The organism is Vibrio sp. SSH13-20 (genome assembly GCF_040104475.1).
GTDB classification, from domain to species: domain Bacteria; phylum Pseudomonadota; class Gammaproteobacteria; order Enterobacterales; family Vibrionaceae; genus Vibrio; species Vibrio harveyi.
In genome coordinates this window covers 285,689-343,359 of record NZ_JBECOU010000005.1, presented here as the reverse complement: position 1 = coordinate 343,359, position 57,671 = coordinate 285,689, and the positions used below count along the sequence as shown (strand labels likewise).

Here is a 57,671-nt window from a genome sequence, read left to right as displayed (position 1 = left end):
TTTCGATCAAAGTGTCACATTAGAAGACGATCTGATCCGTCGTGACCTCACTATCAATGCGATGGCAATGGATAATGACGGCAAGTTGTACGACCCCCATGGTGGCCAGCAAGACCTGCAAGCTAAAGTGCTGCGCCATGTTTCGAATGCCTTTATCGAAGATCCACTGCGTGTTTTGCGTGTCGCACGCTTTGCTGCAAAGTTAGCCCACTTAGGCTTTAGTGTCGCAGAAGAAACCATGCTGCTGATGCGCAATATGGCAGAATCAGGAGAACTGAGTACGCTGACACCAGAACGCGTTTGGCAAGAATGGCACAAATCATTGTCCACTGCTCGACCTGACGTATTCTTATCAGTGCTTAGAGATTGCGGTGCATTAGCGGTTGTCTTGCCTGAAATTGATGCATTGTTTGGGGTCCCTCAACCAGAGAAGTGGCACCCGGAGATTGATACTGGTATCCACACCTTAATGGTGGCTGAGCAAGCAGCAAAACTCAGTGATTCACTGCCAGTTCGATTTGCTGCACAAGTGCATGATTTAGGTAAAGGCATAACGCCTGAAAAGGAATGGCCGAGCCATAAGATGCATTGCCATACCGGTTTGAAGCTAATCAAAAAGCTGTGCGATCGTGTACGTGTACCTAATGAGTTCCGCGACTTAGCATTAATGGTGTGCGAGCAGCACTCCAATATTCATCGAGCGGCTGAGCTTAAACCTCAAACCGTCATCAAAATTCTCAATAAGTTTGATGTTTGGCGTAAATCCGAACGCTTGCAAGATATCTTAATTTGCTGCCAAGCCGATCACGCAGGTCGTAAAGGATTAGAACTGCAACCCTACCCGCAAGCAGAATTGTTTATGCAAGCCTACAAAGCGGCGGCATCAGTCGATGTGCAAGCCATTATTAAAGACGGTTTTCAAGGACCTGCTATTCGTGATGAACAAGAGAAGCGCCGTGTAGAAGCGGTTAGAATTGCATTAGGCAAATAAGCTCGGCAAAGCAGGTAGACAGACAAAAACGCCCGCAATTAAAAAGCGGGCGTTTTTATTTCAGTTTTAGCTGCTCAACTTAAGCCGTTAGCAAGAAGGCGAATAAACCGAAACCTAGAATCAGACGGTAAATCACAAATGGCGTCATACCCATACGTGAAATCATCTTCAAGAAGAAGTGGATACAAATGTACGCACTGATAAAGGAAGTCACAATACCGGTTAGCAGGAAGCCAACGTGGACAGGCTCGCCACTTGTTACCAGTTTCAAGCCTAGGTAACCACCAGCCAAGGTGATGATTGGAATCGACATCAGAAACGAGAAACGCGCCGCAGCTTCACGAGTAAAGCCAAGGTACAAAGCCGCAGTAATCGTGGCACCAGAACGAGAAGTGCCAGGGATCATAGCAAGCGCCTGAGCGATACCAATAAATAGCGCTTTCTTCCAACCCGTTTGGTATTCATCGGCAACCAGTTTTGCATTCTTGTCTACCCACCAAAGTAGCAGACCAAAAATGATGGTCGTCGTTGCAATTACATAGGCACTGCGCAAATAGATCTCAATGATATCTTTCATCAACAAACCAAATACACATGCAGGAATCGTAGCCAGCACGATCATCCATGCTAATTTGGCTTCTTTACTGCGATCACCCTTAAAGATAGAAGCAAATAGCGCTTGGAATAGCGTGATGACTTCTTGTCGGAAGTAAATCACAACGGCCATTAACGTACCAACGTGAACAGCAACATCAAATGCCAGACCTTGGTCTTCCCAACCAAGAATGGCAGAAGGCAGGATCAAATGGGCAGAGCTGGAAATTGGCAAAAACTCTGTCAGACCCTGAATCAGAGCCAAAATAAAGGCTTCAAAGTAACTCATGTAAACAACTCAAAATTAAAGTGAAAAAGAAACTGGTTTGAGTGAATCGACTGGCTGCATCGCCTGCCAAATATCTGCGATTGTTCTTCCATCGCCGGGGATCACCAATTGAGGTTCGAGATCATACAGGGGCTTTGTTACAAAAGGATATTTGTAGATATCACTGCGAGGTAGCTCAGGTTTTTGTGGCGAAATGCATTCACCGAACAAGACTATATCGAGATCTAAGGTTCGATCCTGATACTTTTGCGCGTTTTCTTCGCGCCCCCACTGAAATTCAATCTCGCGTAAGTGGTGACTCAACTCTTCGAGTGATAGCTTCGTGGAGAAACTAATCACGAAGTTGTAGAAGTTTTGACTACTAAAGCCGATTGGCTCGCATTCATATATCGGAGAAACACACAGATCGCAGCCTAGCTTTTGCAACTCTTGATAAGCTACTCGCGCGTGCTGCTCTCTTTCTATATTGGTGCCTACTCCGATATACGTTTTGATCATGCCTGACCTCGCTCAATCACAACGCCAACTGCGCGTGCTTGAGGCACCGCACCAGGCTTCGCCAAACGAATTTTCACCCAAGGTACAGAGAAACGTTGCATGATAAGTTCTGCAACTTCTTCTGCGACACGCTCAACCAACAAGAAACGACCATTTTCGATGTGATTCAACACCGCTTCACTCACTTGTGAGTAATCCAACGCATCTTGAACATCATCACTCTTACCCGCAGGTTTGTTGTCGTGTGCCATTTCGATATCCAGAACCAGCTTTTGCTTGATTTTCTGTTCCCAATCGTAAACGCCGATGGTGGTGATTACTTCTAACTGTTCAATAAAAACTTTATCCAGAGCCATCTTATGTCCTTCTTTTACAGAGGTCGGATACCCGATTTGGGCAAATTGATCGTACTATTCTATACCCAAGCAACCTACTATGACCTTTCACTCTGTAAATTGGCTGAAAAAGTCGCTTGGGTATAAACTGCGAAGACTCTTTATATACAAGAAATCCCATAATGCAAGCTCTATCGCAGAGAGTATTTTTGCTCAAAGCCGAATCGCGGTATGATAGCAATTACTCAGGAACTGAGCATTAAATTCCAATCCATCAAGGACTTCTATGGACGCACTGGCACTAATAATGACAATGGCAGCCTATTTGCTGGGTTCTATCTCCAGCGCGGTGCTAATTTGTCGTTTATTAAGACTGCCGGATCCGCGTAAAGTGGGCTCTAACAATCCTGGAGCCACCAATGTCCTGCGTATCGGAGGCAAAGGTGCAGCGGCGGCAGTGTTGCTGTTCGACATGCTCAAAGGAACAATTCCGGTTTGGAGCGGCTACTTTCTTGGTATCGACCCAATCATCCTTGGCGTTATTGCCATTGCAGCGTGCCTTGGTCACATGTACCCAATATTTTTCCACTTTAAGGGGGGGAAAGGTGTCGCAACAGCACTTGGTGCAATAGCCCCTATTGGATTGGATCTGACTGGGCTGGTCATGCTGACTTGGTTATCGGTCGCTTTGTTGTTTCGCTACTCTTCTCTAGCTGCGCTTGTTACGGTACTCGTTACGCCCTTCTATGCTTGGATGTTCAAACCGCAGTACACCTTACCTGTCGCGATGCTTTGTTGTTTGATCGTGTTTAAACATCATCAAAATATTCGCCGCTTATTGTCAGGGGAAGAACCCAAGATTGGTGAAAAGAAACTGGTAGAAAAAAACTCGGCGTAATGCCGAGTTTTTTGTTTATTCAATCGTTACTTGAAAAAATTACGACGCATGCACTTTATTCAAGAAATCCAACAACATCTGGTTGACGATTTCTGGCTGTTCCAATGAGCTGATATGACCCGCTTCAGGGATCTCAACCAACTCACTGCCAGTGATGCAATCGTTCATTAAGTAAGATTCAAATACTGGACGAGGCTTATCCTCGCGACCAACCGCAATCAAGGTTGGCAATGCAAACATCTCTGCATCTTCGATAACGTCACGACGCCCAAACACCATACGTCCAATACGAGCTACTTCGACCGCGCGCTCACCTTGCAATGCTTCAAGACTTTGCTTGAATGATGCCACAAGTTCAGGATTGGCTTGCTCTGCGTTGTTGGCAAAGAACAGCGGTGTGACAGCCTCAACGATCGGTGCTGGTACGGCTTGAACTTGGCTTATCGCATCCAACATCGCAAAGTATTTCTTATGTGTAACTTCAGGTTCCAAACCGATGAATGTATCCATAAGAACCAGAGATTTAACACGTTGAGGAGCTTGTGACGTCAGCTCTGCTCCCCACATCCCACCAACCGATAAACCAACAATAGAGAATTGTTCGATCTCCAAATGATCCATGAGTGCCAGCATATGTTGAGCGTAATCTACTAAAGATCGTGTCGAAGCAGGCGCGGCGTTCGACTCACCATGCGCCCATAGATCAGGCACGATACAACGATATGATTGGCTCAACACTTCAATCTGTGGAGCCCACATTTGGTTATCCCACAAGTAGCTGTGACCAAACAGCAATACAGGACCTTCGCCCTTATCTAGGTAAGCAAGCTGCTGACCTTCAATTTCAAACTTATTCATTGTTATATCCATTTATTATTCTTCGGCACAATCCTATCACTGAAACGAAACAAAACTGCTCGCATCAGTTAGGCTCTTACAATCAATTACACAAGGTCTTTCAATTAGCTAGCTAAAAATAAAGGCCTCTGATGAGCAGAGACCTTTATCGTGTTGAATATATTTCAAACCTTCAGTAGAAGTTTGATTACGCGATTGGCGTAAGCTGGTCGATAGGCCAACGCGGACGCGCTTCTACCGACATATCTGCCACTTCACCGTTTTTCAGGCGTTGCATACCTGCGTATGCGATCATCGCGCCATTGTCCGTACAGAACTCAGTGCGTGGGTAGTAAACTTCACCACCAACTTTCTTCGCCAGTTTTTCAAGTTCAGCACGCAGACGACGGTTAGCACTTACACCACCAGCAATAACAATGCGCTTCATACCCGTTTGCTCAAGTGCGCGCTTACATTTAATTGCCAGCGTAGCACATACCGCTTCTTCGAATGCGTAAGCGATATCAGCGCGAGTTTGTTCATCATCACCGTTTGCAGCAATCGTGTTTGCCGTGAAAGTTTTTAGACCTGAGAAACTCATGTCCAAACCTGGCACATTCGTCATTGGACGTGGGAATTTAAAGCGACCCGGAGTACCTTTTTCAGCCAACTTAGATAACAGTGGACCACCAGGGTAATCCAAGCCCATTAGCTTCGCAGTCTTATCGAATGCTTCACCCGCCGCATCATCAATAGATTCGCCTAGGATTTTGTACTCGCCGATGCCTTTAACTTCAACCATCATTGAGTGACCACCCGATACCAATACCGCCACAAATGGGAACGGTGGTGGGTTATCTTCTAGCATAGGCGCCAGTAGGTGACCTTCCATATGGTGAACAGGCACCGCAGGCACACCCCAAGCATAAGCAATACTGCGACCGATAGTGGCTCCGACAAGCAATGCACCTACCAAACCCGGACCTGCCGTGTATGCAACACCGTCGATGTCTTTGGAAGTCAGATTCGCTTCTTTCAGAGCCTCTTTAATAAGAGGAATGGTTTTCTTAACATGGTCACGTGAAGCCAACTCAGGCACCACGCCGCCGTAATCTGCGTGAAGTTTTACTTGGCTGTAAAGCTTGTGTGATAAAAGACCTTTCTCATCGTCATAAATCGCGATGCCAGTCTCGTCACAAGAGGTTTCAATACCAATAATGCGCATGGTTTTCTCAGTGTGCTTTCTATATAGAGGAAATTTGGGCGTCATATTACCCTGCCTTGGTGCTTCAAACAAATTTTGTACAGACAATAGGCGATAAAACGCTTTACAAAGCTGTGTTGATCGGATTAAAATTCCGCACCATTTTTGATCAAGCTGGTAACTGACCAAACAATTGTGATTTGGTTCATTAAATTCCAGCGTTAACGAATAACCCCTGAGGTGAAAGGCATATGCCAGTAGTTAAAGTACGTGAAAACGAACCGTTCGACGTTGCTCTACGTCGTTTCAAGCGCTCTTGCGAAAAAGCAGGTATCCTTTCTGAAGTGCGTCGTCGTGAGCACTACGAAAAACCAACTACAGTTCGCAAACGCGCTAAAGCAGCAGCTCAAAAGCGTCACGCTAAGAAGCTAGCTCGCGAAAACGCTCGTCGCGTTCGCCTGTACTAATAACTGAGCTCCGGAAAGGAATTTAGTTATGGCTCTGATTGATAAACTCAAAGAAGAGCAAAAATTAGCGATGAAAGCCAAGGACAAATTGCGCCTTGGTACTATTCGTTTAGCTCTATCTGCAATTAAGCAACGTGAAGTTGACGAACAGATTACTCTGGGCGACGACGACATTCTTGCTGTGTTGATCAAGATGGTTAAACAACGTCGCGACTCTGTAACGCAATTTGAAGCAGCAGGTCGTCAAGATCTTGCTAATGCGGAACAAGCTGAAATTACCGTTCTTGAGGACTTTATGCCTCAACCACTGACAGACGAAGAAGTTGCAGCTCTTATTGAGAGCGCAGTTGCTGAATCTGGCGCAGCTGGCATGCAAGACATGGGCAAAGTAATGGGCGTTCTGAAACCGCAAATTCAAGGGCGTGCAGATATGGGTAAAGTAAGCGGTTTAGTTCGCGCTAAATTGGCTTAATACCCCACCCAATTGCAGCAAGCCGTGCTATCCTTTGGAACGCACGGCTTGTTTGTATCTGGCAGAATGGAATAACAAAAAGCCGCACACATGCTTTTCTCTGTAACCCATTCACACCAATCATGGTTTTCTTTTTTTGTTAGGTTTTATGGCTGGACACATCCCTCGCAGTTTTATTGATGACCTCCTAGCTCGACTCGATATTGTCGATATCATCGACGCGCGCGTGAAACTTAAGAAAAAAGGCAAAAACTACGGCGCTTGCTGCCCTTTCCATAACGAAAAGACACCGTCATTCAGCGTTAGCCAAGAAAAGCAGTTTTATCACTGTTTTGGTTGTGGCGTGCATGGCAATGCCATCGACTTCATTATGGAGTTCGAACGCCTAGACTTTGTCGAAGCCATTGAAGAACTGGCATCTTATCTTGGATTAGATGTACCACGCGAACAACGCAGTGGTGGTGGCGGTCAATTTAACTCAGGACCACAAGCCAGCAGCAGCGAAAAACGTAGTCTCTACGATATCATGGGCAGCATTGCTCAGTTCTATCGTAACCAACTCAAGCAGCCAACAAGTAAAGTGGCGATTGAGTACCTAAAAGACCGCGGTTTGTCGGGTGAAATCGTACAGAAGTTTGGCATCGGCTATGTGGCGGATGAATGGGACTTAGTCCGTAAAAACTTTGGTCAGAACAAAGACAATCAAGACATGCTTGTGACTGGCGGCATGTTAATCGAGAACGACAAAGGTAACCGCTATGACCGCTTCCGTGGTCGTATCATGTTCCCCATTCGTGATCGCCGTGGTCGAGTGATTGGATTTGGCGGTCGCGTACTTGGCGACGGCACACCAAAATATCTGAACTCACCAGAAACGCCTATCTTCCATAAAGGTAAAGAGCTTTATGGTCTTTACGAAGTGCTACAAGCATATCGTGAACCACCACGAATTTTGGTGGTTGAAGGTTATATGGATGTTGTCGCGTTGGCGCAATATGGCGTAGATTACTCCGTCGCCTCTTTGGGCACGTCAACCACTGGCGACCATATTCAAATGCTGTTTAGGCAAACGAATACCGTCGTATGTTGTTACGATGGTGACCGAGCAGGTAAAGAAGCCGCATGGCGCGCGCTAGAAAATGCACTTCAGTACCTTAAAACGGGTAATACATTGAAGTTCCTGTTCTTACCTGACGGTGAAGACCCTGACAGCTACGTTCGAAAATATGGCAAGCAAGCCTTCGAACAGCAAATAGAACAAGCCACACCGCTTTCGAGCTATCTCTTTGATAACCTGATTGAATTACACCAAATCAACTTGGGTAATAATGAAGGTAAATCAGCACTACGAGCCTATGCGAGTGCATTGATTGACAAGATTCCTGATCCCTATTTTCAGGAGTTACTCGAAAAGCTGCTTGATGAACGCACGGGTTTTGATAACCGCTTACGTCAACCACGTAAAAAGACGGGTGAAAGTCGACCTCAGCCGCACAAAGAGATCAAACGAACTCCGATGCGCGAGGTAATCGCTCTACTTATTCAGAATCCGAGCTATGCTCAAATGGTACCAGATCTTTCCTCAGTGAGAGATTTATCCATACCAGGCCTAAGTTTATTTGTTGATGTACTTGATAAATGTCAGGCGCATCCCCATATCAACACTGGCCAATTATTAGAGCATTGGCGAAACAGCCAAAATGAGACCCTTCTGTCTCGTCTCGCGAGCTGGGATATTCCCCTCGATGAAGACAACCAAGAAGAAATATTTTTAGACTCACTGGATAAAATTATTGCCCAGTGCGTAGAAAAACAAATTGAAAACCTGCAGGCCAAAGCAAGAAGTGTCGGTTTATCAGCCGAAGAGAAAAGGGAGCTGCTAGCTTTGATGCTAGATTTAAAAGCGTAACCCTGTTTAATTAGTCAGCAACAATTTAATTTGTTATAGTAAGTGGTTTGCATTTCGCATACTGATTCCTTCACCAGATTACGAAGTTGGATACCGTCTATGGATCAAAATCCGCAGTCACAGCTAAAGTTACTTGTTATTAAAGGCAAGGAACAAGGCTATCTGACCTACGCCGAAGTAAATGACCACCTACCTGCTGAAATCGTAGATTCAGAACAGGTAGAAGACATCATTCAGATGATCAACGACATGGGTATCAAGGTAGTAGAAACTGCTCCTGATGCTGATGATCTTGCACTGAACGATGACACAAACATCACCGATGAAGATGCAGCTGAAGCTGCAGCAGCAGCACTTTCTAGCGTAGAAAGTGAAATTGGTCGTACAACAGACCCAGTGCGCATGTACATGCGTGAAATGGGTACTGTAGAGCTGCTGACTCGCGAAGGCGAAATCGACATCGCAAAACGTATTGAAGAAGGTATTAACCAAGTTCAATCGTCTGTTGCTGAATACCCTGGCACTATCCCATACATTCTTGAGCAGTTTGACAAAGTTCAAGCAGAAGAACTTCGTCTAACTGACCTAATCTCTGGATTTGTTGACCCTGATGCAGACGACACAGCTGCACCAACAGCGACGCACATCGGTTCTGAACTAACTGAATCTCAGCTAGAAGAAGAAGACGAAGAAGACGTTGATGAAGACGAAGAAAGTGATGACGATTCAGATGACTCTGAAGAAGATGTAGGTATCGACCCAGAGCTTGCGCTTGAGAAATTCAACCAGCTACGCAGCACATACCAAAACCTTCAGCTTGCAATCAACGAGCACGGTTACGAAAGCCCGAAAGCTACAGTAGCTAACGAGTTGATGCTAGACGTATTCAAAGAATTCCGTCTAACACCAAAACAGTTCGACCACTTAGTGAATGAACTGCGCACAGCAATGGATCGCGTTCGTACTCAAGAACGTCTGATCATGAAGTCTGCAGTTGAATACGGCAAAATGCCGAAGAAGTCGTTCATCGCGCTGTTCACAGGTAACGAATCAAGCGAAGCATGGTTAGATGAAATCCTATCATCTGACAAGCCATACGCTGAGAAGATCAAACGTAACGAAGAAGAAATCCGTCGTTCAATCGCTAAACTAAAAATGATTGAAGAAGAGACTTCTCTGAACGTTCAAAACATTAAAGACATCAGCCGTCGTATGTCTATCGGTGAAGCGAAAGCTCGCCGTGCGAAGAAAGAGATGGTTGAGGCGAACTTACGTCTAGTAATTTCTATCGCTAAAAAGTACACCAACCGTGGTCTACAGTTCTTGGACCTAATCCAAGAAGGTAACATCGGTCTGATGAAAGCGGTAGATAAGTTCGAATACCGTCGTGGTTACAAGTTCTCGACTTACGCAACGTGGTGGATCCGTCAGGCAATCACTCGTTCAATCGCGGACCAAGCACGTACGATTCGTATTCCGGTACACATGATCGAAACGATCAACAAACTAAACCGTATCTCTCGTCAAATGCTACAAGAGATGGGTCGTGAGCCGTTACCGGAAGAACTGGCAGAACGTATGCAAATGCCAGAAGACAAGATTCGTAAAGTACTGAAGATCGCTAAAGAGCCAATCTCTATGGAGACACCAATCGGTGACGACGAAGATTCGCATCTAGGTGATTTCATCGAAGATACTACGCTAGAGCTACCACTAGATTCTGCTACGGCAACGAGCCTGAAAATGGCAACGAAAGACGTACTTGCAGGTCTAACACCACGTGAAGCAAAAGTACTTCGTATGCGCTTTGGTATCGACATGAACACTGACCATACTCTAGAAGAAGTAGGTAAACAGTTCGACGTTACTCGTGAACGTATCCGTCAGATCGAAGCGAAAGCACTACGTAAACTACGTCACCCAAGCCGCTCAGAAACACTGCGCAGCTTCCTAGACGAGTAATCGAAGCGATTAAAATCAAAAAAGGTGACCAATGGGTCGCCTTTTTTATTATCTGTGAAGCTAAGTGAATAAAAACTAAGCGCAATTGCCCCACCTAGTGGCTAGACACCTCGCAACGCTTCCCCTATAATCGTTGACCTATTAAGGCCCCTTAGCTCAGTGGTTAGAGCAGTCGACTCATAATCGATTGGTCCCCAGTTCAAGTCTGGGAGGGGCCACCATACTCAGAAGGCTCGTGGAGAAATCTACGGGCCTTTGTTGTATCTGGAAGATAGAGATTCCATCCAATATCCTCATCGCAAGCCAAGCACTTACGTTTAGGTTTATTTCCAGCTAAGGGCGCTCTAACTCAAGCTTGCTGACCTGATACTCTTCTGTTGCTGAAACTAAGCCGGGACGGTTAATCACTTTCCATAAGAAATAAGGCGGGATCAGGAATGCGATAAAGTAGAACGATTCATGGAAAAAAATATGGGCAATATTCTCTTGATGTTCGCACAGCGCTACAAGAGCACAGAAGTCCAGTAAGATACTCAATACTCCGAATACCACAGAGACAACAATGGTTAAGCCTAACAACTCTCTGAGGTAATGTTTAAAGGCCATTCTAGTAATTCCTTCTAGCTAATAAGTGCGGTCAAAATTACGCCTCTAACTCCTTCTGTGAATTGACTTTTATCAACTTCATTGCCAAACAAATAAGAACTTAGTTTTATAAAAGATCACTTGCATAAACGAGAAAACCTACAGCACTTATAATGCAATCGATTGAACATAAAAAAGCCAGTCAAATGACTGGCTTGTGAGATTAGGTTGAAACTTGAGATAATCTTACTTAGTCCGATAGGTAATACTGAACAGTTGAAACAACGCGTACCTTCTTGATGTAAGGCGTATTGCTATCTCGGTCATAAATTGAGAACTGACCTTGTGTCGCTCGCTTAATTTTACCGAGTGAGCTCTGTGAGTCTTTAGCAAATTTTTCTGCTACTTCTCGTGCATTCTTCGTCGCTTCCTCAATCATATCGGGCTTAATCTCGTTAAGCTTAGTAAAGCTATACTCCACACGATTCGAATAAGGATCTTGGTTTAATAAAACGCCCTGTTTGCCTAGTTCGCCAATTTCATTGATTGCCGCTCTCACCAAATCAATGTTCTGGCTGTAAACCGTCACAGTTCGGTTTGCGAGGTAGCGATATTCGATATCTTGCTCACTACCATATTGCTGAGCTTTACGGTCAATGACAGCTGGTGATGACAGAGAGAAGTTTGATTCATTCAGTCCTTTTGCCACAAGAAAATCGATGACCAGCTTAGTCTGCTGATCAATGTCATCAAACATTGCGGTCATATCATTACTCGCCACAGTAAATTGAATAGGCCAAATTACTGTATCCGCTGGGTACTCTCGCTCAGACAAGCCTTTCACCGTAACCACACGTTCATACGCTTTGTATTTCACCGCTGTCTGCTGGATAAAGAAACCCAACACTCCCAAACCAATAATTAGACACAGCCCTAACCATATTGACGCTTTGTTGGAAACGTTCTCCATTCATCCTCCTGATTTCGTTAAACCAATCAATTTGTTATGCAGATAAGATAGCCTACGAATGGCAACAAAATAGCGACCAAAAGCTAAATTTCTGTCATATCACTCGAAATGATGAAGACAATAACATAAAATCGAACAGTGTTTTATTATTGAGTTTATCATCATGTTGAAAACAAAGTTAATGCTTATTATTAGTGGTGTCTTCATCTCAACTTCTTGTTTTAGTGCCAACAATATGACCTCTGAAGACCCAACGATTGATAAGCAAATCACCGAAGAAAATACGCATGAAGAGCGAACATTGGATTGCGAAGAAGAGCCTTGTGGAACCAAGGGGTTTGATGGTCGTCTACTATTGGAAAATGAACCAACCAAACAGGTATTAAGCTCTATAGAGTCAATCAGTAAAACGCTTAACGCCATGAGCGTCCTGATGTTTGCCGGTGATAAATCATAAACAAACTCTCCTCATAAATCTGGGTGAATAGCCTTTGTTCAATAAAGCTTCACGGCTTTGTCATCAAAGGCTCATGCTTTTGCCTCTGAACTGTCATCTGTAATTTCTACCATCCAATCAGCAACTTGTACGCTGAGGTAAATATGGATAGTTCGACCCCCTTTCGTCTCCCTCGTAAAACGCCATTTGGCATTGGTGAAAATGTTACTGAATGGGCAACGGGTTTAAACCAACTTGATAAGTTCTACGCCCAACGACCTATCAATGCCGACACCAAAACCTTTCTCCGCTTTACCCTGGATATCTTGGGCATCAATTATCGTATCACTCATGGTTCACTCGACTCTGTTCCTAAACAAGGTGCAACCGTCATAGTGGCGAACCACCCTCTAGGGTGTGTGGAAGGCGTGATCTTGGCGGAGCTGCTGTTGATGGTCAGGGGTGATATTCAAATTTTAGCCAATCAATACCTTAAGACCGTTCCTGAGCTGGATCAGCTCTTCATTGGCGTCGATGTATTTGAAGGCAAAGACGCTGTCAAATCCAACATGAAAGCGCTTAGAGCAGCCAACAAGCATCTGGCTAATGGTGGCTTATTACTCGTCTTTCCTGCCGGTGAAGTATCGCAATTAGTCGATGCGAAACCACAACGTATAGAAGACAAAGAGTGGAGCCGCAGTGTCAGTAGCCTTATCCGCAAAAACAAAGCGACCACGGTACCAGTCTTTATCAGTGGTCAAAATTCCAAACGCTTTTACATGGCGGGGAAAATCCACCCACTTTTGCGCACCCTAATGCTTGGTCGAGAGCTATTGAACAAACACGCACAAACCATCAAGCTTTCGTTTGGGCAAGCCATAAAATTTAAAGAGCTCAACACACTTAACGATGATCAGGTCGTTAACTATTTGCGCCTCAATACTTATTTACTTAATCGTGACACCCAACCAATCAAGCCCTCGTCCTCTTCGGAAATGCTCTCTCCAATTGCGGCAGGGTTACCCATAGGCGAATTGCTTGAAGAACTGAACAACCTACCAGAAGAAGCAAAGCTACTCGAAAGTGGAGAGTTCGATGTCTATTGTGCTGAGGCGAAGAGCATTCCTTCTCTACTGCATGAAATTGGTCGTCTACGTGAATCCAATTTTCGTCAAGTTGGTGAAGGCACTGGATTAGCGATAGATATTGATCACTTCGATCATGACTATCTGCACCTATTTGTGTGGGACAGAGAAAACCAATGCTTGGTCGGCGCTTATCGCTTAGGTTTGGTTGATCAACTGATTGAGAAGCGTGGTGTAGAAGGTCTGTATTCACGTACGCTGTTTAACTATGACCAATGCTTTTTAGATCAGATGGGAAAATCGATCGAGATGGGGCGTTCGGTGATCGCTCAGCAATATCAAAAGAGCATGAGTGCATTATTGCTACTGTGGAAAGGCATTGCGACCTTCGTACATCAAAACCCAGATTACACACACCTATTTGGTCCAGTCAGTATCAGCAATAACTACAGCGACACAGCACGCCAGTTGTTGGCTCAATCAATGACACTGCACCACTATGACAAAGACTGTGCGGAATACGTCACGCCATCTAACCCTCTGCCAGAGAACCATCGTGGTTGGAATACCAGCATGCTTACGGCATTAGGCGATTTACAACTGCTGTCTCGAGTGATTGCCAGAATTGACGAAGGGAAAGGCGTGCCAGTGTTGCTACGTCAGTATTTAAGTCTCAACGGCAAGCTGGTTTGCTTCAATGTAGATCCAGCATTCAACAACGCTTTGGATGGATTGATCATGGTTGACTTGCGTAATGTCCAAGAAAAAACATTAGCACGGTACATGGGGGGCGAGCAGGCTCACCGTTACTTAGGTCAACACCGCTGAGTATTGAAATATCAATGAAAAGTGCGTTGTCATGGATAGAATGAAGCCCTAGAGCAATGCACTTCTAATCTTTCTATCACTAATGACATATCACTGCGTGAAGTGGCTCGAAAAGACATTCATCAACGCAATTTATCAAAACCTTAGCGATGACATTGGTCACGCTAATTACGTCAAAAACTTTCACAAATTACCAAACCAGATATAGATCACACTTACAAGACCAAGCAATACAACACAAAGTGTGACATTGATCGCTTGCGGTATTTAATTCGGATTTCAAAAGAAATCAAAAGTGATCTAAATCACAAAGTATTTTGGATTTTAATTTGTCAGAAGATCGAATTGATCACTAGTATTTTTATTGACAGATTTAAAAGTGGCTTTTTGTTATTTATTTACAGGTCAATAAGTCGATCCAAGTCACTTAAAAACCGTTTCTCAGCCTAGGAAATGCGGGCGTAGATCACGAAAAACCCGTTGTCAGTTCCAATTGGAAAATGTGTGGTAAATTGATTGGGTACTAAGCAATCAAACAAGCGGTTTTGGCGAACCGTTTACTACAACAATATTCATCAGAACATCGAACGGGGAATTGTTATGATATCACCAGATGCCAAGATCAAGATACAAAATTTTGGTCGTTTTCTGTCAAACATGGTAATGCCAAACATCGGCGCGTTTATCGCGTGGGGCTTTATCACTGCTCTATTCATCCCAACTGGATGGCTACCTAACGAAACGTTAGCCTCTATGGTTGGTCCTATGATTACCTACTTGCTACCACTGCTTATCGGTTATACCGGTGGTAAATTAGTCGGTGGCGATCGCGGTGCGGTAGTCGGCGCAATCACAACAATGGGTGTGATTGTCGGTACAGACATCCCAATGTTTATGGGTGCAATGATGGTCGGTCCGATGGGTGGCTGGGCGATCAAAAAATTCGATAACTACATCGACGGTAAAGTAAAAAGTGGCTTTGAGATGTTGGTTAACAACTTCTCAGCAGGCATCATCGGCATGCTATGTGCGATTCTTGCTTTTATCTTTATCGGTCCATTCGTAAAAATTCTATCTGGTGGCTTAGCAGCTGGCGTTAACTTCCTAGTATCTGCTCACCTGTTACCACTGACTTCAATCTTCGTTGAACCTGCGAAGATCCTGTTCCTAAACAACGCGATCAACCACGGTATCTTCTCTCCACTAGGTATCCAACAAGCGTCTGAGACAGGTCAATCTATCTTCTTCCTAATCGAAGCGAACCCAGGTCCTGGTCTAGGTATCTTGCTGGCTTACATGGTGTTTGGTAAAGGAACGGCTCGTCAAACTGCCGGTGGTGCATCAATCATCCACTTCTTCGGCGGTATCCACGAAATTTACTTCCCATACATTTTAATGAACCCTCGCCTAATCCTAGCAGCTATTGCAGGTGGTATGACTGGCGTATTCGTTCTAACAATGTTTAACGCAGGTATCGTTTCTCCAGCATCACCAGGTTCAATCTTCGCTATCTTGTTGATGACTCAGAAAGGTTCAATCGTAGGTGTACTCGCATCTATCGCAGCAGCAACAGGTGTGTCATTCGCAGTAGCGGCACTACTAATGAAGACGCAAACATCAACAGAAGAAGACGGTGATGAAGCTGCACTAGAGAAAGCAACATCACAAATGAAAGACATGAAATCTGCATCTAAAAACGATGCGGTGGTAAACAGCCAAAGCAAAGGTGACGTAGACCTAGCGACAGTACAAAGCATCATTGTCGCTTGCGATGCGGGCATGGGTTCAAGCGCAATGGGTGCAAGCATGCTGCGCAAAAAGGTTCAAGACGCCGGTCTGAACATCCATGTAACCAACCTTGCTATTAACAGCTTACCAGAGAGTGCAGATATCGTGATTACTCATAAAGACTTAACGGATCGTGCACGTAAGCATGCTCCGAACGCACACCACATTTCATTGACGAACTTCCTAGACAGCGAAATGTACAACCAGCTAGTCACCAAACTACTAGCAGCACAAAACCAATCCGCAGCCAATGACGACCAAATGGTAAAAGTGTCGGTAATGGCGGCGAACGACGACAGCTTTGAGCCACAGCAACCATCTGTATTCCAAATTCAACGTGAGAACATTCACCTAGGTTTGAAAGCAGCCAACAAAGAAGAAGCCATTCGCTTTGCAGGCAACAAATTGGTTGAACTTGGCTACGCAGAACCAGAATACGTAGACGCGATGTTTGAACGTGAAGCGTTGGTTCCAACTTACCTAGGCGAATCTATCGCAGTACCTCACGGTACCGTAGAAGCGAAAGACCGCGTGAAGAAAACAGGCATTGTAATCTGCCAATACCCTGCGGGTATCCAATTTACTGAAGACGACGATGATGTAGCAAAACTGGTTATCGGCATTGCCGCTAAGAACGATGAGCACATCCAGGTGATTACCACCATTACAAACGCGCTCGATGAGCCGGAGGCAATTGAGAAGCTAACTAGCACCAACGATGTAGAAGAGATTCTGAATATCCTTGGTGGTCAGCAAGCGGCTTAATCACTCCTTTTAATTTGCTCCTGAGCAAACCGAGGTCAGCTGTCACCCCCTATGCGGTTGGCCTCACCCTAGATTCGTTTTAGTCAACATTTCAGACATTGGTAGGTAAGAATTATGAAAAACGCAGTTCATTTTGGCGCAGGTAACATTGGTCGTGGCTTCATCGGAAAACTATTGGCAGATGCAGAAGTCGAGGTCACATTTGCAGACGTTGATGCTCCACTGGTTGATCAACTTAGCCACAAACAAGAATACAAAGTAAAAGTGGTCGGTACGGAATGCCAGATTGACACCGTAACCCACGTCACCGCTGTTAACTCCGCCAGCGAAGATGTCATCGATCGCATTGTAAAAACTGACTTGGTAACCACTGCCGTAGGTCCCAACGTACTGGACATCATTGCAAAAACCATCGCGACCGGCATTGCAAAGCGCTTTGCGGCAGGCAACGAAAAACCGTTGAACATCATCGCGTGCGAAAACATGGTTCGTGGCACGACTCACCTAAAAGGTGAAGTGTACAAACATTTGGATGAATCATTACACGCGAAAGCAGACGAGCTAGTTGGCTTCGTCGACTCCGCAGTGGACCGCATCGTACCACCAGCAGAAGCCGCGAACGATGACCCACTAGAAGTCACGGTAGAGAGTTTTAGTGAATGGATTGTGGATGAACAGCAATTCAAAGGTGAAATCCCTGATATCGCAGGCATGGAAAGAACCAACAATCTAATGGCGTTTGTCGAGCGTAAGCTGTTCACCCTAAATACGGGTCACTGCATTACCGCTTACTTAGGTTGCTTGAAAGGACATCGCACTATTCGCGAAGCAATTGAAGACCCAAGCATTCACGCAGAAGTAAAACAAGCAATGCAAGAAAGCGGAGAAGTACTGATCAAACGCTACGGTTTTGACCGCGACATGCACAACGCTTACATCGAAAAGATCCTAGGTCGCTTTGCCAACCCTTATTTAGTTGATGAAGTTGATCGTGTTGGTCGCCAACCAATTCGTAAATTGGGGGCGAACGATAGATTAGTGAAGCCTTTACTCGGTACAATTGAGTATGGCACTGAAAATAAAACTCTTTTGAAAGGCATTGCTGCTGCGTTGAAGTACACTAACGACACCGACCCACAAGCAGTAGAACTGCAAACTTCATTAAAAGAAGTGGGTGTGAAGAAGACGCTAGCGACATACACAGGTCTTGCAGAAGACAGTGCTGAAGTGGCTCAAATCGAGACACTTTACAATCAACTTTGATTTACCTAGGGGAGCTTGGCTCCCCTTCTATATCCTTATCCACTTAAAGAGATGGGGATACTAATAATTAGAAATGTATTCAGTATATGGCAGATAACATCAACGAAACCGAGATCATTGAGCGATTAAACAGCGCACCTTCGGTACGAGGCTTTTTTATTGCAACCGTCGACGTATTTAACGATTCGATCGATGGGCTAGTGCAAAGAATTTTTCGTAAAGATAACTTCGCTGTCCAATCTGTGGTCGGTCCGCTGCTACAAGACTCAGGACCGCTGGGCGATCTATCTGTTCGTTTGAAGTTATTGTTTGGCTTAGGTGTGCTTCCCGATGACATTTATCACGACATCGAAGACATCATCAAACTCAAAAACCAACTCAATAGTGACGCTTCTGATTACGAGTTCACAGACCCCAATATTCTAGAGCCAATCAAAAAACTGCACTTGGTGAAGAAGATGGGTATGGTACAACTCGAAGTCAGCGAACCAGATGACGATATCGACCTTGAGTTTTATCAGCTTCAACTGCAACGTCAACAACAAATCATTAAGTCAGGGCTCTCGCTTGCTATTGTCGAAATCTGCAATGAACTCGGCAAAGAGAGCCCATTCTAACGCTATTTATACCCAAGTTACCTTCAAAAGGATTCGAGGTTGCTTGGGTATAACAACATAATCAATGTCAGCCGCTCTACACCCTACGTAGGAGCTCTACCAATGTTAAAAGCTGTACTTTTTGATATGGATGGACTGATTTTCGACACCGAGTCTATCTACAAACAGAGTTGGCAGTACGCCGCCACCGAGCAAGGCTTAGCCATCACTGATGATTTCTATCAACAATTCATCGGCGTCCAAGACCCTGAATGTGAAAGAATACTCGCCGAGCATTTTCAACAAGCCATCGATATGCCGCGCTACAAGGCTGTGCGAGATGAGCATTTCCATCACCTCAGAGACCAAGGTATTGCGCTCAAACCTGGCTTCGATTCGTTGTTACGAGCCATTAAACAACGTGGTTTGCTCACTGCTATTGTGACCTCTTCTCATCTCCCAGAAGTAAAACATAACTTCAATAATACTGAGTACCTTACCCAGTTCGATTTAGTGATTACCGCTGAAGATGTAGAACGTGGTAAGCCCAACCCCGACTGCTATCAAATGGCTTATCACCACCTCGGCATCGATGCAAAAGAGAGTCTTGTATTGGAAGATTCGAACAATGGCATTAAAGCTGCTCTCGCTGCTGAATGCCACGCCGTGATGATTCCAGATTTACTGCCACCACTGCAGGAATTTAAAGATAAAGTGATAATTAAAGCATCTCTTGAGGAAGTGATTCCGCTTCTGGATACGCTTTAGCTGCGGGCAATATTAAACAGAACTGGGTTTGGTGTTCTTCTGAAGTCACGGTGATCTTGCCATCATAAGCGTGAACGATCGACTGTGTGATCGACAACCCTAGCCCAGCTCCAACGCTGCCAGAATGTTGGCGTGACTTGTCGACTCGATAAAAGCGATCAAATAGATACGGTAGATTTTGCTTAGGTATCGTCTCACCGACGTTGTGAACGGTAATGGTGACAAACTCATCACTCTGCTCGACATCAACACGAATCGTTGTTTCATCATAAGCATGGCGAATGGCATTAGAGAGCAAATTCCCTACCGCTCTCTCAAACATATTTCGATCCATATACAACATCGCTTGCCCCGAAGTGATGATGCTCAAAGCAGAATCTTCCGCCAGTATGTCAAAGTACTCGATTAAGTGAGCAAGCTGTTCATGAACAGCGAAGTGCTCATTGTGTCGATGGATAAGCTTATTCTCCGCTTTTGCGATATACAGCAAATCATTGATGGTCTTGGTAATTCGGTTTAACTCTTCAAGCGTAGAAGCAATCGCTTCTTGGTATTCCTCCGATGTACGGCACGCGCCTAATATCACTTGGTTTTGGGTCGTAATATTGGTCAAAGGCGTTTTGAGCTCATGAGCAATATCAGAAGAAAACTCACTCAAACGATGAAAACCAGTTTGTAACCGATCCAGCATGGCATTGTGCTTAGTAGCAAGTTCACGTAGCTCTACTGGTAAGGTTTCTGGGGCAATGCGGATATCCAACTGTTCTGGTGTGATGTGTTGAATGTGCTTATTTAAGGTCAAAATGGGCTTTAAACCGCGATTTACGATCACCCGGCTAAATAGCGTCGATGCAATAAATGCAAAGCCTAAAGACCAAAATAAGATCCAACCAAGCTTATTTAAGAATAATCGATGATGGTTGATGCTCACGCCAATAACAACAGTGACATCTTTGGTTTTAAAAGCGAACGCTCGAATATCTAACGAGTTTTCACGCCACTCAATCGCATTGTTTTGATTTAAGATCTGTGGAGAGCTTAGCGTCAACGACAAATCCTTAGGGATAGAGAGCGTCGAGTTTTTGTAAGTCAGTGCTTCCTCTTTAAATGCCCACATATAGACAGAGCTATTGTCGATAAGTAGATAAGCCGACTCCGGTGAGACCAGCATCGTCTTTTCTATCGAGTTATATTTGGTCACTGTGTCGTTGTAATCTTGGGTGAAGAAATGACGTTCGATGGTGTAATACAGAATGAATGCTAAAGCGAGATATACCACCAATGTCGTGCCAACAAACATCAAAACGAGCTTGTTTTGCATAGAGAGGTTGGCTGGTAACTTACGCATCAAGAGCTTCCAACTTGTAGCCCATCCCTCTAACGGTGTGGATCAAAGGTACCTCAAACGGCTTGTCGACCTTTTGGCGCAATCGCTTAACGGCAACATCGATAACATTGGTGTCGCTATCAAAGTTCATGTCCCACACCAGTGAAGCAATGGTCGTTCGTGATAGGACTTGTCCCTCTTTTCGCATCAAAAGCTCAAGTAGCGCGTATTCTTTGGCAGTTAAAGTGATGGTTTGCCCGTTCCGTGTCGCAACTCGCTTCATCATGTCCAGCTTTAGGTCGGCTATTTGCAGCGTCTGCGAAGAAGTTAAAACTCGCGAGGAAGTATGATGGCGAAACACATTTTGAATTCTCGCCAGAAGCTCGGCAAAGGCATAAGGTTTGACGACGTAATCATTGGCTCCTAATTCAAAACCACGAACACGATCCTCAATTTGTTCTTTGGCCGTAAGCATAATGACCGGGGTATGGATATCACTGCTACGCAGGGTGTTAAGGACTTGCCAACCGTCGAGCTTTGGTAACATGATATCGAGAAGAATAAGATCATAAGACTCACTTGTTGCATGATACAGCCCGTCTACACCATCGCGCACCCAGTCAACAACATAACCCGATTCTACCAACCCTTTTTGCAAGTATTCTCCGGCTTTCAATTCATCTTCTACAATCAGTAATTTCAACTTCTATCCTCTACCTCAGCCATCAAAAAAAGAGTACGACGCAACAACATCATACTCTTTTCACGCTTCACTTTTATCGATTACTGTCGCGCTCTGCATAGTGCACTTTGACATTCACTGTACCGACATATTCCAGCTGCCCATCTGCGTTCATGCGTTCTTGAACCGTGATGAACCCACTGTCTTTCAGATGAGTGCTCTTAGATGCAATATTGAAGTTAGAGATATTCAGCTCTTTATTAAGCTCACGAGCCGACATGCTTTTCAAAGCATTAAGTTCAGCGAAAGCTTGTTGGTATGCGGCATCTGACGTTGCGGTAGGTTCCACAGAGAGAGTCTTCATCTCTTCTCTGCTCACATAATTACCGCTAGTGAAGATAGGGTTGGCAAACGCAGATGCGCTAGTGATTGCCATAGCTGCGACAAGGAGAGCGGTTTTCATTGCTTTCATGTTGATGACCTTTTCAGTGTGTTTGTTTTCAATGACTTCATTATTCAACAAGACACCTGACACCAACCTATCCCAAAGATGACATTTTTGTCATAAATCCAACAATCATCTTCGCCTCACAAGGAGCATAATCAAATCTCGTAAGTTAAACCAAAGTGGAATTTGTAGTCGTCTTTCTCTGGTACTACCCCCTCCGAATCGGCTTTGGTGTCAGAGACATGATCCCAAACAGCTTTAATGCTAAGTTCAAGATCATCAACAAGATCGATATCGAAACCTAGCTCATTGGTATGACGGGCGCCGCCCGCGTCGTTACTTGCCCAATTCAGGTTATAGGTATGGCTTAAATCGATGTCATCGGTCAGTTCATACTCAAAGTTAGATTCAAACGCCAGCGTGTTACTGGTCGCGTCACCCGATTCCCCCTCTTCTACCGTCTTAAAATCGGTGTACTGATAACCGGGACCAATAGAGACATCCCACTCTGTTTGTGAATTGGCAATGATAAAGTAACCCATCTGCATTGAAGCATTAACCTGGTATTCAATGTTTTGAAACTCATCACTGAGTACAGAGAGTTTGAGCGGTCGAAAGAACAGACGATTGCTCAAATAGATATCGTAGGAGCCATCAAACGAACTATTGTTTGCCGTCGTTTTATCATTCGTCTTGGAGTTTTCGTGCTTCGCTTTTAACTTAGTGCGCGAGCCAACGGTATTTCTTTCCGCTTCCACTTCACCGAGCAGTGAAAACTCATCGGTGTTGCCTTTGCTAATGTCTAAACCAAAGAAAATCTCGGTCGTCCAATGATCAGAATCTTTCTCTGCCCCGCGATAAATCGATACAACATCCGTAATAGGAAACGCCATCTCTTCACCGTCATTAGTCAAGTACAGCTGCTCATCACGAATCGACAAGTAACCGTCGAAAACATCACCGCTTGCGGTTCGAATGGTAAAAAAGCTCGCTGTTTCTAATATCGCGATATCTTCCAGTTCAATCTCTTGATCACCAAGATCATCACTATCAAATTCAATCTCTTGATCGAACGAGTTCGTTTCTTCTTTGATTGTCCCCGTTAACTCGCCTTTGATCACCTCGCCAGATTTAAGTTGTAGCCAATCATCGTTTTCATCAATAAATACTGTTTGGCTTTTGCGTTGCTGCGTTTTTTCTTCATCTGCTAAGGCGTAGTGATGGTAGAACGAAGAAACAATACATACTGCCAAGAGTTTGATTTTCATAGTGACCTTTTCAGTTCAATAGAAACCACATCCGTTGGGCTTACGATAGTAATGCTCGCCGTCCGACGTGTCAGAAAGTAAACAAGTGAATGTCAACGTATTGCGCATCATAACCATGTCAACAAGCATAAAAAAAGCGAAGTCATGTGACTTCGCTTTAGGTTCTCGCTACTTACATAGCGCAACATAAACAAGTGTAATCTTAATCACACCATGTGTTGATTATTCTACGGTTACCGCTTTCGCTAGGTTACGTGGTTGATCTACATCCGTACCTTTGATCAGCGCCACGTAGTAAGAAAGTAGCTGCATTGGAATGGTGTAGTAGATAGCCGCCGTGATTTCACTAACGTGTGGCATTGTGATGATCTTCATTGTCTCATCACCTTCAAAGCCTGCGTCAGCATCGGCAAATACGTAAAGCAGACCACCACGAGCACGTACTTCTTCAACGTTTGATTTCAGCTTCTCTAGAAGATCGTTGCTTGGTGCAACAACCACAACTGGCATATCTGCATCGATCAATGCTAAAGGACCGTGTTTCAATTCACCTGCCGCGTAGGCTTCTGCGTGAATGTAAGAGATCTCTTTTAGTTTTAGAGACGCTTCCATCGCGATTGGGTAGAACTCACCACGACCTAGGAATAGAGTGTGGTGTTTATCGGCAAAGTCTGGTGCTAGTGCTTCAATTTCTTTTTCGAAAGACAACGCTGCATTGATTTGTTTCGGTAGAGCGTGAAGCGCTTCTACGATCTCTTTTTCTTTCTCTTTGCTAATGCGGTTTTGTTGCTTACCAAGTGCCGTCACTAGCATGAGTAGCGCAGAAAGCTGAGTCGTGAACGCTTTAGTTGATGCCACACCGATTTCCACGCCTGCACGTGTCATGAATGCGAAGTCAGACTCACGAACCAAAGAAGAACCCGCTACGTTACAGATGGTCATTGCCGCCATGTAACCCTTCTCTTTTGCTAGGCGAAGTGCTGCTAGCGTATCGGCGGTTTCACCAGATTGAGAAAGCGTGATCAATAGGCTGTTTGGACGCGTCACAAACTTGCGGTAACGGAATTCAGACGCGATTTCTACATCACAGCTCACGCCCGCAATGTCTTCAAACCAGTAACGTGCTGTCATACCAGCGTTGTAAGATGTACCACATGCAACGATTTGTACGTGTTCCACTTTGCTTAGGATTTCTGCCGCGTTAACACCGATTGCTTCAGTGACAACAGAGTCTGCCGTGATACGACCTTCCATTGTGTTGATCAACGCTGTTGGTTGTTCGTAGATCTCTTTCTGCATGAAGTGACGGTATTGACCTTTGTCACCTGCGTCGTGTTCCGCGTTTGATTCTGTGATTTCGCGTTCTACACGCTCACCTGTTGCATCAAATACCGTTACGTCACGACGAGTGATCTCAGCAACATCACCTTCTTCTAGGTACATGAAACGGCGTGTTACGTTAAGTAGCGCAAGTTGGTCAGACGCGAGGAAGTTTTCACCCACACCAAAACCAATAACGATTGGGCTACCTGAGCGCGCCACAACAATACGTGAAGGATCTTTACGATCCAGTGCCACTGTACCGTATGCACCTTCAAGTTGTTTTGCTGTTTTTTGTACTGCTTCAAGCAATGTTTCTGAAGTGCGAAGCTCCCACTCAACCATGTGAGCGATAACTTCAGTATCCGTTTGAGATTCAAATACGTAACCGCGAGATTGAAGTAGCTCACGTAGCTCTTCGTGGTTTTCGATGATGCCGTTGTGTACTACTGCGATGTCACCAGACATGTGTGGGTGTGCGTTCACTTCTGAAGGCTCACCGTGTGTTGCCCAACGAGTGTGTGCGATACCAGTACCACCGATCACTTTTGCTTGATCAACTGCGTCTGCCAGCTCTTGCACTTTACCTAGACGACGAATACGCGTTAGGTTGGTTTCGCCATCAACGATCGCTACGCCCGCTGAGTCATAACCGCGGTATTCCAAGCGACGTAGACCTTCAACCAAAATTTCTGCAACATCTCGTTGTGCTACTGCACCTACGATTCCACACATGTGTTTATCTCCGTTTGTAGTTTTGTTCTTCCCTAGCCATGGTTTCAAATAGAGGCAGCAAGCAAAGGCCTTTATCCAGAGGGAAGTGAAATATGAAACTGTTTACTTAGTTAGATTAGGCGCAAATGACTTTTACGCCATGTTGTTCAATCTGTGCTTTGTGTTCTGGCTGTAACTCTGCGTCGGTAACCAATACATCAATTTGGTCCCAAGCCAACTCTAAGTTCGGAATTTTGCGTCCGACTTTTTCAGACTCGATCATGACAATGACTTCACGAGAGACTTCTGCCATGACTTTGCTTAAGCCAACCAATTCATTGAACGTTGTGGTTCCGCGCTCTAAATCGATACCATCAGCACCGATAAACAGCTGGTCAAAGTCGTAAGCTCTTAGTACAGATTCGGCTACTTTGCCTTGGAAGGATTCTGAGTGCGTATCCCAAGTTCCACCTGTCATTAACAGGGTTGGTTCGCTCTCTAATTCGTTAAGTGCATTTGCGACATGCAACGAGTTGGTCATTACAACCAAACCACGTTTGTCGTTTAATTGCTGAATCAATGCCGCTGTTGTGCTGCCACTGTCGATCACAATTCGGTTATGGTCACGAATCAGTGATGCCGCCGCTTTTGCTAGACTTAACTTTCGACTCGAAACAATTGGACTCAATTCTTCATGAATAACTTCGGTTGGAATCGAAATCGCACCACCGTAACGGCGCAAAAGTTGTCCATTTTTCTCTAAAGAAGCTAAGTCCTTTCTAATCGTGACTTCTGAGGTTTCAAATTTCTGCGCCAGTTCATCAACGCTGACTTCCCCAAGCTCATTTACTAGGTTAGAAATGGCGTGTCTTCTTAGTTGAGTGTTTCGTTTCGACATTTATGTTTTGATTTTAAGTTTCGGTTTGAAATTTATTATAGTCAAAACGAAACTTTTAAGTCCATTTATTTCGATCCAAAAAATTAATATTTCTCGATAAAACCTTGTCCTAAGACAATTCTTAAACAGTGATATTGGATTCATTCGGTGGTAGAATTCGCCACCGAAAAGAAAAAAAATTACAGAATTGAAGGTTATTTTTTTGCAACTTTCTGCATATAAAGTGGGATTAGTCACAAAAAGGTAACCAAAATCGCCGATCTTTTAGTCATAAAATGACTAAACTTGGTGAAAGACTTACAGAATCTGAAGTTCCAATAATGCGGCGGAAAATCGGTGGGTGACAGGCACTAAATGTCATCAAAACGCCCTAACTTCAGAGTAAACAACCGACTTTCAAATTGTAACTATACTTACCGGAGAGTATCTTCCATGAAAAAGACCAAAATCGTTTGTACGATTGGCCCTAAAACTGAATCTGTAGAGAAGCTAACTGAACTAGTAAACGCTGGCATGAACGTTATGCGTCTTAACTTCTCTCACGGTGACTACGCAGAGCACGGCACTCGTATCGCGAACTTCCGCCAAGTAATGGAAGCTACAGGCAAACAACTTGCAATCCTTCTAGACACTAAAGGTCCAGAAATCCGCACTATCAAACTAGAAGACGGCAACGACGTTGATCTAGTAGCTGGTCAAGAATTCACTTTCACAACTGACATCTCAGTTGTAGGTAACAAAGACAAAGTTGCAGTAACTTACGCTGGTTTTGCTAACGACCTAAACGTTGGTAACACTATCCTAGTAGACGACGGTCTAATCGAAATGGAAGTGCTTGCAACTTCTGAAACTGAAGTTAAGTGTAAAGTTCTTAACAACGGTGCTCTAGGCGAAAACAAAGGTGTTAACCTTCCAGGCGTTTCTGTAAACCTACCTGCACTATCTGAAAAAGATAAGAACGACCTTAAATTCGGTTGTGAGCAAGGCGTTGATTTCGTAGCTGCTTCTTTCATCCGTAAAGCTTCTGACGTTCAAGAAATCCGTGAAGTACTTGCTGCAAACGGCGGCGAGAACATCCACATCATCTCTAAGATCGAAAACCAAGAAGGTGTTGATAACTTCGACGAGATCCTAGAGCTTTCTGACGGCATCATGGTTGCTCGTGGTGACCTAGGTGTTGAAATCCCAGCTGAAGAAGTAATCTTCGCTCAGAAGATGATGATCGAGAAGTGTAACCGTGCACGTAAGATGGTTATCACTGCAACTCAAATGCTTGATTCTATGATCAACAACCCACGTCCTACTCGTGCGGAAGCTGGCGACGTTGCTAACGCGGTAATGGACGGTACTGACGCAGTTATGCTTTCTGGTGAAACTGCTAAAGGTAAGTACCCAGTTGAAGCGGTAACTATCATGGCTCAAATCGCGAACCGTACTGATTCAGCTCTAAAAGCTGAGCTAGGTTCTCGTCTAGACAGCCCACGTCTTCGCATCACTGAAGCAGTATGTAAAGGCGCGGTAGACACAGCTGAAAAACTAGCTGCTCCACTTATCGTTGTTGCAACTGAAGGTGGTAAGTCTGCACGTTCAGTACGTAAGTACTTCCCAACTGCAAACATCCTAGCACTAACGACTAACACTAAGACTGCTGCACAGCTAGTTCTAACTAAAGGTGTTACTCCAGTAGTTGTTGAGTCTATCCAAAGCACTGACGCGTTCTACGTAGCAGGTAAAGAACTTGCTCTAGAATCAGGTCTAGGCAATAAAGGCGATATCGTTGTTATGGTTTCTGGTGCTCTAGTAGCTTCAGGCACAACGAACACAGCTTCTGTACACGTTCTATAAGACTGAAGAATTCAATCATCAGTTCAATAAAAAAGAGGGCTTCGGCCCTCTTTTTTTATATATTTAATCTTGCCCTCATAATCAGTACGCTGTATTATCAATCACAACCGAACTACGTACTGTTTAGTTGTCGTCACGATAATAAAATTTCATGAGGTTGCTTGTGTCCAGTCCTACTCTTACCGACAAAGTTTCGAAAATGATCTGTCAGGACATCCTGACGGGTGAATTAAAGCCAGGTCAAAAGCTTGTGGTTGCTGACCTGAAAGAGAAATACAACGTTGGTGCATCACCTATCCGCGAAGCACTTGTGCAACTGTCTTGGAGCAAGTATGTAAAGCTTGAGCCACAAAAAGGCTGTTGGGTTGCGCCTGTGTGCAAAAAAGAATTGAACGACCTATACGAAAGCCTTCGTGTGGTTTCTTCTGTACTGCTTAAGAAAGCAATCTTGGCGGGTGATGAAAGCTGGGAATTGGACGTGCTAACGTCATACCATAAGCTATCTCGTCTGAACTTTGACGAAACATTCTGTTGGAAAGAGTGGGAAGAGCGCCACCATCAGTTCCACGTCTCTTTGTTGGAAGGTGCCGATTCAAAGAACATGTTTGAGTTCTTCAGTGATCTGATCAACCAAATCAAACGCTACCGCTACTTTGCGATGCAAACATTGAACTCTGAGCAAGATGCTCTGTTCAACATTGATGAACATGAGATGATCATGAAGCTTGTTCTTGCGAAGAACAGCGAAGAAGCAATGACACTGCTTGATAAGCATTTATTGAGCTCAATGCAGCGTATTGAAACTGTACTAGAGCTAGAAACGGCTTAATCATATCGTCGCCCAATAGATAGCAAAAAATCGGGGTTATCCCGATTTTTTTATTTGCTAGAGAAGCCAATTACTGCTTTTTCTCATCGCCTCTAAGCAATGTCATCAAAACTGTGACAAATCGACACTCGGTTCCGCCCTGCACTTTTTGACTCGTACAGGGCAATATCGGCACATTTGTAACTGCGAGTTCTATCCGCAGTCACATCGCTGTAACCCACACTTACGGTCACTGAACGGTCACTACTTAGCTCTACTGCAACACGCAAGCGATTCAAAACCACTTCTGCCTCTTGCGTAGTAGTGTGCGGCATGATCACCGCGAACTCCTCTCCACCAACTCGAGCCACGAAGTCGGTGCTTCTCACCCCACGAAGTAAAGTTTCAGCCACCGTACAAATGACTTTGTCGCCTTCATCATGCCCCAGTTCATCGTTGATACGCTTGAAATGGTCGATATCAAACAAGGCTAAACAAGTCGTGGGTGTATTCGGATAGCGTTCAACCAAGTTGGTATATTGTGCAAGCTGCTCTTCAAATTTACGACGATTCCAAAGGCTAGTTAAACCATCTTTCTCACTTAAGTTGCGCAGCTTTTCTTCTAGCTCTTTACGCTCCGAAATGTCCACCAGTGAAGTGATGTAATAACTGACCTTACCAGACTTTGCCATAATGGCTTGAACACGCATAATGGCAGTAAACACATGATTAAGTTTAGTACGACAACGCACCTCACCTTCCCATACTTGCTCAACACCCAGTTGATTCCAAATCGCCAGAATATTTTCAATGTCTTCGGGGATAAAAATCAGATTGTGGGCATTCCAGCCTCGTAAGCGAGAATTCGAATAACCCATCATGTTTTCGAACTCTTGGTTAACCATCATAATTCGGTGTGAAGTATCCGAAATCATCACTGCGGTCATGCCATCCAGTGCCGCTCGAGCCAGCTTGGACTCAATGCTATGGCGACGATAGTGCAGTGCTAAAGTTGTTATCGGGAGCGCGAAAACCAGCATCAAGCTTAAAACAAAGAGAGCTTCTTGCAATAAGTCATCAATGTCTCGATCAGCTCGCTCTAAGAGCTGTTCTTGCGAAAGATCGATAATTAAATGAAGAGACTCCCCCGGCACAAAGTTAATCGTATTAAAGATCACCAGATGGTTACCATCGTATTCGTAACCCATCTTTTCTGCCCCCATGTTCTGCCAAACTTTGGGGTGAAGCAAACCAAAGTTGAATCGAGAGCGAGCAGGAATAATATCGCCATACAACTTGTCATTATGAGAGCTCGCAACGTAGTAGCCCGCTTGGTTGATAAGCTCGATGTTAAAATCTCTTACAGGTGAGTAATTTAAACGTGACGACAAATATTGAACGTTGATGTTCAGTACCAGATAGCCTTCGCGCGTGCCATCCATCGCAACAGGCATCATGATACGAATCGATGGACTGTACGGATAAACGAGCTCACTATTTTCTCGTTCTAACTCTATCCCCCAAGAGCCGATCTGGTCATTGCTAAGATTCTGAGCGAATTGGAAATAAGCTCGCTCGGACTTATCTTGCAAAACCTGAGCTGGCGCAGCAATGCCCGTTTTGAAGTCGTAATTAATCCGTACGTTCTCTTGCCCTTCAAGGTTTAGGAAACGTATCTGTCGATACCATTTTTGGTTAACGGCGACTGAGCTCCACACCTCTTGTAAAATGGCGAGATTTTTGTCGCTAGGATCACGCAAATAATCGTAAAGGCTTTGGCTATGACCGAGTAGATCACTGATGGAAGAGATTTGATCTTGAACGTTGTTATATTCTCGCTCGGAATACGCGAGTTGATGAAGAGCTTCTTTAGCGGTGCTCTTGACGTTATCCGCTAACAGCGTTTGATATTTCTGATAGTAGTAGATTGAGATGAGCGCGCTAAAAAATAGCGTCGTCGCCAACAAAGCGCTGACTAACTTCCTGACTTTCACGCGTTCTACTACTCACATTGATTACGAAAGCAGCAATTATATCACTGTTTGTTATTTTCTAAACAAAAAGCCATCGAACAACGATGGCTTTTCTTAAATGCATCAGATTTCATTAAGGCTTGAGGCAACGTTCCCCGCGAGCAATGCCTACGACACCGCTTCGAGCCACTTCGACCACTTCCGTAACTTCCGAAATCGCTTGGATGAAAGCGTCCAGTTTCTCACTGGTACCCGCAAGTTGCACCGTGTATTGAGAAGCCGTGACATCAACAATCTGACCACGGAAAATATCCGCGGTACGCTTCACTTCAGCACGAGCAAAACCACTCGCTTTCACCTTGACCATCATCAGTTCGCGCTCGATGTGGTCAAATTCCGTGACTTCTTGCACTTTGAGCACATCGATCAGCTTATGCAATTGCTTCTGAATCTGCTCCAACTGCATTTCATCAGAGTTAGTCGTGATATTTAGACGCGACAGTGTTTCGTCATCAGTTGGTGATACGTTCAATGATTCAATGTTGTAACCACGCTGAGAAAACAAACCGACAACGCGAGACAAAGCACCAGGCTGGTTTTCCATTAACAAAGAAATAATGTGTCTCATATTAAGTACGCTCCGTTTTGCTTAGCCACATCTTGTCCATACCCTCGCCTTTGATCTGCATTGGGTAAACGTGTTCGGTTTCATCTACGTTGATGTCGACAAACACCAAACGATCTTTCATGTCGAGCGCCTTTTGGAGACCCGCTTCTAGCTGATCTGGCGTTTCGATACGAATACCGACGTGACCATAAGCTTCTGCAATCGCTGCAAAATCAGGAACAGAACTCATGTACGAGTTAGAGTGACGACCTTGATAAATAATGTCTTGCCATTGTTTTACCATGCCTAGGAAACGGTTATTCAAGTTAATGATTTTTACAGGGATGTCGTATTGCATGGCCGTCGACAACTCCTGAATATTCATTTGGATACTGCCATCACCAGTCACAACCACCACTTCTTCTTCTGGCATTGCGAATTTCACACCCATACCAGCAGGTAGACCGAAGCCCATTGTGCCGAGACCACCCGAGTTAATCCAACGGCGTGGTTTATTAAATGGATAGTACAGTGCCGCAAACATCTGGTGCTGTCCCACATCAGACGCAACGTAAGCGTCTCCCTTGGTTAGCTTGTGCAGTGTTTCGATAACTTGTTGCGGCTTAATGCGCTCAGGAGATGTCTCATACGCCAAGCAGTTGCGATCTCGCCATACTTGAATGTCTTCCCACCACTGACCTATCGCTTCTTGATCGTTGTTATTGCCCTGCTCGTTGAGCAGACCAACCATGGTCGCTAATACTTTTTCAGCAGAACCTACGATAGGCAAATCAACTTTCACATTTTTCGAGATAGAAGATGGGTCAATATCAATGTGCATCACTTTAGCATTCGGACAATACTTCTCTAGATTATTGGTCGTACGATCATCAAAACGTACCCCAATACCAAAGATCAGATCCGCTTCATGCATCGCCATGTTAGCTTCGTAAGTACCGTGCATACCTAGCATACCTAGCGAGTTTTTATGTGTACCCGGGAAGGCACCTAACCCCATTAGTGTGCTTACAACAGGAAGGTTTAACTGCTCCGATAGCGTTTGAATATGCTCATGCGCACCGGAAATTACCGCCCCACCACCGATGTACAGTACTGGTTTCTTCGCTTCAACAAGCGACTTCAACGCTTTTTTGATCTGACCTTTGTGACCAGACGTCGTTGGCTTATATGAACGCATCGAAATGCTTTCTGGGTACTCGTAAGGAAGCTTGATTTGCGGGTTCAAAATATCTTTCGGCAAATCAATCACAACCGGTCCAGGTCGACCTGTTGTCGAGATGTAGAACGCTTTTTTGATCGTTTCAGGAATGTCTTCCGCTTTCTTAACGAGGAAGCTGTGTTTCACAACTGGGCGTGAAACACCCACAATGTCACACTCTTGGAAGGCATCATTACCAATCAGGTTGTTTGGTACGTTACCTGAGATAACAATCATTGGAATTGAATCCATGTATGCAGTCGCAATACCTGTGATGGTATTGGTTGCACCAGGACCAGAACACACCAGTACGACCCCAGGCTTGCCCGTCGCTCGCGCATAGCCATCTGCCATATGGGTAGCAGCTTGTTCGTGTCTTACTAGTACGTGTTTGATTTGATCGGTTTTGGCGTGCAGTGCGTCGTAGATATCTAAAACGGACCCGCCAGGGTAACCAAAGATTTGCTCTACGCTCTCTTCAATCAGAGATTGCACAACCATCTCTGCGCCTGACAACATTGCTGTCATAATTTGCTCTCCTTACCAGTTTTCCTCACCGTAAGGCCAACGGTTTGGTCTGGTTTTACATAGTCTAGGTCTTATTCGTAGCCTAATAGAAATACTTCCACTTTTTCAGCTATGTCTTACGTCTGTCATAACAAAACGCAAGGTAACACAACAAATGTAACGTTTTATTATCAACGGGTCTAATGAGAGTTGAATCAAATTTTAAACAAGATGCTATAAATCAGAACAAAGGCAGGGTTTGACGCTAACTAAGTAGCGCAAAATAGAATCAAGATAAGAAACCAAAAGAAAATAAAGTGAATAATTTCACTAGAAATAGCAACTTTCAGCGAAACTTCCTTCATAAGTCACAACTAAAAGTGTGAAAGACGGTCATAAAAAATCCCCAGCAGCACAAGATCAGGCAACTGGGGACATTTTCATCAATCTGAAATCTAAGTTAGCTTAAGTTACTTTTTATCAGACTTTTCAGTGTACATTTCTTCGATTTCATCTTGGTATTTGTCGTTAATGACTTTACGACGAAGTTTTTGTGTTGGGGTCAACTCACCATCATCCATCGAGAATGCTTTAGGTAAAAGTTTGAATTTCTTAACTTGTTCAAACTTAGCCAGTTCTTTCTGCAGGTCATTAACACGCTTCTCAAGCATCTCAACAATCTGATGATGTTTGATCAATTCAACACGATCGTGGTACTTGATATTTAGTTCTTTCGCATACTCTTCAAGTGAGTCGTAACACGGAACAATCAGAGCCGATACAAATTTACGTGTATCTGCGATGACAGCAATCTGCTCAATGAAGTGGTCTTTACCGATTGCACCTTCTACGACTTGAGGTGCAATGTACTTACCGTTTGAAGTCTTCATCAGTTCTTTGATGCGGTCAGTAATGAACAAGTTGCCATTTTCATCAATGTAGCCTGCATCGCCAGTCTTCAAGAAGCCATGTTCGTCAAACGTCTTCTCAGTTTCCTCTGGCATTTTGTAGTAGCCACGCATCACCATTGGACCGCGCACTAAAATTTCGTTGTTTTCACCAATCTTAACTTGAGCGCCTGGCATTGCCATACCGATAGAGCTCGGATCAAAGCATTGATCATCCCAACAAGATACGGTTGCCGTGGTTTCTGTCATACCGTAGCCAAGCTTAACATTGATGCCAATTGCGTGGAAAAAACGCCCAATGGTTTCATCTAGCTTCGCGCCACCACATGGCATGAAATTAATGCGTCCACCCAATAATGCACGTAGCTTGCTCAACACTAGCTTGTCTGCCAAAGCATAAGATTTACGTAGCATTAGTGATGGCTTGCGGTTTTCTTGATGACAAGCAGCCATCTTCGCACCCATGTTGACCGCCCAAGTAAACATAATTTTGCGATGGAATGGTGCACGTGACACTTTCTCGTGGATCGCAGAGAAGATCTTCTCATAAAAACGAGGAACCGCACTCATCACGGTTGGGCGCACTTCACTCAGGGCATCACGTACTTGCATGGTGTCTTGCAGGTAGCAGTTGGTACCACCTTTATAAAGCACATAGAATGTCCATGCACGCTCAAACACGTGTGATAATGGCAAGAAACACAGCGATACGTCGTCTTCAGTTAAACTCAAGCGCTCATCATGACCTTCAAGTTGGGCAGAGATGTTCGCGTAATCTAGCATTACACCTTTCGGTTGACCTGTGGTACCAGAGGTGTAAATCAGGGTCAGTAGATCTTCTTCTTGCGCATGTTCTAAACGAGTTTCTAGCTCAGCTTGGTGACTAACGTCGCCCTTAGCAACGAAGTCTTTCCATGTCATGGCAAATGCATGATCGCCTAGGTCAATATCATCTGACATCGCAACGATCAGTTCTAGCTGCTTACATTCATCGAAAATGCTAACCGCGGCATCAAACTGTGGCTGCTCACCAACGAACAACACTTTGACGTCTGCGTTATCAATGATGTAAGCCGATTGAGCTGCGGTGTTAGTTGGATAGATAGGTACGGTAACGCCACGCAATTGCAGTGCTGCAAAATCAGCAATGGTCCATTGCGGCATGTTATTTGAGAAAATACCGATCTTATCTTGAACGCCCAATCCCTGAGCCAAAAGCGCAAGTGACAAAGCATCTACTTGCTGACCAAACTGCTCCCAAGTAATACCTTGCCATGTGTCGCCGACTTTATGTTTAAGCGCAACACGAGTACTACCCTTCGCAATTTGTTCACGAATACGTTTTACGATATGAAAATCTAACTTGGCCATTCTTTACATTACCTTTTGGCTTACAGGCGTAAGCTATTTGAGCGCACAAGTGTAACCTCGACGCTTAAAAACGCAACTGACCATTATCAAACTTATCATTATTAAGAGACGACTATCACTAATGAGAGCATAGCAGGTCTTTAACTGCTGAAGGTTTAATCAACTTAAGTCGCTGTTTCGACTATTAAATAGCGGACATAAAAAGCCCCTGAGAGACGGCGTTCTCTCAGGGGCAAGGAATTGTAAAAATTGATGATTACAAGTCCAGTCTGACCAGTTGATCAGGCTAAAAATTCAGCTTATTTAAGCGCAACAACTTCACCACAAGTGATCATGAGTTGGTCACGTAACCAGATGTGGCCTTTGTCCTTCTCACTTGATTCGTGCCAGCTTAGGTAACCACTGATTTCCTTGTTTTCAAATGGGAAATCTAGGATTTGCAACTGGTCGCTGTTCACTGCATTCTCAGCCATCCAGCGAGGAGCGATAGTCACAAGCTCAGATTGGCTTACTACGTATAGCAGGTTGCTTAAACTTGAACCTTCATAAGCGGCTTGGCAATCAAGTTCGCGGTACGCTTGCTCAGAGAAGCTACGTTGACCATGTACACGTGATAGCTTCGCGTGTTTCTCGTTGATCAGTTGCTCAGCAGATACACCACCTTGGATGCGAGGGTGCGTCTTAGAAGCAATAACCACTAGCTCATCTTTAAAGATTTCAGTGCTTGAGAAGCCTTGATCATCAAAACGTGCGTAGTCAATTACGAAGTCGATTTCTTGGTAGCGCATACGCTCAGATAGAAGGCGATCAAATTCCGCATCTAGGTGTAGCTGTACGCTTGGTGCTTGCTCGTTAATGTTAGCCATGATTCTCGGTGCGAAACGCATATCACATGGGCTACAAATCGCCAGTTTAAACAGACGAGTTGAAGACTCAGGTTGGAAAACTGAGCTTGGAAGTTCGTTACGAATGAGCTGTAGTGCTTGGCGGATAGGACCAAACAGTTGACGAGCACGCTGAGTTGGCTGAATACCACGACCCTGACGCATGAATAGCTCATCATTAAACATTACTTTTAGGCGAGCAACCGCATTACTTACTGCTGGTTGTGACATGCCAAGGTTATGTGCTGCACGAGTAATATTTTGCTCTTGCATCACTGCATCAAATACGGTCAATAGGTTTAAATCTACACCACGCAATGTGCTTTCCATACGGTAGCTAGCAATTGCGCTCATCGCGTCTTTTTTATCTAACATGGAGTGCGCCTCTTATGTAATCGTCAACTTGGTTCAATGAATTCTTAACGAATAGAATCTCTTTGCACACAAACGACCGTGGCTGGATTCAAATCATTTTTTAAGGAATAGAAAACCGAATTTGTATTATATTTATCGTCCAGATATTTCCGGCTCGAACCGTACTATCAACTAATCAATCAAGGTTTCGCAACTAGATTGATATTTAATCATTAAATTTTAGCCAATTAGTTATTTATTCCATATTTATCATATCGTTAAGAAAAACATAAAAAAGTATAAAACGCCTAAATCAGAGGTTTCTTACAACCTATTTAGCACGTTAATGACAATCTACAGGGATCATACAACCCATTTGCCCTGCTTATTGTTTGCATTTGCGTTCAAAAACCAGCATCAATAGTTAAGTTCACAAAACATGCAAATCAGTTAAAGAGTCAGCAAAATGACCGTGAATAGAAATGATATAGAAGGCATAAAAATGCAGCCAATCAGCGCGTGAATGACTGCAACTTAGAAGATAAATCAGACGTTAAACATTCGATACGTAACTCGGGAAATCGACTTGTTCCCATAGTTGTTCAGAGAGTTTTTCAGGTGCATCCCAAGCACCTTGTAATACCCAGTTGGCGATCGCTTTTGCAACATCAGGATACTTCACGCTTTCTGCTTGTTGTTCTTTCAACCACTGACGTACCGTCGAAATATCAAGATTTTCCATCGAAGATGCTAGCCCTAGATCTTCCAATGTTGCGACGTTACTTTGCTGTTCAAATTGCCCAGAAAGCGGTTTAAGTAATAGCTTCTTGCCAAGAGAAAGGGCTTCCGATGGCAGTTCAAAACCACCATTGGCAATCACTCCACTACAACGTTGCAAATGAGATTGAAAGTTAGTGTGACACAGAGGTCTTAGTTCAATATTTTCCACTTGCTCACACTCAATCACGTTCGGGTGATAACAGACAAAAGACTGTTGATTAAAATGGAACAACAAATCGCTGATGTCTTCTATTGATTCAAACGGAAGATAGACGAGAACAAAGTCATCATTACCACTCGTTTGCTCAAGCGTATGAACGATAGGTGGTAAGATCGGCTGATCAAAGTGATACCAATGCAAGCCTAGGTGGTGTTGCGAAGGAGCAAAATGCTCTATGACGGATTTATCCAACCAACTCGCCCCCTTAAGAGGTACTGGGTAGCGGAATGCATTTTGATGACTGATACCAATACAAGGTTTGTTCTGCTTACGAGCAGCCCAAGCCGAGACGGGTTCGAAATCATTGATCACCAGATCATAAGAAGACAAATCCAGCTGATTTACTTCTTGGATAAACTGAACCAAGTTATTGCGTAATGCCGTTTTAGCATAGCTCACGGCACCTTTCTCTGTCACAAAGGTAAAGCCACGCCGAGTTTGATAGTTTCCAAAAGACTCCATTGAAAAGTACTTTTCTGGTTCGCGTCCAGAGAAAAGAAAATCAACCTGCACGTCGTGAGTTTGAAAAGCTTTACTCATGGCTCTTGCGCGGGCGATGTGACCATTTCCTGTGCCTTGAACACCATACAGAATTTTCATCCATTAACCTCCAATGAGCCCAATTGCCAAAGAACCACATAGGCTCCCCAACAAAGCACCAATGATAATGTCAGTAAAAAAGTGCACGCCAAGCAGAATACGTGATGTCCCAATCAAGGCTGCCCAAGTGAAAGCAAATATGCCTAAGTCTGGATAAAAATGATGAATGAGCGTCGCCATCAAAAAGCCCGCCGCAGTATGACCTGACGGTAAGCTGTAGCGGTCAGAGGGAGTAATAAAGGCAGGAAGCAACGCGCTCAATTCCTCAGGACGACGGCGCTTAAAGCTGTTTTTCAACACCCAGTAAATGGGTAATTCGATGGCAAATGCGGTTAACCCGGTAATCAAGAACCAATGACCATGTTGCTTATCAAGTAGCCAAGCTAACAACCCTAACACCACATAGAGGTGTCCATCCCCACTATGAGAAACTCCTTTACTGATATTCGCGACTTGCTGATTAAATCGATGTTGTAAACACACACTGGAGAACGCCAAATCAAATTTAGCAATGCTTGCCATTGGCTGGCTAATTGTCTCTAAAGCTCGCATGTAACATTCCTTTACTTTGACCTTTATATGAAAACTAGGCGTGTAAGGTGACAACTACATGACGAGAATTTGGATAATTAATGACACGTTATCATTTGCAGCAGAGCAGAAAAAACGCCGGGAGTTAAGAGTAGCAATAAGCTCGGTAATCGTTACGTTGATCAACCGAGCTCATAAGTACGAAGATATTCACCCAGAAGATCTGAGCATAAAAGATCAAGACTGATTGGAAGCAGAGACTGGTGCATCGATGTACCAGATCTTTCTTTGTTTACGACATGCTCTAAGCGAGCCGGTGGTCATGTGACCATCTTTCGTGAGCTCATAGCTCAAATCACGGCAAGTATAGCTACCGAACAATTCGTTTTTCCCTTGTTCGCTTGGCTCAACATTATGCTTTAATAGTGGATTAGGCTTGATCGACAAAATGTCTCGGTTGACGACATTACTACGAGCGTAGTCTTTGTGTACGTAACCTCTAATCACACCTTTTTGTTCGACCAGCAACCATGGTTCGCCTTCCACTTTAGCAAGAGCATTAAAGACCTCACCTTTGGTTAGCTCTCCCAGCTTCTCTCCTTTTAAGCTCGGTTTTGCTCGCAAATTAAGAGTGGTCTTTGAGCGATATGAAACATCCATAAATTCAAGTGTATTTGACGTATCCACTCCCTCTACAATAGGACGACTTACTTCTGCTTCCTTCCATTGATTTGGCTGGACACGGATCTTCCACCAAGAGTAAGTGTCTGGATCTTTACCTTTAAACTTGTCACGGTTATCCGACTCTAACGCCACCAGCATTTGATTTAGAAAGGATTCACGTCCATCTTCACTCAAGTATTCATCCATTTGGTGGTTGATCATCAAGACACTATGAGCATGATCGCTCGCCACCACTGAAGAGGTCGCCTCTGTCGGTTGCCCAAATTGAAGTAACTGACACCCAGATAAAGAAACCAGAGCTAGAGCCAGCGCAGAACGTCCAAGTTGTTTCGCGAAATCCATTAATCCCTAACCTATTTGCCTCAAAAATTCGGTAGATACAACCGTTCTACTATAAATCGCTCTGCTGAATTTATGCCAACCAATTGCCTCCTTTGTGTGATAGCTCGCAAAGCATGCAGTATCAAAACAATGAGAAGAAGATGGTGAGCGTGATCTTAGTCGCGGCAATAATTGTTGTAGCACAAACATCTCCCCTTTCTTCACATTGAAGACGTCCATCATTGATAGAAGATTAATTCACCTACTGATCCGATATGAATAAAAAATCAACTTTAGGGTTGACGTGCTCCATTGAGTGCGGTACTAATTTGTTAACTTAATTTTGTGGAATGCTTAACAACTATGTCAGCACGTTTTTCTATCCTGCTTAGCCTCCTCCTGATCGTGACCAGTTCGCGCGGGTAGGCTGTGGAAGAAAAATAACCACACCAATTTCTTAGAAACCCGCATGCAAATGCGGGTTTTTTTATATCTAAATACCGGAAGTAAACGATTAACTTGCGCGAAAGTGCAAAAATCATGAAGGAAGCAAACATGAACGATCAGGTCATTATATTCGACACCACATTGCGTGATGGCGAACAAGCGTTGTCAGCAAGCTTGACGGTTAAAGAAAAACTGCAGATTGCCTATGCGCTTGAAAGGCTGGGCGTTGATGTTATCGAAGCGGGTTTTCCTGTCTCTTCACCAGGTGATTTCGAGTCCGTACAAACCATCGCAAAACACATAAAAAATAGCCGAGTTTGTGCCCTTTCGCGTGCCGTTGCGAAAGACATCGATGCCGCCGCTGAAGCACTAAAAGTCGCTGATGCTTTCCGAATTCACACCTTCATCTCCACTTCGACTGTTCACGTTCAGGACAAACTTCGCCGCAGCTACGACGATGTGGTTGAAATGGGTGTTAAAGCAGTAAAACACGCACGCAATTACACCGACGACGTCGAGTTTTCTTGTGAAGACGCAGGGCGCACTCCAATCGACAACCTATGCCGCATGGTTGAAGCCGCTATCGATGCGGGCGCAAGCACCATCAACATTCCAGACACCGTTGGCTACACAGTACCAAGTGAGTTTGGTGGCATCATTGAAACCCTATTCAACCGCGTACCCAACATCGACAAAGCCATCATCTCTGTGCACTGCCACGATGACTTAGGTATGTCAGTCGCAAACTCTATCGCAGCCGTCCAAGCAGGGGCACGACAAGTAGAAGGCACCATTAACGGTATCGGTGAGCGTGCAGGTAACTGTTCTTTAGAAGAAATCGCGATGATCCTAAAAACACGCCAAGAATTCATGGGTGTGCATACCGGTCTAAAACACGACGAAATCCACCGCACCAGCAAGTTGGTTAGTCAGCTATGTAACATGCCAATTCAGAGCAATAAAGCGATCGTTGGAGCCAACGCATTCAGCCACTCTTCAGGCATTCACCAAGATGGGATGCTAAAGAACAAAAACACTTACGAGATCATGACGCCTGAATCGATCGGTCTTAAAAACCAAGCTCTGAACCTAACCAGCCGCAGTGGTCGTGCAGCCGTGAAAAGCCACATGGATTCAATGGGCTACAAAGAAGAAGAATACAACTTAGATGCGTTGTACGAGGACTTCTTGAAGCTTGCCGACCGTAAGGGGCAAGTATTTGATTACGATCTAGAAGCCCTAATGCACTTCTCAAACTTGCGTGAAGAAGATGATTTCTACAAGTTGAACTACCTAAGTGTGCAATCAGGCAGCGTAATGGCGACCACCAGCATCAAGATGCAATGTGGTGATGAGGAAACGTGTGAGGCTGCAGTCGGCAATGGTCCGGTTGATGCGCTATACCAATGTATCTACCGCGTGACAGGTTACGACATCGTTCTAGACAAGTTCGACCTAACGGCAAAAGGTGAAGGTGAAGATGGTCTTGGTCAAGCAGACATCATCGCCAACTACAAAGGTCGTAAGTACCACGGTACCGGCGTTTCTACCGATATCGTAGAAGCATCTGGTCAAGCGCTATTACACGTCATCAACAGCATTCATCGTGCCGATAAGATTGAAGAGATGAAGCAAAAGAAAATCGCGACAGTTTAATGTGATTCATTGGGGTCTGATTCACATCTCAGACTCCAACCAAATTCGTTTAGATAAGCTCAAAAATTTAGAAATATTAAAGGATTAACATGACAGACAAATCATACAAAATTGCCGTTTTACCTGGCGACGGTATCGGCCCAGAAGTGATGGCGCAAGCGCATAAAGTGTTGGATGCAATCGAAAAGAAACACGGTATTGCATTTGAGCGTGACGAGCATGATGTTGGTGGTATTGCGATCGACAATCACGGCTGCCCACTTCCAGAAAGTACAGTCAAAGCGTGTGAAGAGTCTGATGCCGTCCTATTCGGTTCAGTAGGTGGACCAAAGTGGGAGCACTTACCACCAAATGACCAACCTGAACGTGGTGCCCTACTTCCGCTACGTAAACACTTCCAATTATTCTGTAATCTTCGTCCAGCACAGATCCACTCTGGTCTAGAAGCCTTCTCACCACTTCGTGCAGACATCTCAGGTCGTGGTTTTGACATCGTGGTAGTACGTGAATTAACTGGTGGTATCTACTTCGGTCAACCGAAAGGTCGTGAAGGTGAAGGCGCAACAGAAAAAGCATTTGATACCGAGGTTTACCACCGCTTTGAGATCGAACGTATCGCAAAAATTGCGTTTGAATCTGCACGTCTACGCCGTAAGAAGGTGTGTTCAATCGATAAAGCGAACGTTCTGCAAAGCTCAATCCTATGGCGTGAAGTGGTAGAAGAAATCGCAAAAGATTACCCAGATGTCGAGCTGTCACACATGTACATTGATAACGCAACAATGCAGTTGATTAAAGACCCAGCTCAGTTTGACGTAATGCTTTGTTCAAACATCTTCGGCGACATCATTTCTGATGAGTGTGCAATGATCACTGGCTCAATGGGTATGCTGCCTTCAGCAAGCCTAAACGAAAGTAAATTTGGTCTGTACGAGCCAGCAGGTGGCAGTGCACCCGATATCGCAGGTAAGAATATTGCTAACCCTGTGGCGCAAATCCTATCAGCAGCACTGATGCTGCGTTACAGCCTAGGTGAAGAAACTGCGGCGCAAGACATTGAAGCCGCAGTATCAAAAGCACTTTCAGCTGGGGAGCTAACGGGCGATCTTGCTGGTGACAACCCTGCGCTTACAACATCTGAGATGGGCGATAAGATCGCTGAGTACATCTTAAACTCATAATACAGAACAGATTCATAATAAATACTAAATCCTCTATCCACCAATGACTTACCTCTCAGTCATTGGTGCTAAAACAAAGCGACAAGGATAACGAGGAAAGGAAGCAAACCAATGGGCAAAACACTATACGAAAAAGTCTACGACGCACACGTTGCCGTCGCAGCAGAAGGGGAAAACCCAATCTTGTACATCGACCGTCATTTGGTACACGAAGTGACGTCTCCGCAGGCATTTGACGGCTTGCGTGAAAAAGGTCGTAAAGTGCGTCAGGTCAGCAAAACTTTTGCGACTATGGACCACAACGTTTCCACGACGACAAAAGACATCAATGCTTCCGGCGAGATGGCCCGTATCCAGATGGAAACGCTATCGAAAAACTGTGAAGAATTTGGCGTTACGCTTTACGACATTAACCACAAATACCAAGGCATTGTGCATGTAATGGGACCAGAACTTGGCATTACGTTACCGGGTATGACCATTGTTTGTGGTGACTCACATACCGCAACTCACGGTGCATTTGGTTCACTTGCATTTGGTATCGGTACTTCAGAAGTGGAGCACGTGCTAGCAACTCAAACGCTAAAACAAGCACGTGCAAAAACGATGAAAATCGAAGTGAAAGGCAAAGTAGCTCCGGGCATCACTGCTAAAGATATCGTACTTGCCATTATTGGTGAGACCACCGCTGCTGGCGGTACAGGTTATGTCGTCGAGTTCTGTGGAGAAGCCATCACTGATCTTTCCATGGAAGGTCGTATGACGGTATGTAACATGGCGATTGAGCTAGGCGCAAAAGCAGGCTTGATTGCACCAGATGAAACCACATTCGATTACATTAAAGGTCGTAAGTTCTCGCCACAGGGTGCTGAATTTGATGCGGCAGTGGAATACTGGAAAACCTTAAAAACAGATGATGATGCTCAGTTTGATGCCGTAGTAACGCTGAACGGTGCAGACATCAAGCCACAAGTCACTTGGGGCACAAACCCAGGTCAAGTAATCGCTGTAGACCAGCCCATCCCAACACCAGAGAGCTTTGCAGATCCAGTAGAAAAAGCCTCTGCTGAAAAAGCGTTGGCTTACATGGGACTTGAAGCTGGTAAGTCGTTATCAGATTACAACGTCGATAAAGTCTTTGTTGGTTCTTGTACTAACTCACGAATCGAAGACATGCGTGCAGCAGCAGAAGTAGCGAAAGGTCGTAAAGTCGCAGGGCATGTTCAAGCTCTTATCGTTCCGGGCTCAGAACAAGTAAAAGCCCAAGCTGAAGCGGAAGGCTTAGACGTTATCTTTAAAGAGGCAGGATTTGAATGGCGTCTACCGGGTTGCTCAATGTGTCTGGCCATGAACAACGACCGCTTGGGTCCCCATGAGCGTTGTGCGTCAACATCAAACCGTAACTTTGAAGGTCGCCAAGGTCGTGATGGTCGCACCCACTTGGTTAGCCCTGCTATGGCAGCGGCAGCGGCAATCGCTGGTCACTTTGTTGATATTCGCGAATTGACTTCTTTTGAGAACCAGGACTAGGAGAGAACAGATGTCAGGTTTTAAACAACACACAGGCTTAGTTGTTCCTCTAGATGCAGCGAACGTAGATACCGATGCCATTATTCCTAAGCAGTTCCTACAAAAGGTATCTCGTCTAGGTTTTGGTAAACACTTGTTCCATGACTGGCGTTTCTTAGATGATGCTGGCGAACAGCCAAATCCAGAGTTCGTGATGAACGCTCCGCGCTACCAAGGCGCTTCTATCTTGCTAGCACGAGAAAACTTCGGTTGTGGATCTTCTCGTGAGCACGCCCCTTGGGCATTAGCCGATTACGGCATCAAAGCGATGATTGCACCTAGCTTTGCCGATATTTTTTACGGCAACTCCATCAACAACCAGATGGTACCTGTTCGCCTTACAGAACAAGAAGTGGATGAAATATTCCAATTTGTTGAGGCTAACGAAGGCGCTGAAGTGGAAGTGGACTTAGAAGCTAATGTCGTTCGTGCTAACGGCAAAGAATATGGTTTTGAAATCGACACCTTCCGTCGTCATTGCTTACTGAACGGTTTAGACAATATCGGTCTGACCCTTCAACACGAAGATAAGATTGCTGAATACGAAGCGAAAATTCCAAGCTTCTTAAGCTAATTCAAATCGAGATTGAAACAAATACAAGGTTGGCTTATGCCAGCCTTTTTTCTTTTATTTTCATTACCTCAGAAAGAAACTACTTCTTCTACAGGTCTACACTATCAACAAGGTTTAACCCAAAGGTTCAATTATGAAGCGTCTATTATTGATATTGTGTGCCCTCGCCTCTTTCTCCGCTTTTTCTGCGCCGAAATCCGATTTGTGGCCGTATTGGAAGCAATCGAATCAAGCCAACAAAACACAAATTTCTCACCAAGAATGGCAACAACTATTAGACCGCTATTTGGTTGAGCAGGATGAAAACACGTTATTTCGCTATAACCAAGTTTCAGCAACGGATAAAGCGAAGTTAAAACAGTACATCCAACGCTTAGCCAAACTCGATCCCCTACAATACAATCAAGCAGAGCAATACGCGTATTGGGTTAACCTTTATAACGCCATCACCGTTGACCTAATTTTGGATAACTACCCTGTTAAATCCATTACGAAACTAGGCGGGCTATTTAGCTTTGGACCTTGGGGAGACGAAGTTGTGGTGGTGAATGGTAAAGATTTGACTTTAAACGACATTGAACATCGTATTTTGCGTCCAATTTGGCAAGATCCGAGAACACACTATGCAGTGAATTGTGCAAGCTTGGGATGTCCAAATTTACAAACTCAAGCATTCACCGCTGAAAACACGCAAGCGCTACTCGACTCTGCAGCCAAAACATTTATTAACAGTAGTAAAGGTGTATCAATTAAAGGTAATTCAGCGCAGCTTTCTTCCATTTATGACTGGTTTGCTGAAGATTTTGGTGGTGAGGAACAAGTATTTAATCACATTGCTCAATATGCTCCGCAATACCAAGGCTTTTCTGGAAAAGTAAAATACGAATACGATTGGAATTTAAATCAAGCCAATTGATGGGGACTGGTAGGTCTATACGCTTTTGGATCATGCTAACCCGAAAGCTCGAAACCATCACCAAACCAAAGACCAGACAGAAACTAAAAAAGGGCACTAGGTGCCCTTTTTATTGAGATTTGATAAGAATACGCGCTTATTTAAAGCCCTTCACCTTTTTGATCAGATCGTACGCGTTTTGAATTTCCTGCGACTTTTCTTTCGCAACGTTCATCATCTCTGGTGGTAGACCTTTTGCCATCAATTTATCTGGGTGATGCTCGTTCATCAATTTACGGTAAGCACGCTTAACGGTTTTACCGTCTGCATCTGAAGACACATCTAGAATTTTATAGGCATCGGCCAACTGGTCTGCTTGTGACGCTTGCTGCCACCCTGCACCTGAAGATTGATACTGACCTTGCTGCTGACCATGGAAGCCACCTTGGCTTTGGAAACGGAAAGCCGCTTCTTGCATATTGAGACGTCGCTCTAGCTGTTCGGAAGAGAAACCAAGACCACGAGCAATTTTATGTAGAACACTGCGCTCACTCGGATGAATAGAACCATCGGCAAATGCGGCAGAAATTTGTAACTCTAAAAAGAATTGCAGCAAATCAAAGCGACCGGCTGAAGAAATCTTCACTCGGACCAATACTTCTTCCAGTGGAAAGTCGCTCTCTTTGCCTTCTCTGAATGCATCTTGGGCAGCACGGCGTTGCTCACCATGAAGGCTCATGCGGTCCATCATCGTTGAAGCAAGTTGAATCTCTTCTTTCGTTACCTGCCCTTTGGCTTTAGCCACATGTCCCATTACTGCGAATGCTGCTTTAAAAAATTCTTCCTGACGTTGAGCTTGGCTTGGACCTTTACCAAAACCGCCAGTAGAAAACCCCGCTTGACTCAAACGACGTGCTTTATCGAATTGGTGACCGATAAATAGACCAAACAATAAACCGAATGGACCTCCGAGTAACAAGCCAAAAAAGGCACCCAATATTTTGCCAAAAATATGCATTATGTGTTCTCTATCAATGAATTTTTATCGACGACGGCGGTCTTATAGTGCCGGACGCAACGATTTCCTTTATGATAATGGAATTAGTTTTTTTACGGTCAGGCTATTTCGCCTGCTTATCTTTGCAGCTATTTTATATCGGCATTATGCCACAGCGAGTCCATGCTCTGGGATAATTGCAAACTATAGTTGATTCATTTGGCTATAAAGCTAGGGTACAACAAGCCCTATAGCCATCGAGTAGTAGTGACACAGGAAAGTTCAATTCAATGCAACATTTCTCCCGCACATTTTTAGCGGCCTCTATCAGCACCGCCTTGTTTGTACCCACCACTCAAGCTGAAGCGAATATCAATGATAGTGTGCAGGAAATGCCCATCACAGATCAATGTTTGGTCGAGACAAGTGGTGAGGAGGACGCGCTAAATTCCCCAGTCGTAGTACAAGCTGATAGTCTTCAGGCGATCAATGGCGACAAAGCCCAATACTCCGGCAACGTAGAAGTGACGCAAGGACCAAAGAAGATTACTGCGGATAGCGTGACACTTCATCAGCAAGACAATGTAGTGGTAGCGGAAGGTAACGTAACCTTCAATGACGGTAAAGTGAAGGCGCGCTCTGATCGTGTCACCAACGACATCAACCGAGATACCTTCTCGCTAGAAAATACCGACTACCAATTCCTTTGCCAGCAAGGTCGAGGTACCGCAGCGTATATCGCACGTACGGGTCAATCCGTTTATGAGCTGGAAGACGGCTCTATCACATCATGCCCTCAAGGCGATAACTCTTGGCGATTAGTCGCATCAGGTATTGATGTCGACCAAGATGAAGAAACCGCTACACTGCACCACCCTCGTTTTGAAGTATTGGACGTTCCCGTTTTTTACGTACCGTACTTAACAATGCCAATTGGTGATACGCGTAAGACAGGTTTCCTATTCCCTTCTCTGTCGTATGGCTCCAACGATGGTATGGAAGTTGAGATTCCATTCTATTGGAACATCGCGCCTGAGTACGACATGACGATTACCCCGTTATACATGCAGAAGCGTGGTAACAAGCTCGACGCTGATTTTCGTTACCTAACCGATGGTTGGGGACAAGGTGAAATCAAAGGCGAGTACATGAACAGCGACAAGAAGTACAACGACGAGTCGCGTTGGGGTTACCAGTTCAAACATGAAGGCATCATCAACAAACAATGGTTAGTCAACTTAGACTACTCCAAAGTCAGCGATATTGATTACTTCCGAGATCTCAGCTCTGATATTGGTAACCGAGAAGATGGTCAGTTGCTTCAAGAAGGTGAAGTACAATACCGTTCGAATTTCTGGGATGCATCACTGCGAGTTCGTGATTTCCAAATCCTACTTCAAGACGAGAACCAACCATACCGTCTGCTGCCTCAGTTGGATTTGAACTACTACACACCACTCATGGGCAATTACGTTAACTTTGACGTGAAGAGCCAAATCAGCCGCTTTGATACTGATGATACAGCTAAGCCCGATGCAACTCGTGTTCACGTAGAGCCAGGTCTTACTATCCCGCTTTCGAACTCATGGGCGACATGGACTACAGAAGCTCGTGTCCTATCGACATACTACTCTCAAGACTTAACAGGGCTAACAGATACTAATTTACGCAACCAGCTTGATGAAAACGTATCACGCGTCATCCCAGAGTTCCGTACGCATGCACGTATGTATCTAGAGCGTGACACTAGCTGGATTGAAGGCTACACACAAACGCTAGAGCCTCAGTTGCAGTACTTGTATGTCCCTGAAGAAGATCAGACGAACATCTACAACTACGATACCACCTTGCTGCAAACTGACTACTATGGTCTATTCCGCAGCCGTAAATACAGTGGCATTGATAAGATCGCATCAGCAAACCAGTTGAGTTACGGTGCAAGTACTCGATTCTTTGATGATGACTATAAAGAGCGCCTCAATATCTCGTTTGGTCAGATCTACTACTTCGATAAGAAAACCAAGATCAGTAACAGTCCTAGCGTGCCAGATGAGACCTCAAACTACTCATCTTGGGCAATTGAAACAGACTTCAACTACAACGATTACCTGTTCTACCACGGCGGTATTCAATACGACATTGATTTGAGCGCAATGCAGCTTGCTAACAGCACGCTGGAATACCAATTCAATGGTGGTTTTGTTCAAGGTAACTACCGTTACGTCACTCGAGAATACATCGAAGATACGATCATTCTCGAAAACCTAGATACGATCACTCGTAAGGGGATTTCACAAGCGGGTATTGTAGCAGCTTACGAGTTCAACCCAAGCTGGTCTGCAAGTGGTCAGTACTACTATGACCTGAATGAAAACATTGATATGGAATGGTTGGCGAGCGTGCGTTACCAATCTGACTGTTGGTACTTTGGTTTGACATATTCCAACCAACTGCTTGGCTGGGATGAAAAAGCCATTGGCAGTGCTGGCGCATCACCAAAATACGAAAACAACATCAGCGTAAACTTTGGTATTCAAGGTTTTGCAACCAACCAACGAGCTGATACTGCGGCGAAAGAGCTTGATGGCTCAGACAACGCAATCAAATACGGTCGTCCATTCTATTTGAACAATTAATCAAATTAGGCGTCTTAAACAATAGCAAGACGCTTAATCTATATTACTGACGGAATTTTTAATGAAAATTTGGAAATCACTCTTATTCACCGCGCTACTTTCTTGTGGTGTAACCGCTGCGCCAGTAGAGCTTGATAAGGTTGCGGTTATCGTTAACGACGGCGTAATTCTTCAAAGTGACATCGATACTGCGATGAAGACGCTTCAGGCAAATGCTCGTCAAAATGGCAAGAGCCTACCTTCAGCAAGTGTGCTGAAAGACCAAGTGGTAGAAAAACTGATCATCGACACACTACAAGGACAGGAAGCTGATCGTATTGGCGTCCGTATCGATGACAACCGTCTAAACCAAGCAATTGCGGAAATTGCTCGTAATAACAAGCAGACCGTAGAGCAACTTGCAGCATCTGTTCAAGCTGAAGGTCTAAGCTACCCAGAGTTTCGTGAACAGATCCGTAAAGAAATTGCGGCTTCTGAAGCTCGCAATGCGCTAGTGCGTCGTCGTATCAATATTCTTCCTGCTGAAGTAGACAGCCTTGCCGACCAACTGGCAAAAGAAACCAATGCAACCGTTCAGTACAAAATTGGTCATATTCAACTTCGCTTCTCTGATGATAAAGACAAGTCAGAAGTAGAAGCCGAAGCAAAAGCCTTGGTTAAGAAACTAAAAGACGGTGCTGACTTCTCGGAAATGGCATACACCTATTCAAAAGGTCCAAAAGCCCTACAGGGTGGTGATTGGGGTTGGATGCGTAAAGAAGAAATGCCGACCATCTTTGCAGACCAGATCAAAATGCAAAACAAAGGTAGCATCATTGGTCCATTCCGCAGCGGCGTAGGCTTCCACATCCTAAAAATTGAAGATGTAAAAGGTCTTGAAACCGTGGCAGTAACAGAAGTAAATGCTCGCCATATCCTAATCAAACCGACGGTAATCCTAAGTGATGATGGTGCGAAGAAAGAGCTAAATGACTTTATTCGTCGTATCAAGGCAGGCGAAGCGACCTTTGCTCAGTTGGCGACACAATACAGCCAAGACCCTGGTTCAGCAGCGCAAAATGGTGAGCTAGGTTACCAAACTCCTGACCTATACGTGCCAGAATTTAAACACCAAGTAGAAACACTACCGATCGGCTCAATCAGTGAACCATTTAAAACGGTACACGGTTGGCACATTGTTGAAGTTCTAGACCGTCGCCAGGTAGACCGCACGGATTCAGCGATGAAGAACAAAGCATACCGAATTCTATTTAACCGTAAGTTTAATGAAGAAGCTGGCGCATGGATGCAAGAGCTACGCGCAAGCGCATTCGTTGAAATCGTGGATGATAATGATGGCAACTAATTCGATTCGCAGAATCGTCGTAACCGCAGGGGAACCTGCGGGTATCGGTCCCGATTTGGTGCTCGCCTTGTCTAAGGAAGACTGGGCACACCAAATCGTCGTCTGCGCAGACAAAAACATGCTGTTGGAACGTGCCGCACTACTCGGCGTTGATGTTCAACTGACTGATTACAATCCAGAAGAAGCACCCAAAGCCCAAAAAGCGGGTACCTTGATCGTTGACCATATCGAAATGGCAGAGAATGTCATCGCTGGTCAACTCAATGAAGCTAACGGTCACTACGTATTAAAAACACTAGAAAGAGCCGCTTTGGGCTGTATGAATGATGAATTTGATGCTATTGTCACCGGCCCTGTACATAAGGGGGTGATCAATCGCTCAGGCGTTGCTTTCAGTGGTCATACTGAATTCTTCGCCGAGAAGTCCAACACACCGTTGGTCGTGATGATGCTGGCAACTGAAGGACTGAGAGTAGCACTTGTCACTACGCACATTCCTTTGGCTTACGTATCAAAAGCCGTCACGGAAGAGCGATTAGAAAAAATCATCGATATTCTTCATAAAGATCTTGTAGAAAAATTTGCCATCTCGCAGCCAAACATCTATGTTTGCGGGTTAAATCCACATGCGGGAGAAGATGGCTGTTTGGGTCGCGAAGAGATCGAGACCATCACTCCGACATTGGAAAAGATTCGACAAGAAAAAGGAATCAATCTGATCGGTCCATTACCGGCAGATACCATTTTCAATGAAAAGTATTTAAACGATGCTGATGCTGTTTTAGGCATGTACCACGACCAAGTGTTGCCAGTATTAAAGTACAAAGGCTTTGGTCGTTCAGTAAACATTACTCTTGGTCTACCTTTTATTAGAACCTCGGTGGATCACGGTACTGCATTAGAACTGGCAGGGACAGGTCAAGCGGATACAGGGAGCTTCCGAACAGCGCTCACGCATGCGATAGAATTGGTAGAGAAGAAACAATGAGAAATGATGTCCATTTAGGACACAAAGCGCGTAAACGTTTTGGTCAAAACTTCCTGAACGATCCGTACATTATTGACGGTATCGTATCAGCAATTAACCCAAGACCAGGTCAAAACCTGGTTGAGATCGGCCCGGGTCTAGGTGCAATCACCGAACCTGTTGGTCGCGAAGTCGACAAGTTCACGGTGATCGAATTGGACCGTGACCTAGCAGAACGTCTACGCAACCATCCTGAATTGGCAGATAAGCTTACTATCCATGAAGGCGACGCGATGCGTTTCGACTTCACTCAACTGGTGAAGCCAAACAACAAGCTGCGTATCTTTGGTAACTTGCCATACAACATCTCTACACCATTGATGTTCCACCTATTTGAATTCCATAAAGACATTCAAGATATGCACTTTATGCTTCAAAAAGAAGTAGTAAACCGCTTGGCAGCAGGTCCGGGTAGCAAGGCTTATGGTCGTCTAACGGTCATGGCGCAGTACTACTGTAAAGTAGTACCAGTGCTAGAAGTGCCACCAACCGCTTTTGTTCCGCCACCGAAAGTAGACTCAGCTGTTGTTCGTCTAGTACCTTACGAAGAACTTCCATGCCCAGCTAAAGATCTACGTTTGCTGGAGCGAGTATGTCGTGAAGGCTTTAACCAACGCCGTAAAACAGTACGTAACTGTTATAAATCTCTGCTCAGTACAGAGGTGTTGGAAGAGCTTGGTATCAACCCAGGCATGCGTCCAGAAAACTTGACGCTACAACAATTCGTCGCCATGGCGAACTGGCTCGCGGATAACCCGCAGCACTAAGAACTCAAACGATAAGCCAAACCCTTGCCGGTTTGGCTTATTATTATTGGGATATTACGTTTCTGAGGAGTGCACATGGACGTCATTCAACCTTGCATTAAGATTCAAGTTCATACCAAATACATCGAAGAACAGTCCAATCCAGAGCTACAACGCTATGTGTTCGCTTACGTCATCACAATAAAAAACCTCAGCCAACAAACGGTACAATTAGTCAGTCGTCGCTGGTTGATTACCGACTCCAACGGTAAACAAATGACGGTAGAGGGCGAAGGTGTTGTTGGTCAACAACCCTTTATCGCAGGTAATGACGAGTATACTTACAGCAGTGGCACTGCGTTAGAAACACCAGTTGGTGTCATGCAGGGACACTACATGTTACTGGATGAAAAAGGACAGGAATTCATCACTGAGATTGACCCATTCCGCTTGGCTGTTCCTAACGTCTTAAATTAATCAGGAGACTCTGTGGCTAACTACATTGTTGGAGACATCCAAGGCTGTTTTGACGAGCTTCAACAGCTATTAGAGCAAGTTAATTTTTCTGTAGAACATGACCAACTTTGGTTAGCTGGCGACCTTGTCGCTCGAGGTCCTAAATCATTAGAAACACTGCGCTTTGTTCGTTCTCTTGGTGACAGCGCTAAAGTCGTGCTCGGTAATCATGACCTGCATCTTATGGCGGTCTCGCAAGGACTCAAAAAGGTCAAAGATAAAGACAAAACCGCACCCATATTCTCTGCCCCAGACAAAGACGAATTACTGACTTGGCTCGCTCAACAACCACTACTTGCAGAACACGATGAGTTTGTAATGTGCCATGCCGGTATTTCTCCGCTATGGGATCTTGAAACCGCCAGAGCCTGTGCCCGTGAAGTGGAAGCGATCATTCGAAGTGAACAATTACCTTGGCTGCTAGAAAACATGTACAGCAACCAACCTGATCTTTGGGATGAATCCCTATCGGGACTTGATCGCTATCGCTATACCATCAATGCCTTTACCCGTATGCGTTTCTGCTTTCCTGATGGGCGACTGGATATGGATTGTAAATTGCCACCGCAAGAAGTATCAGAGGATGAACTGGTGCCGTGGTTTAAGTTACCGCAAAGAATCCCTCTAGAAAAAGCGGTACTTTTTGGGCATTGGGCGGCACTGCAAGGTCATATCGATGAAAGCATTATTGGACTTGATACGGGCTGCGTTTGGGGGGGCTCACTAACTATGATTCGTTGGGAAGACAAACAAGTCTTCATTCAAGAAGCTCTCAGTTAACGGCTCTGATTGCCGGACTAAAAAACAAAAAGCACCGCGTTTGCGGTGCTTTTCTCATTCTATCCGATTACTTTTCAAGGACAGTAAAACGCATGTTGTAAGCGTTTTTCCCATCTGCTTGGTATGCCTCAGAGTACGTTTCTTTAAACTCAATACCCCAATCAGGGAACTGAGTATCGCCCTCAATTTCAGCTTCGATATGAGTCACATACAACTTGGTTGCCATTGGCAGACAAGCTGCGTAAATCGCACCACCACCAATGATCATCACCTCTTCCACCTCACCCGCAACGTCTAATGCTTGCTCAATCGATGTGACAGTTGTGACACCTTCAATACAAAGTGACTCATCACGACTGATGACAATGTTCAAACGACCAGGTAGAGGACGCCCGATCGATTCATAGGTCTTACGTCCCATCACAACAGGCTTGCCCATAGTGCAGCGCTTAAACCATGCAAAATCTGCAGGAAGATGCCAAGGCATCTGGTTGTCTTTACCGATGATTCGATTGTCTGCCATCGCGGCAATCATGCTGATGATCATATTGGGTCCTTATACTATGGGTCTGCGGCGATAGAATAACAGCCCCGGAACCGCCAAGCCAACCGCTAAGCCTGCAATAATAAACATCGCCTTAAGAAAGTTTTCCATGCACGTCGCAATGAGTTCAGGCGAATAACCTAAGTGGTTTATCTCAACCATGGCTATCATGGCTTTATAAGCGAATACCCCTGGAACCATAGGGATTAAAGCAGCCACGGTGAATACTTTTGGATGAGCCAGAAAGCGATGGGACCAGTGAACACCTATCAAGCCCACTAAAGTCGCCGCGAAAAAGGTCGCCCACTCAATTGGCAAGCCAAAGTGCATCATTAGATAACGGCTACCATGACCGATCGCACCACCTGCCGCACAGTACTTAAGTGCCTTTTGTGGCACGTTAAAGACCATAGCAAAACCAACCGCAGGAATAGCGGCAAAGAACATGTCGTTTAAAAGCCCTAAAATCAGCTCAAATACACTCATTAGCTCATCCATCCCCAAATACCGGTTACTTCCATTGCAGCAACAATACCAAGACAAGTAGCTAGAGTGAGCAAACTCGCCATAGTGAAACGTGCAATGCCCATGTTGATATGACCTTTCAACATATCGGCAACCGAGTTAATCAATGGAAAGCCTGGAACCAGCATTAATACGGAAGACGCCATGGCAACAGTCGGCAAGTTACCAATTTCGAAGATAACCGCTTGAGCTGAAATCAACGTCGTAACAAAGGCCGTAACAGCAAAATTGAGAAGGGGATTAAAGTGTCGATGACCAATTTCTTGTCGCACGATCATACCGCCAGCAGAAGCAAGAAAAGTCATGACAAACACCCCTAAATCACCTCCAGCCAAATGACTGAATGCCGCACAGGAAAGCCCTATCATAAATACAACTAACCAACGGTTATAGCGCTCAGGACTGATACTATTGAGCTTCTTCTGCGCCATTTTCACATCAAGTAAGCCACGCTCCATCATGATACAAATGCGTTGGATCTGAGTTATCACACGCATATTAATGCCACGATCCGCACAGCTTCTTGTGGTGGTGATGCAGTGATCGTCCTTTACGGTCGTCACCACTAAAGCATTGGCTGATAATGCCACCGCAACGTCACTCACACCGCATGCAATGCCAATGCGCTGCATAATGTCACTAACCAGCGTACTTTCTGCCCCATGGGCTAATAACATTTGCCCTGCTTGGGCAACAAGCCGAGAGATGGCTCTTTGATTGGATGCCGTCGTAGTACAAGACGGTATAGCTTCCAGTGTCATAAATACTTCCTAAGTCCATTTATACCCAAGTAACCTCAAGACGTTTGGTTCAGCAGAATGTCTTGGGTTGTAGACGCACAGCGATTTAAGGATTTAGTGAACCTAAATTAAAAATCGACAACAAAGTGCACAAGCCAAGACAACTCGCCCTTTGTAAGCGTGTCATCGACTCGCTCTGACTCCTTCGCCTTGAAGTCACTTGGGTATAATTTATTATTGTGCCGTAAATCACATCTACTAAATATGATTTAGATACAAAAAAAGCCGCAATACACATTGCGGCTTAGTGAATTAGCTAGCGATTAGTCGCGGACGTAAACAACGTGACCGTCGTCTTCTTCATCGTCCCAGTCATCCCAATCGTCGTCGTCTTCAGTAACAACGTCTTTACCAGCGATCGCGTCTTTATGGTAGTCATCCCACATGAAGTTAACTTTATCTTCTTCAGCAACTTCTTCCTCTTCGCGAGGTAGGTTTTCCATAAAGTCAGCTAACTTGTAGCAAAGCTCTTTTGTGCCGTTACGGTTGATCGCCGAGATCTTAAAGTACTCGTCTTCCCAACCTAGCGCATCCAAGATCTCTTGGATCTTTTCATTCGCTTCTTCTTCAGGCATCAGATCCGTTTTGTTGAAAACTAACCAACGAGGTTTGCCTGCTAGTTTTTCACTGTACTGCTCTAACTCATCAATGATAGTTAGGGCATTTTGGATTGGATCTGACTGATCGATTGGCATGATATCGATCATGTGCAGCAACACACGACAACGTTCTAGGTGCTTAAGGAAGCGAATACCTAGACCAGCACCGTCAGCTGCGCCTTCAATTAGACCTGGAATGTCTGCAACAACAAAGCTTTTCTCAGGTACGACACTCACTACACCCAAGCTTGGGATTAACGTAGTAAATGGGTAATCAGCTACTTTTGGTTTTGCTGCTGATACTGCGCGGATAAAGGTTGATTTACCTGCATTAGGCAGACCAAGCATACCAACATCAGCCAATAGCAATAGTTCTAAACGGATCTCACGGATTTCACCTTTAGTACCCAGCGTTCTCTGACGAGGTGCGCGGTTTACTGAAGATTTGAAACGCGTGTTACCAAGACCGTGCCAGCCGCCTTTAGCGACCATCACTTTCTTACCGTGTTCTGCTACTTCGGCAACGATTTCGTTAGTGTGGATATCAACTGCGCGAGTACCTACTGGCACGCGAAGTGTGATGTCTTTACCACGTTTACCAGTACAGTTACCGCCGCGACCGTTTTCACCGCGTTCTGCTTCGTAAAAGCGTTGGAAACGGTAATCGATCAGGGTATTTAGGTTTTCATCGGCTTGGATGTATACATCACCACCATCACCACCGTCGCCACCATCAGGGCCACCTTTAGTGATGAATTTTTCACGCCAGAAACTTACAACGCCGCTACCGCCGTCACCAGCCTGAACTTTTACTACCGCTTCATCTACGAACTTCATCTTTTACTCCGACTACTTCGTGCGTGGATTAAATCTGATTTGCCATCAAACAATTTTAGCAGATGACAGATCTAAGCTCCCAGATTCCAACCGCGATGGGCTAAAACGAGAAACTTGAATATGCCGACTGCTACAAATAAAAAACCCCGCCGAATCGGCAGGGCTTTTGAATTCAGCTATAAAGCTTT

The 57,671-nt window shown here is 44.7% G+C and carries 51 protein-coding genes and 1 tRNA gene (1 of these 52 cut by a window edge); 26 read left to right on the top strand and 26 right to left on the bottom strand.

Features of this window, described 5'->3' with window-relative positions:
• Positions 1–991, top strand: partial view of a multifunctional CCA addition/repair protein gene (locus ABMY42_RS16755; protein WP_009697589.1) — the 3' portion only. Its footprint begins 230 nt before the window's first position; only the last 991 of its 1,221 coding nucleotides appear in the window; the start codon falls outside the window, past its left edge; the stop codon is at positions 989–991.
• 79 nt (positions 992–1,070) lie between these two features.
• Here the strand turns inward: ABMY42_RS16755 and ABMY42_RS16750 are convergent, their stop codons facing one another.
• From ABMY42_RS16750 to folB, 3 genes are read right to left on the bottom strand one after another with little or no spacing between them, the layout of a single operon-like run.
• Positions 1,071–1,874, bottom strand: coding sequence for an undecaprenyl-diphosphate phosphatase (locus ABMY42_RS16750; RefSeq protein WP_009697588.1), 804 nt, complete (start codon positions 1,872–1,874; stop codon positions 1,071–1,073).
• A gap of 15 nt (positions 1,875–1,889) precedes the next feature.
• Positions 1,890–2,372, bottom strand: a complete 483-nt coding sequence (gene folK, locus ABMY42_RS16745) for a 2-amino-4-hydroxy-6-hydroxymethyldihydropteridine diphosphokinase (protein WP_005450416.1) — start codon at positions 2,370–2,372, stop codon at positions 1,890–1,892.
• The gene (folB, locus tag ABMY42_RS16740; protein WP_349266561.1) at positions 2,369–2,728 is read right to left on the bottom strand and encodes a bifunctional dihydroneopterin aldolase/7,8-dihydroneopterin epimerase; all 360 of its coding nucleotides are present in this window, start codon (positions 2,726–2,728) and stop codon (positions 2,369–2,371) included. The genes folK and folB overlap by 4 nt, the downstream gene beginning before the upstream one ends.
• 265 nt (positions 2,729–2,993) lie before the next feature.
• Between folB and plsY the strand changes: the two genes are divergently transcribed.
• Complete coding sequence (gene plsY, locus ABMY42_RS16735; protein ID WP_005450419.1) at positions 2,994–3,605, top strand: glycerol-3-phosphate 1-O-acyltransferase PlsY; 612 nt, start codon at positions 2,994–2,996, stop codon at positions 3,603–3,605.
• Positions 3,606–3,644: 39 nt separating this feature from the next.
• Here the strand turns inward: plsY and ABMY42_RS16730 are convergent, their stop codons facing one another.
• Positions 3,645–4,463: an alpha/beta fold hydrolase gene (locus ABMY42_RS16730; protein WP_349266560.1), complete on the bottom strand. Its 819-nt coding sequence runs from the start codon at positions 4,461–4,463 to the stop codon at positions 3,645–3,647.
• A 187-nt stretch (positions 4,464–4,650) separates the two neighbouring features.
• The gene (tsaD, locus tag ABMY42_RS16725) at positions 4,651–5,667 is read right to left on the bottom strand and encodes a tRNA (adenosine(37)-N6)-threonylcarbamoyltransferase complex transferase subunit TsaD (RefSeq protein WP_005450422.1); all 1,017 of its coding nucleotides are present in this window, start codon (positions 5,665–5,667) and stop codon (positions 4,651–4,653) included.
• 230 nt (positions 5,668–5,897) lie between these two features.
• On the opposite strand from tsaD, the gene rpsU reads away from it, so the two are divergent.
• The 5 genes from rpsU to ABMY42_RS16700 all read left to right on the top strand — a co-directional run bounded on the left by rpsU (position 5,898) and on the right by ABMY42_RS16700 (position 10,677).
• Entirely contained in the window at positions 5,898–6,113 is a 216-nt protein-coding gene (gene rpsU / locus ABMY42_RS16720; protein WP_001145625.1) for a 30S ribosomal protein S21, read from the top strand.
• A 28-nt stretch (positions 6,114–6,141) separates the two neighbouring features.
• Positions 6,142–6,585 (top strand): GatB/YqeY domain-containing protein, encoded by a 444-nt coding sequence (locus ABMY42_RS16715; protein ID WP_349266559.1) that lies wholly within the window; start codon positions 6,142–6,144, stop codon positions 6,583–6,585.
• A 148-nt stretch (positions 6,586–6,733) separates the two neighbouring features.
• On the top strand, positions 6,734–8,494 hold the full coding sequence (dnaG, locus tag ABMY42_RS16710) for a DNA primase (protein WP_017190063.1): 1,761 nt from the start codon (positions 6,734–6,736) through the stop codon (positions 8,492–8,494).
• 99 nt (positions 8,495–8,593) lie between these two features.
• Complete coding sequence (gene rpoD, locus ABMY42_RS16705) at positions 8,594–10,456, top strand: RNA polymerase sigma factor RpoD (RefSeq protein ID WP_005450428.1); 1,863 nt, start codon at positions 8,594–8,596, stop codon at positions 10,454–10,456.
• A gap of 145 nt (positions 10,457–10,601) precedes the next feature.
• Positions 10,602–10,677, top strand: a tRNA-Ile gene (locus ABMY42_RS16700).
• Positions 10,678–10,789: 112 nt separating this feature from the next.
• Here the strand turns inward: ABMY42_RS16700 and ABMY42_RS16695 are convergent.
• Positions 10,790–11,062 carry a hypothetical protein gene (locus ABMY42_RS16695; protein ID WP_009698831.1) on the bottom strand — a complete coding sequence of 91 codons (273 nt, stop codon included), beginning with the start codon at positions 11,060–11,062 and terminating at the stop codon, positions 10,790–10,792.
• A 229-nt stretch (positions 11,063–11,291) separates the two neighbouring features.
• Complete coding sequence (locus tag ABMY42_RS16690) at positions 11,292–12,011, bottom strand: SIMPL domain-containing protein (RefSeq protein WP_005450432.1); 720 nt, start codon at positions 12,009–12,011, stop codon at positions 11,292–11,294.
• Between the two features lie 163 nt (positions 12,012–12,174).
• On the opposite strand from ABMY42_RS16690, the gene ABMY42_RS16685 reads away from it, so the two are divergent.
• The 6 genes from ABMY42_RS16685 (at position 12,175) to ABMY42_RS16660 (ending at position 19,540) form a co-directional block, all read left to right on the top strand.
• A complete protein-coding gene (locus tag ABMY42_RS16685; protein WP_038897778.1) occupies positions 12,175–12,468 on the top strand; it encodes a hypothetical protein in 294 nt (97 codons plus the stop codon).
• Between the two features lie 143 nt (positions 12,469–12,611).
• Positions 12,612–14,360 (top strand): GNAT family N-acyltransferase, encoded by a 1,749-nt coding sequence (locus ABMY42_RS16680; RefSeq protein WP_349266558.1) that lies wholly within the window; start codon positions 12,612–12,614, stop codon positions 14,358–14,360.
• Positions 14,361–14,960: 600 nt separating this feature from the next.
• Positions 14,961–16,913, top strand: coding sequence for a PTS mannitol transporter subunit IICBA (locus ABMY42_RS16675; protein ID WP_009698834.1), 1,953 nt, complete (start codon positions 14,961–14,963; stop codon positions 16,911–16,913).
• Between the two features lie 114 nt (positions 16,914–17,027).
• Positions 17,028–18,176: a mannitol-1-phosphate 5-dehydrogenase gene (locus ABMY42_RS16670; protein WP_005450436.1), complete on the top strand. Its 1,149-nt coding sequence runs from the start codon at positions 17,028–17,030 to the stop codon at positions 18,174–18,176.
• 86 nt (positions 18,177–18,262) lie between these two features.
• The gene (locus ABMY42_RS16665; protein WP_005450437.1) at positions 18,263–18,793 is read left to right on the top strand and encodes an MltR family transcriptional regulator; all 531 of its coding nucleotides are present in this window, start codon (positions 18,263–18,265) and stop codon (positions 18,791–18,793) included.
• A gap of 102 nt (positions 18,794–18,895) precedes the next feature.
• Positions 18,896–19,540 carry an HAD family phosphatase gene (locus tag ABMY42_RS16660; RefSeq protein WP_017190058.1) on the top strand — a complete coding sequence of 215 codons (645 nt, stop codon included), beginning with the start codon at positions 18,896–18,898 and terminating at the stop codon, positions 19,538–19,540.
• Here the strand turns inward: ABMY42_RS16660 and ABMY42_RS16655 are convergent.
• From ABMY42_RS16655 to ABMY42_RS16630, 6 genes are all read right to left on the bottom strand, one after another.
• Positions 19,494–20,888 (bottom strand): heavy metal sensor histidine kinase, encoded by a 1,395-nt coding sequence (locus tag ABMY42_RS16655; protein ID WP_017817259.1) that lies wholly within the window; start codon positions 20,886–20,888, stop codon positions 19,494–19,496. The two genes, ABMY42_RS16660 and ABMY42_RS16655, sit on opposite strands and share 47 nt — an antisense overlap.
• Positions 20,881–21,570, bottom strand: coding sequence for a heavy metal response regulator transcription factor (locus ABMY42_RS16650; protein ID WP_009698838.1), 690 nt, complete (start codon positions 21,568–21,570; stop codon positions 20,881–20,883). Before ABMY42_RS16650 ends, ABMY42_RS16655 begins: the two co-directional genes overlap by 8 nt.
• Positions 21,571–21,643: 73 nt before the next feature.
• On the bottom strand, positions 21,644–22,021 hold the full coding sequence (locus tag ABMY42_RS16645; RefSeq protein WP_009698839.1) for a DUF3316 domain-containing protein: 378 nt from the start codon (positions 22,019–22,021) through the stop codon (positions 21,644–21,646).
• Between the two features lie 131 nt (positions 22,022–22,152).
• Positions 22,153–23,265 carry a DUF481 domain-containing protein gene (locus tag ABMY42_RS16640; RefSeq protein WP_038897772.1) on the bottom strand — a complete coding sequence of 371 codons (1,113 nt, stop codon included), beginning with the start codon at positions 23,263–23,265 and terminating at the stop codon, positions 22,153–22,155.
• A gap of 222 nt (positions 23,266–23,487) precedes the next feature.
• A complete protein-coding gene (gene glmS, locus ABMY42_RS16635; RefSeq protein ID WP_005450449.1) occupies positions 23,488–25,320 on the bottom strand; it encodes a glutamine--fructose-6-phosphate transaminase (isomerizing) in 1,833 nt (610 codons plus the stop codon).
• A 115-nt stretch (positions 25,321–25,435) separates the two neighbouring features.
• Positions 25,436–26,197: a DeoR family transcriptional regulator gene (locus tag ABMY42_RS16630; RefSeq protein WP_005450450.1), complete on the bottom strand. Its 762-nt coding sequence runs from the start codon at positions 26,195–26,197 to the stop codon at positions 25,436–25,438.
• 432 nt (positions 26,198–26,629) lie between these two features.
• Here ABMY42_RS16630 and pykF point away from each other — a divergent pair, with 432 nt between their 5' ends.
• Positions 26,630–28,042: a pyruvate kinase PykF gene (gene pykF / locus ABMY42_RS16625; RefSeq protein ID WP_005450451.1), complete on the top strand. Its 1,413-nt coding sequence runs from the start codon at positions 26,630–26,632 to the stop codon at positions 28,040–28,042.
• 151 nt (positions 28,043–28,193) lie between these two features.
• On the top strand, positions 28,194–28,871 hold the full coding sequence (locus tag ABMY42_RS16620) for a GntR family transcriptional regulator (protein WP_017190055.1): 678 nt from the start codon (positions 28,194–28,196) through the stop codon (positions 28,869–28,871).
• Positions 28,872–28,963: 92 nt separating this feature from the next.
• On the opposite strand, the gene ABMY42_RS16615 is transcribed toward ABMY42_RS16620, so the two are convergent.
• The 8 genes from ABMY42_RS16615 to ABMY42_RS16580 all read right to left on the bottom strand — a co-directional run bounded on the left by ABMY42_RS16615 (position 28,964) and on the right by ABMY42_RS16580 (position 39,830).
• A complete protein-coding gene (locus ABMY42_RS16615) occupies positions 28,964–30,844 on the bottom strand; it encodes a diguanylate cyclase (RefSeq protein WP_349266557.1) in 1,881 nt (626 codons plus the stop codon).
• 112 nt (positions 30,845–30,956) lie between these two features.
• Positions 30,957–31,451, bottom strand: a complete 495-nt coding sequence (ilvN, locus tag ABMY42_RS16610; protein ID WP_005450454.1) for an acetolactate synthase small subunit — start codon at positions 31,449–31,451, stop codon at positions 30,957–30,959.
• Between the two features lies 1 nt (position 31,452).
• Positions 31,453–33,177 (bottom strand): acetolactate synthase 3 large subunit, encoded by a 1,725-nt coding sequence (locus ABMY42_RS16605; protein ID WP_005450455.1) that lies wholly within the window; start codon positions 33,175–33,177, stop codon positions 31,453–31,455.
• 449 nt (positions 33,178–33,626) lie between these two features.
• Complete coding sequence (locus ABMY42_RS16600) at positions 33,627–35,435, bottom strand: long-chain fatty acid--CoA ligase (RefSeq protein ID WP_009698844.1); 1,809 nt, start codon at positions 35,433–35,435, stop codon at positions 33,627–33,629.
• 299 nt (positions 35,436–35,734) lie between these two features.
• Positions 35,735–36,694 carry a LysR family transcriptional regulator CalR gene (gene calR / locus ABMY42_RS16595; RefSeq protein WP_005430441.1) on the bottom strand — a complete coding sequence of 320 codons (960 nt, stop codon included), beginning with the start codon at positions 36,692–36,694 and terminating at the stop codon, positions 35,735–35,737.
• 532 nt (positions 36,695–37,226) lie between these two features.
• Positions 37,227–38,273 carry an MJ1255/VC2487 family glycosyltransferase gene (locus tag ABMY42_RS16590; RefSeq protein WP_349266556.1) on the bottom strand — a complete coding sequence of 349 codons (1,047 nt, stop codon included), beginning with the start codon at positions 38,271–38,273 and terminating at the stop codon, positions 37,227–37,229.
• A 3-nt stretch (positions 38,274–38,276) separates the two neighbouring features.
• The gene (locus ABMY42_RS16585; protein WP_005450458.1) at positions 38,277–38,825 is read right to left on the bottom strand and encodes a phosphatase PAP2 family protein; all 549 of its coding nucleotides are present in this window, start codon (positions 38,823–38,825) and stop codon (positions 38,277–38,279) included.
• A 216-nt stretch (positions 38,826–39,041) separates the two neighbouring features.
• Positions 39,042–39,830 carry an SH3 domain-containing protein gene (locus ABMY42_RS16580; RefSeq protein ID WP_199479682.1) on the bottom strand — a complete coding sequence of 263 codons (789 nt, stop codon included), beginning with the start codon at positions 39,828–39,830 and terminating at the stop codon, positions 39,042–39,044.
• 534 nt (positions 39,831–40,364) lie between these two features.
• On the opposite strand from ABMY42_RS16580, the gene leuA reads away from it, so the two are divergent.
• The 5 genes from leuA to ABMY42_RS16555 all read left to right on the top strand — a co-directional run bounded on the left by leuA (position 40,365) and on the right by ABMY42_RS16555 (position 46,152).
• On the top strand, positions 40,365–41,912 hold the full coding sequence (gene leuA, locus ABMY42_RS16575; RefSeq protein ID WP_005450461.1) for a 2-isopropylmalate synthase: 1,548 nt from the start codon (positions 40,365–40,367) through the stop codon (positions 41,910–41,912).
• A gap of 89 nt (positions 41,913–42,001) precedes the next feature.
• Entirely contained in the window at positions 42,002–43,093 is a 1,092-nt protein-coding gene (gene leuB / locus ABMY42_RS16570) for a 3-isopropylmalate dehydrogenase (RefSeq protein ID WP_005450462.1), read from the top strand.
• A 111-nt stretch (positions 43,094–43,204) separates the two neighbouring features.
• A complete protein-coding gene (gene leuC, locus ABMY42_RS16565) occupies positions 43,205–44,623 on the top strand; it encodes a 3-isopropylmalate dehydratase large subunit (RefSeq protein WP_053049222.1) in 1,419 nt (472 codons plus the stop codon).
• Between the two features lie 10 nt (positions 44,624–44,633).
• Complete coding sequence (gene leuD / locus ABMY42_RS16560; protein ID WP_005450464.1) at positions 44,634–45,236, top strand: 3-isopropylmalate dehydratase small subunit; 603 nt, start codon at positions 44,634–44,636, stop codon at positions 45,234–45,236.
• Positions 45,237–45,369: 133 nt separating this feature from the next.
• Positions 45,370–46,152 carry a DUF547 domain-containing protein gene (locus ABMY42_RS16555; RefSeq protein ID WP_277204633.1) on the top strand — a complete coding sequence of 261 codons (783 nt, stop codon included), beginning with the start codon at positions 45,370–45,372 and terminating at the stop codon, positions 46,150–46,152.
• A gap of 136 nt (positions 46,153–46,288) precedes the next feature.
• Here ABMY42_RS16555 and djlA read toward each other — a convergent pair whose 3' ends face one another.
• Positions 46,289–47,149 (bottom strand): co-chaperone DjlA, encoded by an 861-nt coding sequence (gene djlA, locus ABMY42_RS16550; protein WP_009698850.1) that lies wholly within the window; start codon positions 47,147–47,149, stop codon positions 46,289–46,291.
• A gap of 269 nt (positions 47,150–47,418) precedes the next feature.
• Here djlA and lptD point away from each other — a divergent pair, with 269 nt between their 5' ends.
• From lptD to apaH, 6 genes are all read left to right on the top strand, one after another.
• Positions 47,419–49,764 carry an LPS assembly protein LptD gene (gene lptD / locus ABMY42_RS16545; RefSeq protein WP_005450467.1) on the top strand — a complete coding sequence of 782 codons (2,346 nt, stop codon included), beginning with the start codon at positions 47,419–47,421 and terminating at the stop codon, positions 49,762–49,764.
• A gap of 61 nt (positions 49,765–49,825) precedes the next feature.
• The gene (gene surA / locus ABMY42_RS16540; RefSeq protein WP_005450468.1) at positions 49,826–51,109 is read left to right on the top strand and encodes a peptidylprolyl isomerase SurA; all 1,284 of its coding nucleotides are present in this window, start codon (positions 49,826–49,828) and stop codon (positions 51,107–51,109) included.
• A complete protein-coding gene (gene pdxA, locus ABMY42_RS16535; RefSeq protein WP_274877092.1) occupies positions 51,099–52,097 on the top strand; it encodes a 4-hydroxythreonine-4-phosphate dehydrogenase PdxA in 999 nt (332 codons plus the stop codon). Before surA ends, pdxA begins: the two co-directional genes overlap by 11 nt.
• Positions 52,094–52,903, top strand: a complete 810-nt coding sequence (gene rsmA, locus ABMY42_RS16530; RefSeq protein ID WP_005450470.1) for a 16S rRNA (adenine(1518)-N(6)/adenine(1519)-N(6))-dimethyltransferase RsmA — start codon at positions 52,094–52,096, stop codon at positions 52,901–52,903. The genes pdxA and rsmA overlap by 4 nt, the downstream gene beginning before the upstream one ends.
• A gap of 75 nt (positions 52,904–52,978) precedes the next feature.
• A complete protein-coding gene (gene apaG, locus ABMY42_RS16525) occupies positions 52,979–53,359 on the top strand; it encodes a Co2+/Mg2+ efflux protein ApaG (RefSeq protein ID WP_005450471.1) in 381 nt (126 codons plus the stop codon).
• Positions 53,360–53,371: 12 nt separating this feature from the next.
• Positions 53,372–54,178 carry a bis(5'-nucleosyl)-tetraphosphatase (symmetrical) ApaH gene (gene apaH, locus ABMY42_RS16520; RefSeq protein ID WP_005450472.1) on the top strand — a complete coding sequence of 269 codons (807 nt, stop codon included), beginning with the start codon at positions 53,372–53,374 and terminating at the stop codon, positions 54,176–54,178.
• A gap of 67 nt (positions 54,179–54,245) precedes the next feature.
• Here apaH and folA read toward each other — a convergent pair whose 3' ends face one another.
• The 4 genes from folA to cgtA form a co-directional block, all read right to left on the bottom strand.
• A complete protein-coding gene (gene folA / locus ABMY42_RS16515) occupies positions 54,246–54,725 on the bottom strand; it encodes a type 3 dihydrofolate reductase (RefSeq protein ID WP_269986541.1) in 480 nt (159 codons plus the stop codon).
• 9 nt (positions 54,726–54,734) lie between these two features.
• Positions 54,735–55,208, bottom strand: a complete 474-nt coding sequence (locus ABMY42_RS16510) for a threonine/serine exporter family protein (protein WP_009698851.1) — start codon at positions 55,206–55,208, stop codon at positions 54,735–54,737.
• The gene (locus ABMY42_RS16505) at positions 55,208–56,008 is read right to left on the bottom strand and encodes a threonine/serine exporter family protein (protein ID WP_017817252.1); all 801 of its coding nucleotides are present in this window, start codon (positions 56,006–56,008) and stop codon (positions 55,208–55,210) included. The genes ABMY42_RS16510 and ABMY42_RS16505 overlap by 1 nt, the downstream gene beginning before the upstream one ends.
• A gap of 302 nt (positions 56,009–56,310) precedes the next feature.
• Positions 56,311–57,483, bottom strand: coding sequence for an Obg family GTPase CgtA (gene cgtA / locus ABMY42_RS16500; protein WP_005450476.1), 1,173 nt, complete (start codon positions 57,481–57,483; stop codon positions 56,311–56,313).
• Positions 57,484–57,671 lie beyond the last annotated feature (188 nt).

What these genes read in the sequence shown, in the direction of transcription:
- ABMY42_RS16750 (WP_009697588.1), bottom strand. Translation starts at nt 1,874, where the DNA reads ATGAGTTACTTTGAAGCCTTTATTTTGGCTCTGATTCAGGGTCTGACA.
- folK (WP_005450416.1), bottom strand. Translation starts at nt 2,372, where the DNA reads ATGATCAAAACGTATATCGGAGTAGGCACCAATATAGAAAGAGAGCAG.
- folB (WP_349266561.1), bottom strand. Translation starts at nt 2,728, where the DNA reads ATGGCTCTGGATAAAGTTTTTATTGAACAGTTAGAAGTAATCACCACC.
- plsY (WP_005450419.1), top strand. Translation starts at nt 2,994, where the DNA reads ATGGACGCACTGGCACTAATAATGACAATGGCAGCCTATTTGCTGGGT.
- ABMY42_RS16730 (WP_349266560.1), bottom strand. Translation starts at nt 4,463, where the DNA reads ATGAATAAGTTTGAAATTGAAGGTCAGCAGCTTGCTTACCTAGATAAG.
- tsaD (WP_005450422.1), bottom strand. Translation starts at nt 5,667, where the DNA reads ATGCGCATTATTGGTATTGAAACCTCTTGTGACGAGACTGGCATCGCG.
- rpsU (WP_001145625.1), top strand. Translation starts at nt 5,898, where the DNA reads ATGCCAGTAGTTAAAGTACGTGAAAACGAACCGTTCGACGTTGCTCTA.
- ABMY42_RS16715 (WP_349266559.1), top strand. Translation starts at nt 6,142, where the DNA reads ATGGCTCTGATTGATAAACTCAAAGAAGAGCAAAAATTAGCGATGAAA.
- dnaG (WP_017190063.1), top strand. Translation starts at nt 6,734, where the DNA reads ATGGCTGGACACATCCCTCGCAGTTTTATTGATGACCTCCTAGCTCGA.
- rpoD (WP_005450428.1), top strand. Translation starts at nt 8,594, where the DNA reads ATGGATCAAAATCCGCAGTCACAGCTAAAGTTACTTGTTATTAAAGGC.
- ABMY42_RS16695 (WP_009698831.1), bottom strand. Translation starts at nt 11,062, where the DNA reads ATGGCCTTTAAACATTACCTCAGAGAGTTGTTAGGCTTAACCATTGTT.
- ABMY42_RS16690 (WP_005450432.1), bottom strand. Translation starts at nt 12,011, where the DNA reads ATGGAGAACGTTTCCAACAAAGCGTCAATATGGTTAGGGCTGTGTCTA.
- ABMY42_RS16685 (WP_038897778.1), top strand. Translation starts at nt 12,175, where the DNA reads ATGTTGAAAACAAAGTTAATGCTTATTATTAGTGGTGTCTTCATCTCA.
- ABMY42_RS16680 (WP_349266558.1), top strand. Translation starts at nt 12,612, where the DNA reads ATGGATAGTTCGACCCCCTTTCGTCTCCCTCGTAAAACGCCATTTGGC.
- ABMY42_RS16675 (WP_009698834.1), top strand. Translation starts at nt 14,961, where the DNA reads ATGATATCACCAGATGCCAAGATCAAGATACAAAATTTTGGTCGTTTT.
- ABMY42_RS16670 (WP_005450436.1), top strand. Translation starts at nt 17,028, where the DNA reads ATGAAAAACGCAGTTCATTTTGGCGCAGGTAACATTGGTCGTGGCTTC.
- ABMY42_RS16665 (WP_005450437.1), top strand. Translation starts at nt 18,263, where the DNA reads ATGGCAGATAACATCAACGAAACCGAGATCATTGAGCGATTAAACAGC.
- ABMY42_RS16660 (WP_017190058.1), top strand. Translation starts at nt 18,896, where the DNA reads ATGTTAAAAGCTGTACTTTTTGATATGGATGGACTGATTTTCGACACC.
- ABMY42_RS16655 (WP_017817259.1), bottom strand. Translation starts at nt 20,888, where the DNA reads ATGCGTAAGTTACCAGCCAACCTCTCTATGCAAAACAAGCTCGTTTTG.
- ABMY42_RS16645 (WP_009698839.1), bottom strand. Translation starts at nt 22,021, where the DNA reads ATGAAAGCAATGAAAACCGCTCTCCTTGTCGCAGCTATGGCAATCACT.
- ABMY42_RS16640 (WP_038897772.1), bottom strand. Translation starts at nt 23,265, where the DNA reads ATGAAAATCAAACTCTTGGCAGTATGTATTGTTTCTTCGTTCTACCAT.
- glmS (WP_005450449.1), bottom strand. Translation starts at nt 25,320, where the DNA reads ATGTGTGGAATCGTAGGTGCAGTAGCACAACGAGATGTTGCAGAAATT.
- ABMY42_RS16630 (WP_005450450.1), bottom strand. Translation starts at nt 26,197, where the DNA reads ATGTCGAAACGAAACACTCAACTAAGAAGACACGCCATTTCTAACCTA.
- pykF (WP_005450451.1), top strand. Translation starts at nt 26,630, where the DNA reads ATGAAAAAGACCAAAATCGTTTGTACGATTGGCCCTAAAACTGAATCT.
- ABMY42_RS16620 (WP_017190055.1), top strand. Translation starts at nt 28,194, where the DNA reads ATGAGGTTGCTTGTGTCCAGTCCTACTCTTACCGACAAAGTTTCGAAA.
- ilvN (WP_005450454.1), bottom strand. Translation starts at nt 31,451, where the DNA reads ATGAGACACATTATTTCTTTGTTAATGGAAAACCAGCCTGGTGCTTTG.
- ABMY42_RS16605 (WP_005450455.1), bottom strand. Translation starts at nt 33,177, where the DNA reads ATGACAGCAATGTTGTCAGGCGCAGAGATGGTTGTGCAATCTCTGATT.
- ABMY42_RS16600 (WP_009698844.1), bottom strand. Translation starts at nt 35,435, where the DNA reads ATGGCCAAGTTAGATTTTCATATCGTAAAACGTATTCGTGAACAAATT.
- calR (WP_005430441.1), bottom strand. Translation starts at nt 36,694, where the DNA reads ATGTTAGATAAAAAAGACGCGATGAGCGCAATTGCTAGCTACCGTATG.
- ABMY42_RS16590 (WP_349266556.1), bottom strand. Translation starts at nt 38,273, where the DNA reads ATGAAAATTCTGTATGGTGTTCAAGGCACAGGAAATGGTCACATCGCC.
- ABMY42_RS16585 (WP_005450458.1), bottom strand. Translation starts at nt 38,825, where the DNA reads ATGCGAGCTTTAGAGACAATTAGCCAGCCAATGGCAAGCATTGCTAAA.
- ABMY42_RS16580 (WP_199479682.1), bottom strand. Translation starts at nt 39,830, where the DNA reads ATGGATTTCGCGAAACAACTTGGACGTTCTGCGCTGGCTCTAGCTCTG.
- leuA (WP_005450461.1), top strand. Translation starts at nt 40,365, where the DNA reads ATGAACGATCAGGTCATTATATTCGACACCACATTGCGTGATGGCGAA.
- leuB (WP_005450462.1), top strand. Translation starts at nt 42,002, where the DNA reads ATGACAGACAAATCATACAAAATTGCCGTTTTACCTGGCGACGGTATC.
- leuC (WP_053049222.1), top strand. Translation starts at nt 43,205, where the DNA reads ATGGGCAAAACACTATACGAAAAAGTCTACGACGCACACGTTGCCGTC.
- leuD (WP_005450464.1), top strand. Translation starts at nt 44,634, where the DNA reads ATGTCAGGTTTTAAACAACACACAGGCTTAGTTGTTCCTCTAGATGCA.
- ABMY42_RS16555 (WP_277204633.1), top strand. Translation starts at nt 45,370, where the DNA reads ATGAAGCGTCTATTATTGATATTGTGTGCCCTCGCCTCTTTCTCCGCT.
- djlA (WP_009698850.1), bottom strand. Translation starts at nt 47,149, where the DNA reads ATGCATATTTTTGGCAAAATATTGGGTGCCTTTTTTGGCTTGTTACTC.
- lptD (WP_005450467.1), top strand. Translation starts at nt 47,419, where the DNA reads ATGCAACATTTCTCCCGCACATTTTTAGCGGCCTCTATCAGCACCGCC.
- surA (WP_005450468.1), top strand. Translation starts at nt 49,826, where the DNA reads ATGAAAATTTGGAAATCACTCTTATTCACCGCGCTACTTTCTTGTGGT.
- pdxA (WP_274877092.1), top strand. Translation starts at nt 51,099, where the DNA reads ATGGCAACTAATTCGATTCGCAGAATCGTCGTAACCGCAGGGGAACCT.
- rsmA (WP_005450470.1), top strand. Translation starts at nt 52,094, where the DNA reads ATGAGAAATGATGTCCATTTAGGACACAAAGCGCGTAAACGTTTTGGT.
- apaG (WP_005450471.1), top strand. Translation starts at nt 52,979, where the DNA reads ATGGACGTCATTCAACCTTGCATTAAGATTCAAGTTCATACCAAATAC.
- folA (WP_269986541.1), bottom strand. Translation starts at nt 54,725, where the DNA reads ATGATCATCAGCATGATTGCCGCGATGGCAGACAATCGAATCATCGGT.
- ABMY42_RS16510 (WP_009698851.1), bottom strand. Translation starts at nt 55,208, where the DNA reads ATGAGTGTATTTGAGCTGATTTTAGGGCTTTTAAACGACATGTTCTTT.
- ABMY42_RS16505 (WP_017817252.1), bottom strand. Translation starts at nt 56,008, where the DNA reads ATGACACTGGAAGCTATACCGTCTTGTACTACGACGGCATCCAATCAA.
- cgtA (WP_005450476.1), bottom strand. Translation starts at nt 57,483, where the DNA reads ATGAAGTTCGTAGATGAAGCGGTAGTAAAAGTTCAGGCTGGTGACGGC.